The 55903-nt window shown below is 72.4% G+C and carries 53 protein-coding genes and 2 pseudogenes (1 of these 55 cut by a window edge); 31 read left to right on the top strand and 24 right to left on the bottom strand.

Annotated features, from left to right (window positions below):
• Positions 1-659: the 3' portion of a LysR family transcriptional regulator gene (locus tag AB0E24_RS37690; RefSeq protein ID WP_079256459.1), read on the top strand. The gene continues 265 nt to the left of window position 1, outside the view; 659 of the gene's 924 nt are visible here — the last part of the coding sequence; its start codon lies off the left edge, out of view; it ends in the stop codon at positions 657-659.
• 24 nt (positions 660-683) lie between these two features.
• Here the strand turns inward: AB0E24_RS37690 and AB0E24_RS37685 are convergent, their stop codons facing one another.
• A complete protein-coding gene (locus tag AB0E24_RS37685) occupies positions 684-1130 on the bottom strand; it encodes an RrF2 family transcriptional regulator (protein ID WP_069872977.1) in 447 nt (148 codons plus the stop codon).
• Positions 1131-1307: 177 nt separating this feature from the next.
• On the opposite strand from AB0E24_RS37685, the gene AB0E24_RS37680 reads away from it, so the two are divergent.
• Complete coding sequence (locus AB0E24_RS37680) at positions 1308-2426, top strand: NADH:flavin oxidoreductase (protein WP_359384038.1); 1119 nt, start codon at positions 1308-1310, stop codon at positions 2424-2426.
• A 151-nt stretch (positions 2427-2577) separates the two neighbouring features.
• Here the strand turns inward: AB0E24_RS37680 and AB0E24_RS37675 are convergent, their stop codons facing one another.
• A complete protein-coding gene (locus tag AB0E24_RS37675) occupies positions 2578-4221 on the bottom strand; it encodes a cellulase family glycosylhydrolase (RefSeq protein WP_359384036.1) in 1644 nt (547 codons plus the stop codon).
• A 166-nt stretch (positions 4222-4387) separates the two neighbouring features.
• On the opposite strand from AB0E24_RS37675, the gene AB0E24_RS37670 reads away from it, so the two are divergent.
• From AB0E24_RS37670 to AB0E24_RS37640, 7 genes are all read left to right on the top strand, one after another.
• Positions 4388-4777, top strand: a complete 390-nt coding sequence (locus tag AB0E24_RS37670; protein ID WP_069873070.1) for a TraR/DksA family transcriptional regulator — start codon at positions 4388-4390, stop codon at positions 4775-4777.
• 369 nt (positions 4778-5146) lie between these two features.
• A complete protein-coding gene (locus AB0E24_RS37665) occupies positions 5147-6082 on the top strand; it encodes a D-alanyl-D-alanine carboxypeptidase family protein (protein WP_069872972.1) in 936 nt (311 codons plus the stop codon).
• 327 nt (positions 6083-6409) lie between these two features.
• The gene (locus tag AB0E24_RS37660) at positions 6410-7372 is read left to right on the top strand and encodes an alpha/beta hydrolase fold domain-containing protein (protein WP_069872970.1); all 963 of its coding nucleotides are present in this window, start codon (positions 6410-6412) and stop codon (positions 7370-7372) included.
• Between the two features lie 283 nt (positions 7373-7655).
• Complete coding sequence (locus tag AB0E24_RS37655; protein WP_359384031.1) at positions 7656-8483, top strand: inositol monophosphatase family protein; 828 nt, start codon at positions 7656-7658, stop codon at positions 8481-8483.
• Positions 8484-8514: 31 nt separating this feature from the next.
• A complete protein-coding gene (locus AB0E24_RS37650; protein ID WP_099012666.1) occupies positions 8515-9162 on the top strand; it encodes an NADPH-dependent F420 reductase in 648 nt (215 codons plus the stop codon).
• 141 nt (positions 9163-9303) lie between these two features.
• Positions 9304-10803, top strand: coding sequence for an LCP family protein (locus AB0E24_RS37645; RefSeq protein ID WP_102933689.1), 1500 nt, complete (start codon positions 9304-9306; stop codon positions 10801-10803).
• Between the two features lie 224 nt (positions 10804-11027).
• Positions 11028-11294 (top strand): GlsB/YeaQ/YmgE family stress response membrane protein, encoded by a 267-nt coding sequence (locus AB0E24_RS37640; RefSeq protein ID WP_069872964.1) that lies wholly within the window; start codon positions 11028-11030, stop codon positions 11292-11294.
• A gap of 36 nt (positions 11295-11330) precedes the next feature.
• On the opposite strand, the gene AB0E24_RS37635 is transcribed toward AB0E24_RS37640, so the two are convergent.
• Positions 11331-12143 carry a helix-turn-helix transcriptional regulator gene (locus tag AB0E24_RS37635; protein ID WP_251773428.1) on the bottom strand — a complete coding sequence of 271 codons (813 nt, stop codon included), beginning with the start codon at positions 12141-12143 and terminating at the stop codon, positions 11331-11333.
• A gap of 127 nt (positions 12144-12270) precedes the next feature.
• Between AB0E24_RS37635 and AB0E24_RS37630 the strand changes: the two genes are divergently transcribed.
• Positions 12271-12987, top strand: a complete 717-nt coding sequence (locus AB0E24_RS37630) for an SDR family oxidoreductase (protein WP_069873861.1) — start codon at positions 12271-12273, stop codon at positions 12985-12987.
• A gap of 76 nt (positions 12988-13063) precedes the next feature.
• Here the strand turns inward: AB0E24_RS37630 and AB0E24_RS37625 are convergent, their stop codons facing one another.
• From AB0E24_RS37625 to AB0E24_RS37615, 3 genes are all read right to left on the bottom strand, one after another.
• The gene (locus AB0E24_RS37625) at positions 13064-14680 is read right to left on the bottom strand and encodes an MDR family MFS transporter (RefSeq protein ID WP_069873859.1); all 1617 of its coding nucleotides are present in this window, start codon (positions 14678-14680) and stop codon (positions 13064-13066) included.
• 148 nt (positions 14681-14828) lie between these two features.
• Positions 14829-16046, bottom strand: a complete 1218-nt coding sequence (locus AB0E24_RS37620) for a glycosyltransferase (protein WP_359384024.1) — start codon at positions 16044-16046, stop codon at positions 14829-14831.
• A 63-nt stretch (positions 16047-16109) separates the two neighbouring features.
• Complete coding sequence (locus AB0E24_RS37615) at positions 16110-17423, bottom strand: UDP-glucose dehydrogenase family protein (protein ID WP_069873854.1); 1314 nt, start codon at positions 17421-17423, stop codon at positions 16110-16112.
• Between the two features lie 262 nt (positions 17424-17685).
• Here AB0E24_RS37615 and AB0E24_RS37610 point away from each other — a divergent pair, with 262 nt between their 5' ends.
• Positions 17686-18315 (top strand): TetR/AcrR family transcriptional regulator, encoded by a 630-nt coding sequence (locus tag AB0E24_RS37610; RefSeq protein WP_232564314.1) that lies wholly within the window; start codon positions 17686-17688, stop codon positions 18313-18315.
• 61 nt (positions 18316-18376) lie between these two features.
• Here the strand turns inward: AB0E24_RS37610 and AB0E24_RS37605 are convergent.
• Positions 18377-19000, bottom strand: a pseudogene (locus tag AB0E24_RS37605) (N-acetylmuramoyl-L-alanine amidase); the annotation flags it as partial.
• A 399-nt stretch (positions 19001-19399) separates the two neighbouring features.
• The gene (locus AB0E24_RS37600) at positions 19400-19972 is read right to left on the bottom strand and encodes a DUF6817 domain-containing protein (protein ID WP_093700774.1); all 573 of its coding nucleotides are present in this window, start codon (positions 19970-19972) and stop codon (positions 19400-19402) included.
• 180 nt (positions 19973-20152) lie between these two features.
• Between AB0E24_RS37600 and AB0E24_RS37595 the strand changes: the two genes are divergently transcribed.
• The 4 genes from AB0E24_RS37595 (at position 20153) to AB0E24_RS37580 (ending at position 24140) form a co-directional block, all read left to right on the top strand.
• A complete protein-coding gene (locus AB0E24_RS37595) occupies positions 20153-21082 on the top strand; it encodes a LysR family transcriptional regulator (RefSeq protein ID WP_359384019.1) in 930 nt (309 codons plus the stop codon).
• A gap of 237 nt (positions 21083-21319) precedes the next feature.
• Positions 21320-22330 carry a sporulation protein gene (locus AB0E24_RS37590; protein WP_206331570.1) on the top strand — a complete coding sequence of 337 codons (1011 nt, stop codon included), beginning with the start codon at positions 21320-21322 and terminating at the stop codon, positions 22328-22330.
• Positions 22331-22764: 434 nt separating this feature from the next.
• Positions 22765-23304, top strand: coding sequence for a hypothetical protein (locus AB0E24_RS37585; RefSeq protein ID WP_069873842.1), 540 nt, complete (start codon positions 22765-22767; stop codon positions 23302-23304).
• Positions 23301-24140 carry an MBL fold metallo-hydrolase gene (locus AB0E24_RS37580; RefSeq protein WP_079256473.1) on the top strand — a complete coding sequence of 280 codons (840 nt, stop codon included), beginning with the start codon at positions 23301-23303 and terminating at the stop codon, positions 24138-24140. The genes AB0E24_RS37585 and AB0E24_RS37580 overlap by 4 nt, the downstream gene beginning before the upstream one ends.
• Before the next feature lie 66 nt (positions 24141-24206).
• Here the strand turns inward: AB0E24_RS37580 and AB0E24_RS37575 are convergent, their stop codons facing one another.
• A complete protein-coding gene (locus AB0E24_RS37575; protein ID WP_069873836.1) occupies positions 24207-24752 on the bottom strand; it encodes a hypothetical protein in 546 nt (181 codons plus the stop codon).
• 157 nt (positions 24753-24909) lie between these two features.
• Here AB0E24_RS37575 and AB0E24_RS37570 point away from each other — a divergent pair, with 157 nt between their 5' ends.
• On the top strand, positions 24910-25818 hold the full coding sequence (locus AB0E24_RS37570) for a glycosyltransferase family 2 protein (protein ID WP_359384015.1): 909 nt from the start codon (positions 24910-24912) through the stop codon (positions 25816-25818).
• A 149-nt stretch (positions 25819-25967) separates the two neighbouring features.
• Here AB0E24_RS37570 and AB0E24_RS37565 read toward each other — a convergent pair whose 3' ends face one another.
• Both AB0E24_RS37565 and AB0E24_RS37560 read right to left on the bottom strand, forming a co-directional pair.
• Positions 25968-27233 (bottom strand): APC family permease, encoded by a 1266-nt coding sequence (locus AB0E24_RS37565; protein ID WP_079256476.1) that lies wholly within the window; start codon positions 27231-27233, stop codon positions 25968-25970.
• A gap of 105 nt (positions 27234-27338) precedes the next feature.
• Positions 27339-27692: pseudogene (locus AB0E24_RS37560) on the bottom strand (ArsR/SmtB family transcription factor); the annotation flags it as partial.
• Between the two features lie 104 nt (positions 27693-27796).
• Between AB0E24_RS37560 and AB0E24_RS37555 the strand changes: the two are divergent.
• Both AB0E24_RS37555 and AB0E24_RS37550 read left to right on the top strand, forming a co-directional pair.
• Positions 27797-29995, top strand: coding sequence for a heavy metal translocating P-type ATPase (locus AB0E24_RS37555; protein WP_359384012.1), 2199 nt, complete (start codon positions 27797-27799; stop codon positions 29993-29995).
• Between the two features lie 164 nt (positions 29996-30159).
• On the top strand, positions 30160-30519 hold the full coding sequence (locus tag AB0E24_RS37550; protein WP_069873827.1) for an ArsR/SmtB family transcription factor: 360 nt from the start codon (positions 30160-30162) through the stop codon (positions 30517-30519).
• Positions 30520-30734: 215 nt separating this feature from the next.
• Here the strand turns inward: AB0E24_RS37550 and AB0E24_RS37545 are convergent, their stop codons facing one another.
• The 5 genes from AB0E24_RS37545 to rpmG form a co-directional block, all read right to left on the bottom strand.
• The gene (locus AB0E24_RS37545) at positions 30735-31757 is read right to left on the bottom strand and encodes a cation diffusion facilitator family transporter (RefSeq protein WP_069873825.1); all 1023 of its coding nucleotides are present in this window, start codon (positions 31755-31757) and stop codon (positions 30735-30737) included.
• A 238-nt stretch (positions 31758-31995) separates the two neighbouring features.
• Entirely contained in the window at positions 31996-32238 is a 243-nt protein-coding gene (rpsR, locus tag AB0E24_RS37540; protein ID WP_069873879.1) for a 30S ribosomal protein S18, read from the bottom strand.
• A gap of 69 nt (positions 32239-32307) precedes the next feature.
• Entirely contained in the window at positions 32308-33474 is a 1167-nt protein-coding gene (locus AB0E24_RS37535) for a GTP-binding protein (protein WP_359384008.1), read from the bottom strand.
• Positions 33471-33728, bottom strand: coding sequence for a type B 50S ribosomal protein L31 (locus tag AB0E24_RS37530; protein WP_069873820.1), 258 nt, complete (start codon positions 33726-33728; stop codon positions 33471-33473). Before AB0E24_RS37530 ends, AB0E24_RS37535 begins: the two co-directional genes overlap by 4 nt.
• Before the next feature lie 5 nt (positions 33729-33733).
• A complete protein-coding gene (rpmG, locus tag AB0E24_RS37525; protein WP_069873818.1) occupies positions 33734-33898 on the bottom strand; it encodes a 50S ribosomal protein L33 in 165 nt (54 codons plus the stop codon).
• Between the two features lie 87 nt (positions 33899-33985).
• Here rpmG and rpmB point away from each other — a divergent pair, with 87 nt between their 5' ends.
• Both rpmB and rpsN read left to right on the top strand, forming a co-directional pair.
• Complete coding sequence (rpmB, locus tag AB0E24_RS37520; protein WP_079256481.1) at positions 33986-34222, top strand: 50S ribosomal protein L28; 237 nt, start codon at positions 33986-33988, stop codon at positions 34220-34222.
• Positions 34222-34527, top strand: a complete 306-nt coding sequence (gene rpsN, locus AB0E24_RS37515) for a 30S ribosomal protein S14 (RefSeq protein ID WP_359384003.1) — start codon at positions 34222-34224, stop codon at positions 34525-34527. The genes rpmB and rpsN overlap by 1 nt, the downstream gene beginning before the upstream one ends.
• A gap of 97 nt (positions 34528-34624) precedes the next feature.
• On the opposite strand, the gene AB0E24_RS37510 is transcribed toward rpsN, so the two are convergent.
• Complete coding sequence (locus AB0E24_RS37510; protein WP_359384104.1) at positions 34625-35713, bottom strand: enoyl-CoA hydratase/isomerase family protein; 1089 nt, start codon at positions 35711-35713, stop codon at positions 34625-34627.
• Between the two features lie 188 nt (positions 35714-35901).
• Between AB0E24_RS37510 and AB0E24_RS37505 the strand changes: the two genes are divergently transcribed.
• From AB0E24_RS37505 to AB0E24_RS37485, 5 genes are all read left to right on the top strand, one after another.
• A complete protein-coding gene (locus AB0E24_RS37505) occupies positions 35902-36273 on the top strand; it encodes a VOC family protein (RefSeq protein WP_099012680.1) in 372 nt (123 codons plus the stop codon).
• A 107-nt stretch (positions 36274-36380) separates the two neighbouring features.
• Positions 36381-37835 carry a serine hydrolase domain-containing protein gene (locus AB0E24_RS37500; protein WP_100808142.1) on the top strand — a complete coding sequence of 485 codons (1455 nt, stop codon included), beginning with the start codon at positions 36381-36383 and terminating at the stop codon, positions 37833-37835.
• A 120-nt stretch (positions 37836-37955) separates the two neighbouring features.
• Positions 37956-38198: a hypothetical protein gene (locus AB0E24_RS37495; RefSeq protein WP_359383999.1), complete on the top strand. Its 243-nt coding sequence runs from the start codon at positions 37956-37958 to the stop codon at positions 38196-38198.
• A gap of 141 nt (positions 38199-38339) precedes the next feature.
• Positions 38340-38867, top strand: a complete 528-nt coding sequence (locus tag AB0E24_RS37490) for a hypothetical protein (protein ID WP_069873803.1) — start codon at positions 38340-38342, stop codon at positions 38865-38867.
• A gap of 159 nt (positions 38868-39026) precedes the next feature.
• On the top strand, positions 39027-39275 hold the full coding sequence (locus AB0E24_RS37485; RefSeq protein ID WP_069873801.1) for a DUF5133 domain-containing protein: 249 nt from the start codon (positions 39027-39029) through the stop codon (positions 39273-39275).
• 39 nt (positions 39276-39314) lie between these two features.
• Here the strand turns inward: AB0E24_RS37485 and AB0E24_RS37480 are convergent, their stop codons facing one another.
• Complete coding sequence (locus tag AB0E24_RS37480; RefSeq protein ID WP_206331576.1) at positions 39315-40217, bottom strand: SCO4651 family lipoprotein; 903 nt, start codon at positions 40215-40217, stop codon at positions 39315-39317.
• Positions 40218-40485: 268 nt separating this feature from the next.
• Here AB0E24_RS37480 and AB0E24_RS37475 point away from each other — a divergent pair, with 268 nt between their 5' ends.
• Complete coding sequence (locus AB0E24_RS37475; RefSeq protein WP_174884679.1) at positions 40486-41793, top strand: GAF domain-containing protein; 1308 nt, start codon at positions 40486-40488, stop codon at positions 41791-41793.
• Positions 41794-41883: 90 nt separating this feature from the next.
• Here the strand turns inward: AB0E24_RS37475 and aspA are convergent, their stop codons facing one another.
• The 4 genes from aspA to AB0E24_RS37455 form a co-directional block, all read right to left on the bottom strand.
• Complete coding sequence (aspA, locus tag AB0E24_RS37470; RefSeq protein ID WP_099012684.1) at positions 41884-43284, bottom strand: aspartate ammonia-lyase; 1401 nt, start codon at positions 43282-43284, stop codon at positions 41884-41886.
• A complete protein-coding gene (locus AB0E24_RS37465) occupies positions 43281-44360 on the bottom strand; it encodes an asparaginase (RefSeq protein WP_359384101.1) in 1080 nt (359 codons plus the stop codon). The genes aspA and AB0E24_RS37465 overlap by 4 nt, the downstream gene beginning before the upstream one ends.
• Before the next feature lie 186 nt (positions 44361-44546).
• On the bottom strand, positions 44547-45986 hold the full coding sequence (locus tag AB0E24_RS37460) for an amino acid permease (RefSeq protein WP_359383994.1): 1440 nt from the start codon (positions 45984-45986) through the stop codon (positions 44547-44549).
• A complete protein-coding gene (locus AB0E24_RS37455; protein ID WP_079153759.1) occupies positions 45983-46738 on the bottom strand; it encodes a FadR/GntR family transcriptional regulator in 756 nt (251 codons plus the stop codon). The genes AB0E24_RS37460 and AB0E24_RS37455 overlap by 4 nt, the downstream gene beginning before the upstream one ends.
• A 108-nt stretch (positions 46739-46846) precedes the next feature.
• Between AB0E24_RS37455 and AB0E24_RS37450 the strand changes: the two genes are divergently transcribed.
• From AB0E24_RS37450 to lnt, 3 genes are all read left to right on the top strand, one after another.
• Positions 46847-47860, top strand: coding sequence for a sugar ABC transporter substrate-binding protein (locus tag AB0E24_RS37450; RefSeq protein WP_359383989.1), 1014 nt, complete (start codon positions 46847-46849; stop codon positions 47858-47860).
• A gap of 140 nt (positions 47861-48000) precedes the next feature.
• Complete coding sequence (locus AB0E24_RS37445; RefSeq protein WP_232637437.1) at positions 48001-50442, top strand: SpoIIE family protein phosphatase; 2442 nt, start codon at positions 48001-48003, stop codon at positions 50440-50442.
• A 155-nt stretch (positions 50443-50597) separates the two neighbouring features.
• Positions 50598-52121: an apolipoprotein N-acyltransferase gene (gene lnt / locus AB0E24_RS37440; RefSeq protein WP_359384098.1), complete on the top strand. Its 1524-nt coding sequence runs from the start codon at positions 50598-50600 to the stop codon at positions 52119-52121.
• Here lnt and AB0E24_RS37435 read toward each other — a convergent pair.
• Together AB0E24_RS37435 and AB0E24_RS37430 are read right to left on the bottom strand one after the other, a co-directional pair.
• Positions 52033-52998: a Gfo/Idh/MocA family protein gene (locus AB0E24_RS37435; RefSeq protein ID WP_359383984.1), complete on the bottom strand. Its 966-nt coding sequence runs from the start codon at positions 52996-52998 to the stop codon at positions 52033-52035. The genes lnt and AB0E24_RS37435 overlap by 89 nt on opposite strands.
• Positions 52995-54221, bottom strand: coding sequence for an FAD-dependent monooxygenase (locus AB0E24_RS37430; protein ID WP_359383981.1), 1227 nt, complete (start codon positions 54219-54221; stop codon positions 52995-52997). Before AB0E24_RS37430 ends, AB0E24_RS37435 begins: the two co-directional genes overlap by 4 nt.
• 85 nt (positions 54222-54306) lie before the next feature.
• Between AB0E24_RS37430 and AB0E24_RS37425 the strand changes: the two genes are divergently transcribed.
• A complete protein-coding gene (locus AB0E24_RS37425; protein ID WP_359383978.1) occupies positions 54307-54978 on the top strand; it encodes a TetR/AcrR family transcriptional regulator in 672 nt (223 codons plus the stop codon).
• Positions 54979-55152: 174 nt separating this feature from the next.
• Complete coding sequence (locus AB0E24_RS37420; protein ID WP_069873869.1) at positions 55153-55659, top strand: DinB family protein; 507 nt, start codon at positions 55153-55155, stop codon at positions 55657-55659.
• The last annotated feature ends 244 nt before the right edge of the window (positions 55660-55903 follow it).

The following is a 55903-nucleotide window of genomic DNA, read 5'->3' as shown; positions in this document are numbered from 1 at the left end:
GGCCCCCGACCGCCCCGCTGACCCTGCTGGGCGGCGGCTCCGCGATGCATCGGCTCGTGCCGCGGGCGCTGGTCTCGTTCCTCCGCGCACACCCGGACGTCGACGTCGCGGCATCCGAGAGCCGCACCCCACGGACCGTGCGGATGCTCGCCGACGGCGAGGCGGACCTGGGCGTCGTGCTCGACAACGAGGCCCGCGACTGCGGTCTCACCATGGAACCGCTCGGCGATGACTCCCTGGTGGTGATCGGCCAGTTGGGCGGGATCCTCGCGGGGCGCACCGCGGTGGCCTACCGCGAGGTGGCCGAGCATCCGCTCGTGGGGCTCGACTCCGGCTCCTCGCTGCGGCGCTGGATCGAGAAGAACCTCGGTCCGCACGCCCCGGCGGTGCGCTATCGCACCACCGTCGCCCACCTCAACACGCTGGTGTCCCTCGCGGCCGCCGGCGTGGGACTCGCCGTCGTGCCACGCCGTGTCCTCGCCCCCTCCCAGCCGCTCGATGTATGCGAGCTCCGGGATCCCTGGTCGCACCGCCGCCATCTGCTGGCCTGGGGTGCGAAGGCTCAGGCGCCGTCCACCGCCACCGCGGCACTCGCCGAGCACCTGCGCCACGCGGCCATGTCCGAGCCGGAAGGTGGCGAGGGCGTTCCGGCGATGTGAACCCGGGGCCCCGCGGGGGCTGGATCAGTGCCGAGCGCATCCGGTGTCGAGGCGGCGCAGTTCGCGTACGCCGTCCGCGAGCGTGCGGTCGCCCAGCGACCCGAGCACCGCCTCCTCGGCCTCGACGGTGAGCGCGGCGAAGTACTCACCGGCGTGCGCGGTCACCGCGCACACGGGCTCCACCCCCGGCGAGGGTGCCCACAGAGGCTTGTCGCCGACGGCACAGCGGTAGATCTCGGCCAGGGTGATCCGGTCGGCCGGCCGCCCCAGCCTCGCCCCACCCGTACGGCCCTTGACGCAGACCGTCAGCCCCTCGTCCGTCAGCGGGACGAGGAGCTTCCGGACCAGGCTCGGGTTGGCATGCAGCCGGTGGGCCAGTTCGGCGGAGCTCAGCGGCGCGGAGCCGTTCTCGGCGGCCACGGCGAGGAACAGCATCATCTGGAGCGCACGGGAGAACCGGATGTCCAACACATTCGCCACCTCCGCCCGCGGATCGGGGCACAGCCTACTCGACGGTGCCGTTCCGCCCTTCCCCTGAAAAGCAATCGATACAGTTGCAGTTTACGCCTGGAAAACTGTATCTTTCAGACTCACACTTTCGAGCTCCGGGTAAGCCACCCCGGAGTGACACGGCAGGAGAGCGACACGGTGAACACCCGCCTGACCACGGCACTGTCCCGCCCATTCGCACTGGGTTCGGCCAAGCTGCCGAACCGGATCGCCATGGCCCCCATGACCCGTGGCCACTCCCCCGACGGCATTCCCGGTGAGGATGTCGCCGCCTACTACGCACGCCGGGCCGCGGCCGGGACCGGCCTGATCATCACCGAGGGCACCACCGTCGACCACCGGTCCGCCGGCTATATCGACGGCGTCCCCCGGTTCCACGGCGAGGAGCAACTGGCCGGGTGGCGAAAGGTGGTCGACGCCGTGCACACCCACGGCGGCGCGATCATGCCCCAGCTCTGGCACGTGGGCATACAGCGGCCCGCGGGGGCGCCGCCGTTCCCCGACGCCCCGTCCGTGAGCCCGTCCGGGATCGCGCTGGACGGCACGCCCGGCGCGGGCGAGACCATGACCCTCGCCGACATCGACGCCGTCATCGGCGCCTTCGCCGAGGCCGCGGGGGCGGCCGAGCGGATCGGCTTCGACGGTGTCGAGCTGCATGGCGCGCACGGCTATCTCATCGACCAGTTCCTCTGGGAGCGCACCAACCGGCGCACCGACGCCTACGGTGGCGATCCGGCCTCCCGGACCACATTCGCCGCCGACCTCGTGGCCGCCATCCGCGAGCGGGTGGCGCCGGACTTCCCCGTCGTCCTGCGGTTCTCCCAGTGGAAGGCCGACCACTACGACACCCGGCTCGCCGAGAACCCCAAGGAGCTGGAAGCCGTGCTCACCCCGCTGGCGGAGGCCGGGGTCGACGCGTTCCACGCCTCCGGGCGGCGCTACTGGCAGCCGGAGTTCCCGGACACGGGATCGGACCTGAACATCGCCGGATGGGCGAAGAAGGTCACCGGCAAGCCGGTCATCACCGTCGGCTCGGTCGGCCTGGACAGCGTCTTCCAACCCGGCTCCCTCTCCGGCGCGAACGCGGCCGTGGAGACCATCGACCGGCTCCTGGACCGTCTGGAGCGGGATGAGTTCGATCTCGTCGCGGTGGGGCGCGCCCTGCTCGCCGACCCCGAGTGGGCCGACAAGGTACTGAACAGCCGGATGAGCGAACTCATTCCGTTCACCAAGGACGCCGTGGCGACGCTGCACTGACAAGGCCCACGATCGGGGGCGCCACTCCGCCACGTCGCCCCGGGAGGGGCGGAAGGGGGATCGGCGCCGGCCGACACGGGGGAGTCCGGCCGGCGCCGAGCACGGGGTGCGATGTAGTTTAACATTTCACCACTGTCGCGGATTCCCCAGCCTAGCCGGTGGCGCAGGCGCCCCCGTTGAGGGTGAAGGCGGTAGGCGCCGAATTGGTGGCGCCCCTGTCCGCGGTGAAGCCCAGGGTGATCGAGCCGCCGGCGGGGATGGTGGCGGTGTACGAGGCGGGGGTGACGGTCACCGCGGCGCCGGTCTGCCGGGGCGTACCGCCCCACATATGGGTGATGACCTGGCCATTGGCGAAGCTGAACGCCAGGGTCCAGTCGGTGATGGCGGCGGTGCCGGTGTTGCGGACGGCGATCTCGCCCTGGAAGCCATTGCCCCATTCATTGGCCACGCGATAGCCGACCGAGCAGCCGGCATCGGGGCCACCGCCGTCCTTGGTGGTGACGTCGACCGTGGCCGAGCGCGCCGAGCGGTTGCCGGCCGCGTCCCGGGCGTAGACCGCGAAGGTGTAGGAAGTGGCGGCGGTGAGGCCGGTGAGCGTTGCCATGGTGCCGGTCGAGGTGGCGACCCTCGTCTCGGCTCCGCCGCCGACACGGACCACGTCATAGGCGGTGACACCCACGTTGTCGGTGGCGGCGGGCCAGCCGAGGGTGGCGGAGGTGGCCGTCACGGCGGAGGCGGTGGGGGCGCCGGGGGTGCTGGGCGCCTGGGTGTCGCCGGAGCCGCCGCCGTAGACGGTGGCCTCGCGGGAGGTCTCGGCGATGCCATTGGGCCCGTTGAAGACACGCTTGCCCCAGTCGGTGAGCCTGCCCGGGTCGAAGTCGGTGGCCAGGTCCAGGATCGGGTCGGTGTTGCCGCTCCAGGACCAGGCCAGATAGCCGAGCTTCAACTGCTGGGCGGTGGCCATCATGGTGTTCTCGTCCGGGTCGCCGTATTGGTCGGGGGGTCCGCCGAACTCGCCGATGAGGATGGGCAGTTCGGCGTCGACGAAGGCGTTGAGATAGTCGGTGATCTCCTGTGCCGTGTCATAGACGCTGTACATATGGATCGAGAAGATCAGGTTGCCGGTGGAGTCGGCGTCGTAGACGGTCCGCGCGTTGGTGCGCATGACGTTCTGCCAGTCCTGCCCCCAGTTGGGGGCGTCCACCATGATGGTGTGCTGGAATCCGGCGTTGCGCAGCTTCTGCACGGCGGCGACGGTGGGGGCGGTCCAGCCGGCCGGGTCGGTGTTGCCCCAGGGCTCATTGCCGATGTTGATGAGGACGTAGTTCTCCTGGCCGGTGAGCACGCTCTTGAGGCCGATCCAGTAGTCGGCCGCCTCGTCGAGCGAACCGGCCGCGGCATCCTCGCCGTAGCCGGTGGTGTCGTGCACCTCCAGTACGCAGATGAGCCGGTTGGCCTTGCACTGGGCGATGATGGCGGCCACGTCCTCGGGGCTGTTCTTGCTCCAGCGGTGGCCGTTGGAGAGGACGACCCGGACGGTGTTGGCGCCCAGGGCCTTGATATCGGCCAGCGACCGCGTCTCGCCCGGGTACCAGGTGTGGGCGTGGTTGACACCGCGCATGATGAAGTCGTTGCCGTTGCCCTCCAGCAGACGGCCGTCGCCGATGTGCAGCCCCGTCGCCAGAGCGGCCGGCGGGCGAGCCGGCTCGGCATGGGCGGTCCGGCCGAGACCCGCGATCCCGAAAAGGCTGACCAATAAGGCCAGTAAGGCGGCCAGGGATCTCTTCCGTCTCATCATGACTCCAAGGAGTGAGCGCGCGGTGGCTTGCGCACGGCGGATTTGGGAGCGCTCCCATCCATTGCATCGCGCCTGACGGACGTCAAGACCTCCGACCTGACGGACATCAGACCTCCGGCGGGAACCCGGAATGCGGACCGGGAGCCCCGAGGTTATGACGGTGATGAGCGATTCATCCGGTGATGCCGCTTTCACTCCGGCCGAGCGCGAGACCATCCGCGAACGGCTGGTGGCCGAGCGCGCCGGGACCAGCGCACGGATCGCGGCCCTGAACCGTGAATTCGACGGGATCGTCGCGGCGAACGCCCTGGTGGCGGTCGACGACGAACACGACCCGGAGGGGTCGAGCACCGCCTTCGAGCGAGCCCATGTGGCCTCTTTGCTGGCCCAGGCACGCGATCATCTGACCGCACTGGACGAGGCGCTGGAGCGGCTGGACCGCGACGACTACGGACGGTGTGCGGTGTGCGGTGAGCGGATCCCGGCGGAACGGCTGGAAGTGCGCCCGGCGGCGGACACCTGCGTACGCTGCGCCGGCGCCCGCTCCCGCTGAGCGGCGCCGATCACCTCGGCCTCCCCTGCGCTGCCGAGCGGGCACGAGCCTGTATGCGCTGCCGACCGTGACGGGGGGATGATGCCTGCCGCCCTGGCCGTCCCCTGAGCCCCCACCGCCACTCCAACGGTGTGGCGGTGGGGCGCCGCGTGTCCGGTTCACACGCCGAGTGTCGCGGAGTGACGGGCGCGCACACCGGGCCGCACACGGCCGCCCGGACCCCGTGAACGAGCCAACGCCGCTGGTCCGGGCACTAGTTGTTCCCTTAAGAAGATCACGTCGACCGGCACCCCGAAGCGTGATCGTTTTTCGCCTGGTGAGACGATGCGCTCGCCCGAAACAAACCTCGACAAGCGAAACGGAGGGCGAATGCATAAACGTCGTGGAACCGTGACCCGCCGCTGGAGAGTCGCGGCGGTCGCGTCCACGGTGGCCGTGGCGATCGCGGTCCCGGTGGCGATGGCCCAGGCTTCGGCCGAACCACCACCGGAGGTCAGCGCCCAGGGCGCGTACCTGCTCGACACCGGTTCCGACAAGGAACTGATGGCCAAGGACGCCGACACCAAGCGTCCGATGGCGAGCACCACAAAGATCATGACTGCCCTCGTGGTGCTCGAGACCCGAGGTCTGGACCTCAATCAGCAGGTCACCATCAAGCAGGAGTACCGCGACTATGTGACCAAGTCCGGTGCCAGCACGGCGGACCTCCAGACCGGCGACAAACTCACCGTCAACCAGTTGCTGTACGGGTTGATGCTGCCGTCGGGCTGCGACGCGGCGATGGCGCTGGCCGACACCTTCGGCACCGGTGACACCACCGCCGAGCGCACCAAGTCGTTCATCTCCAAGATGAACGAGAAGGCACAGGACTTGGGGCTGACCAACACCCAGTACGACTCCTTCGACGGTGTCTCGGCCGACGCCGACAACTACTCGACGCCCCATGACCTGGCGCGGCTGACCGGGCGCGCCATGGAGAACGCGACGTTCGACACGGTTGTCAAGTCGGTGTCCACCAAGCAGGAGGCGCCGGCGGCCAACGGCCGGACCCGGTACTACACCTGGGACAACACCAACCAGTTGCTGGGTTCGTACGAGGGCGCGATCGGCGTCAAGACCGGGACCACCACCCCTGCCGGTCCCTGTCTGGTGTTCGCCGCCAAGCGCGGTGACAAGACGGTCGTGGGAGTCGTCCTCAACGACGCGGACCGTTATCCGGACGCGAAGAAGATGCTCGACTGGACGTACGACACCACCACCGAGGTGAAGTGGCGCCAGCTGCCCAAGGACGCTCAGCGGGACTGATCCACAAGCCCCGACAGGCGACAGCGTCGGTGCCCCGGCCGGACTCCTTCCGGCCGGGGCACCGGCGGCTCGGGCCCGTCCGCCGAGAGCTCCTGGCGGAGCTTCCCAGGCGTACGGGAGCGGACACGGGGAAGGCGCTGATCGCGAGAGCCGAGGGCAGGGGCGGGCGCACCGAAGCGAAAGGTCGCCCGCCCCTGAGGCGCCCCGCACCGCCGCCGGGCCGCTGTGCCGTCGCCGTACTTCTGTACCGGCCCTCGAGCGCAACACAGCACTCTGTGAGGACAGTTGGGGCAGCGGCCCCGCCGTCCTCGAACGGAGTCGAAGACCATGGCCTTCACCCTCGACCCTGAACTCGCCGCGGTGCTCCAGGCCCTCGCCGAGCAGGGCGACCCCGCTCCCCCGCCCGAGCGCGACGACTGGCGGACCCTGCGGGCCAGGGGCGTGGCCTCGATGCGGTGGATGGCCTCGCTGCTCCCGGCGTATCCCTCCGGCTATCCCCTGGTGAAGGCGTCCTCGCACAAGGTGCGGTCCGAAGGCGGGGCGGAGATCCTCGTCCGCTGGTACGAGAGGGCCGGCTCCGCGCCGGGTTCCGCGGTCGTCTACGCCCATGGCGGAGGGATGGTCGCCGGCAGCGTCGACCTCTATGACGCCGTGGTGGCGGGGTACGTCCAGGCCACCGGGGTGCCGTTCCTGTCCGTGGACTACCGCCTGGCCCCCGACGCGGCCACCGGCACCGGCCCCGTCGAGGACGTGTTCGCCGCGCTGAGCTGGCTGGGCGGCCAGGCGGCCGCGCTGAAGGTCGACCCCCGCCGGATCGCCGTCATGGGCGACAGCGCCGGGGGCGGGCTCGCCGCCGGAGTGGCGATCCTCGCCCGTGACCGGGGAGTTCCCCTGGCTCACCAGGCGCTTCTCTATCCCATGCTGGACGACCGCAATCTCACCCCGGATCCACGGCTGACCCCCTATGTCGCCTGGACCTGGGACGACAACTGGACCGGCTGGCACGCCCTGTTGGGTACGGCGTTCGGCACCGACGACGTTCCGGAGGTGGCGGCGCCCGCGCGCGTCGCCACCGTCGAGGGCCTGGCACCCGCCTATGTCGAGGTGGGCGAGCTGGACATCTTCCGCGCCGAGGCCGTCGGCTACGCGCAGCGGCTCGCCGATGCCGACATCCCCGCCGAACTGCACGTCCACAGCGGGGCCATCCACGAGTACGACCGGCTCGCCCCCGCCTCCCGGCTCGGGCGCCGGGCCATGGAGGACCGCAAGCGGGTGATCTCCTCGCTGTGAGGGCCCATCGCGGGCCGAAAAGGGCAGCGGCGCCGCGCGGCCGCCCATGGGTCGGTGTTCCTCGCAAATGCCGTGGCGGCGGCTGTGGCGATCCGCCCGGACCGGCGGCGAACAGCGTGGCACGGGTGGTCTCGTCGGCCCGCCACGTTCCCTTGCACGCGGGTAACACCAGCAGTGCCACATGTGCAATTGCCGTTCATCCATGAGGTTGCCTACCGTCGAGGCGCAGACGGCGAAGCGCGCGCCAAGCCTCCCTCTCTTCCACCATGTGCGGGAGCACCTCATGTCCACTGCCAACGGCACCACCACCCCCGGCACCGGTCTCGACGCCGCCTTGCTCACCCGGGTCACCGCAGCGGTCCGCACCGCCGGCGACCTGCTGCGTGAGCGCCACACCCCACACCCCCGCGGTGTGGCCCTCGACGAGATCGTCGCGGAGATCCACGCCAACGACAACGCGGTGCTCGACGTCCTGAAGGCGCCGCTGATGGCCGCCAGGCCCGGCGCGCGCTGGGCCGAGGACGAGTTGGAAGGCGGCGCGCTGCCGCCGGGCGAGTGGTGGATCGTCGACCCGGCCGAGGGCAACATCAACCATGTGCACGGCATGTCCGACTGGGCCGTGACCGCCACCCTCGTCCGGGACAACCGCCCGGTCCTCACCGTCGTCCACCTTCCGCCGACCGGCGACTGGTACACCGCCGTGGCCGGTCAGGGTGCCCGGCTGAACGGCGCGCCACTGCGGGTGTCGGCCAAGACGGACCTGGGCGCGGCGCTGGTCGGCACGGGCCAGGCGCGGCCGGGGGAGGACGAGCGCACCTTCCACCGGATCGGCGCCTCGGTCACTCAGCTGCTGGTCCACGGCCTCGTCGTCCGGGTCTCGGTGCCCGCCACGCTTCAGCTGATCCATGTCGCCGCCGGGCGCATGGACGCGTTCTGGCAGTTCTCCGATGTGCGCTCGGGTCTGGTGGCCGGGGCCCTGCTGGTGGCCGAGGCGGGCGGCACGGTCACCGATACCCGGGGCAATCCGTGGGACCTGGCCAGCGGTGACTTCCTGGCCACCGCCCCCGGTATCCACACCGCGGCCGTCTCCGTCCTGTCGTCCGTCGCCTGACCACCCGCACCCCAGCAAGGAGCACATCCGCATGAGCAGCATCGGCATCCTCGGCGCCGGACGCGTCGGCGGCGGTCTGGCCAGCGCACTCGCCACCGCCGGCCACCAGATCACCCTCGGCCACCGGCAGCCGCCCCAGCAGACCGCGGCCGACGAGTCCGGTGGCGCCGCGGCGATCCGCCACGCCGACCAGCGCACCACCGCCGCCACCACCGAGATCGTCATCAACGCCACCCCGGGCGACACCGCCCTGGAGCGCCTCTCCGCCCTGCACACGGAACTGGCCGGCAAGATCCTGATCGACGTCTCCAACGCCACTCGCCACTCGCCCGACGGACTCCCCTCGGACCTGTGCTACCCCGGCAGCAGCCTGGCCGAGCGGCTCCAGCGGGCGCTGCCCGCGACCCGGGTGGTCAAGACGCTCAACACCATGCTCTTCCCGGTGATGACCGCCCCTGCCGAGCTGTCCACCCCGCCCACCGGCTATCTCTCCGGCGACGACGCGGGCGCCAAGGCCACCGCCGCGGGCCTCCTCGCCGACCTCGGCTGGAAACCCGAGTGGATCGAGGACCTCGGCGACATCACCACCGCCCGCGCCACCGAGGCCCTCGTCCTGCTGGTACCGCATGTGCTGCGCCGCCATGGACTCCGGCCGTTCGCCGTCTCCCTCGCCCGCTGACCACCCCGCACCCCCGGCACTCCCGCCACCGCGGGCACGTGGCGTAGCACACGCCGTGAAACGTGCTCTTGCACATCTGTAGAACCTCGGGCCGACATCAATCGTCTTCTCTTCCGAACAGCCGCCGGACGAAGGACGCGCATGACAGGCAGTGACGGGGAGACGACGGGGAGCTCTGCCACGGGGCCGGACGGACCGGGGCGGCAGCGCAGTGGACGCCGCCCGCTGCGGATCGCCCTGCTGATCGTGGTGTCGTTCCTGGTGCTGCTCGGCGGCGGAGTCGGCTGGATCTACTTCAAGCTGAACGGGAACATCACCACCTTCGGGGCGGACGGCCTCTCGGACAACCGGCCCGAAGGGAATGCCGCCGGCCAGAACGTGCTGGTCATCGGCTCGGACTCACGGTCGGGCGACAACAGCAGGCTGGGCGGCGGCAGCGGTGACGTGGGCCGTTCGGACACCGCCCTGCTGCTGCATGTCTACAGCGACGGCAAGCACGCGGTCGGGGTGTCGATCCCCCGCGACACCCTGGTCGACATCCCGCCGTGCCGTCTGCCCGACGGCTCATGGACCAGCACGCGGCGGAACGCCATGTTCAACTCGGCGTTCTCCGTGGGCGAGACCGCACAGGGCAATCCGGCCTGCACCCAGAACACCGTCGAGCGGCTGACCGGGCTGCGCATGGACCACACCGTCGTCATCGACTTCGAGGGCTTCTCCCGGATGACCTCGGCGGTCGGCGGGGTCCAGGTGTGTGTGCCGCAGGACGTCTACGAACGCGATCTGAGCCCCAGCCGGACCACCCGGGGCAAGCGCATCTTCAGCAAGGGGGTGCAGACGGTGTCCGGGCAGAAGGCGCTGGACTACGTCCGCATCCGCCATGGCATCGGCGACGGCTCCGACATCGGGCGCATACAGCGGCAGCAGGCGTTCATCTCCGGTCTGTTCAAGAAGGTGAAGAGCCGGGGATTCGACCCGACCACGCTGTATCCGCTGGCGGACGCGGCCACCAAGTCCATGACCGTGGACCCGGGGCTGGGCTCCGCCAAGAAGCTGATGTCCTTCGCCATGTCGCTGAAGAGCATCGACCTGCACAACACCAAGTTCATCACCATCCCCTGGCGCTACCAGGGCGAACGGGTCGCCGTGGTCCAGCCCGACGCCGATCAGCTCTGGGCCGACATCAGAGCCGACCGCACCATCGACGGGAAGAGAGCCGGCGGGAAGAAGGACGAGGCCCCCGCCACCCCCAGCGCCACGCCCACCGTGTCGGGCGCGGGCATCAGCGTCACCGTCTACAACGGCACCACCACCCCGGGGCTCGCCGCACGCGCCGCGGACACGCTCAGCTCACATGGCTTCACCGTGACCGGCACCACGAACGCCGAGACCCAGGACCACGCCACCACCGTGGTCGGCTACGGCCCCGGTGAGCGGGACCGGGCCCGGACCGTGGCCCAGCTCTTCCCCGGCGCCGGACTGCGGCCCACCACCACCCCGGGCATCAGCCTCACCCTGGGGCAGACGTACCTCACCGAGCCCTCCCCCGGCGCCTCCGCCCCCTCCACATCGCCCTCGAAGCTGGACAAGGACGCCCGCTCCGCCGACGACGACCCCTGCTCCAACCTGTCCTACGGCTGACCGGGCCCGTCACGCCCGCACAACCCGCACCTCCGGTCCAGGCATGGCGCACGGCTCCCCCGGGCATCTGAAGATCAAGTCGCTCGGAACCACCGCCGGGCGGCCCGCGTCTTCGTTGACGCCCGTACAAACGCGCGACCGATTGAACACGATCAACGACCGGGCTCACTCACCCCGGCACGACCGCACAACCGCACAACAAGCAACACGAAGGGGACGACAACGTGGGCATCGTGAGCTGGATCATCCTCGGCCTGCTGGCCGGAGTCATCGCCAAGGTCCTTCTCCCCGGGCGTGACCCCGGCGGGCTGATAGGCACCACGGTCATCGGCGTGGCGGGGGCGTTCGTGGGCGGCTGGATTTCCGCCCAGTTCTTCGACCGCCCGGTGCAGAAGCAGTTCTTCGACCTCGGCACCTGGGGCGCGGCGATCGGCGGCTCCTTCGTTCTCCTCGTCGTCTACCGTCTGCTGTTCGGCAATTCACGGAACTGACGGCGAGAGCGGCGCGAAAGGCGCCTGCGCCACCGGTTACGACGCCACCGCGCCCGCGAGCCGGCGGATCGTACGGGCGGCGGGCGACCCGGGGTCGGCCGTGATCAGGACCACCTCCTGGTCGTCCTCGGGTACGAGCAGGACATCGCAGTTCAGCCGGAGCGTCCCGGCCGTGGGGTGGTCGATGGTCTTGGTCCGGTGGCCGGGCGCGTGGACCGGGCGCTCGTCCCAGATCTGCCGGAACTCCTCGCTGCCCGCGTCCAGTTCGCGCAGCAGCGCGGCCAGCGCCGGGTCACGGGGGTAGCGGTCGGCGGCCCGGCGCAGCCGTGCGACCACGATATGCCCGAACTCCTCGGCGCTCGAGCTCTCGTACGCGCGGCCCTGGCCCAGGAAGCGGCGGCGGGCGAGGTTGCCGTGCCGGCCGAGGTCGTCGCCGAGCAGGGCCTGTGCCAGCGGGTTCCAGGCGACCACGTCGTAACCGGCGTCGGTGACGATCGCCGCGGTGTCGGGCAGCCGCAGCAGCATCTGGGCGATGTGCGGGCGGACCCGCCGCACCGCCCGTACGCCCGGGGGCGCGCTCGCCCCCGCGAGCCGGAACAGATGGCTGCGCTCGGCGGGCGCGAGCCGCAGCGCCCCCACCAGCCCGTCCAGGATGCGCGGCGAGGGCCGGGGGCCGCGGGCCTGCTCCAGACGGGTGTAGTAGTCGACCGACATATGGGCGAGCTCCGCCACCTCCTCCCGCCGCAGCCCGGGAGTGCGGCGGTGGGGGTCGGCGGGCAGACCGATGTCCTGGGGGCGCAGCCGCTCGCGGCGGTCCCGCAGGAAGCGGGCCAGCTCCTGCCTCGCCATGCTGCCTCCTTCGACTGCCCGGTACCTGCCCGCTCTCGGCCCGGCGCCCGCTCAGTATCCGCCCCGGGACCTGCCTGGGACAGGTTGTCCCTGGCAGGGTGAGCGTGGCCGGGGAACCCTTGATGTCATGAACGATCGCACAGCACTGGTCACCGGTGCCAACAAGGGCATCGGCAAGGAAATCGCACGCGCACTCGCCGCCGAGGGAATCACCGTGTACGTGGGCTCGCGCGACGCCGAGCGGGGGCGGCGGGCCGTCGAGGAGATCGGTGGCACCGCCCGGCCCATGGTGCTCGATGTCACCGACGCCGACAGCATCGCCACGGCCGCCGCGCGGCTGGATCGGCTGGACATCCTGGTCAACAACGCGGGGATCATGGTGGACAGCGGCACGGCGCCCGAGGCGGATCTCGACGGCTTCCGCCGGACCTATGAGACCAACGTCTTCGGTGTCCTCGCCGTCACCAACGCCTTTCTCCCGGCCCTGCGCCGCTCGCCCGCGCCCCGGATCGTCAATGTCTCCAGCGGCACCGGCTCACTGACCTGGAGCGCCGACCCGGAGCATCAGTTCGCCGTCTCGGCCGGATCGGGCGCGGCCTACCGCTCCTCCAAGACGGCCCTGAACGCCCTGACCCTCTACACCGCACAGGCCCTGGCCTCGGAAGGTTTCAAGGTCAACGCGCTGGCCCCCGGGCTGCGCAGGACCGATCTGAACGCCCGCGCCGCCGGGAGCGACGGGGATCCGGCCGAGGCGGCGGCGGGCGCGGTCCGGCTCGCCCTCCTCCCGGACACCGGGCCCACCGGCGGGTTCTTCTCCTGGGACGGCACTCCGGCGCCCTGGTAGACCCCGGTTCCGGACGGGGCCGTACGGTGGCGCTCCCGCCGCCGCCTGGTTGTCCGCCAGCTCTCCGCCGACCGGGTCAGTCGGCGGAGAGCTGGGTGTTGGGCACCCGCCAGGCGGCGATCACGAAGGCGACCAGGGCCACCGCGGCCCCGGTGAGGAAGACCACACGCAGGGCGCTGACGTAGCCCTCCAGGAACGGCTGCGCCACGCCCGGATCGAGGTGGCGGAGGAAGGCCGAGTCCTCCAGATTGACCCCGCCGTCGGACCGCACCACGCCCTTGAGCGCCTCCGCGTTCGCCGGTTCCTCTGCGAGCTTGCGGAACGAGGCGTCCTGGGAGGCCACGGCCAGGCGCTCGCCGATCCGCGTACCGGCCAGGGAGAAGAGGATGGACAGGAAGACGGCGGCGCCCACCGTGCCGCCGTTGGAGCGGAAGAAGTTCACCGACGCGGTGGCCGCGCCCATGTCCCGCCCCGGCACCTCGGACTGGGCGAGCGTGGTGATCGTCTGCATCGCCGCGCCGAGGCCCGCCCCCATGAACACCATGCCGATGGCCACATACCACAGCGGGCTGTCGTCCCTCAGGGTGGCGAACACCAGCATGGCGACGGTGAGAGAGCCGACGCCCGCCACCAGATGGACCTTGAACCGGCCGGTCCGCGACATCAGCCGACCCACCACCAGGGTCACCGTCACATTGGCCGCCATGGTGGGCAGCGTGGCCAGGCCCGCCCCCATCGGGCTCATGCCCTTGGCCAGCTGGAGGTAGAGCGGCAGCGTGGTCATGGCGCCGAACATGGCGATGCCCACGGTGAAGTGCAGCACGGTGCCCAGCCGGAACGCGCGGATGCGGAACAGCCTGACCGGCAGCAGCGCGGCGTCCGCCATCCGCCGCTCCAGCAGGACGAACGCGACCAGCCCGACCACCCCCACCGCGTACAGCACCAGCGCCCGGGGAGAGCCCCAGCCCCAGCTCCGGCCCTGTTCGGCCACGATGAGCAGGGGCACGATCCCGATCGCCAGCGTCAGCGCCCCGCCGTAGTCCAGGCGGTGCCGTACGGGCCGGTGGGGTACGTGCAGCACCCGCAGGATCACCACCACGGCGAGGGCCGCAAGCGGCACATTGACCAGGAAGATCCAGCGCCACCCGGCGATCCCCAGCAAAGTGGCGCGCTCGGCGAACACCCCGCCCACCAGGGGGCCGACCACACTGGAGCCGGCGAACACCGCCGTGATGTAGCCCTGGTAGCGGCCGCGCTCCCGGGGCGAGGTGATATCGGCGATGATCGTCATGGCGAGGGACATCAGCCCGCCACCGCCGAGGCCCTGCACCGCCCGGAAGGCGGCGAGCTGGTGGATGGAGGTGGCGAATCCGCACAGCAGCGATCCGAAGGTGAACAGCACGATCGCGGCCAGATACACCGGCCGGCGGCCATAGATGTCGGAGAGCTTCCCGTACAGCGGCGTGGCGATGGTGCCGGTGACGAGATAGGCGGTGGTGACCCACGCCTGGGCGGTGAGGCCGTGCAGATCGTCGGCGATGGTGCGCAGCGCCGAGGAGACCACGGTCTGGTCCAGCGCGGCGAGGAACATGCCGAGCACCAGGCCGGACAGCACGGTGACGACCTGACGGTGGGTCAGCCGGGCGGGAGTCTGGGGCTCGGCGGGCTCGGTGCTGGTGGATGAGGACGACATACGTAGCTGCGAACCTTCTCTGCCGCGCGTTGGGGACCGGGAAAAAGCGGGGGCCCGGACCGGGGAAGCGGGGGCCCGGAGCCCGGGGCCGGGAATGGGCGGGGTCCCGGAGCCCGGGCACTCGCGCCCGGGCTCCGGGAGTCGGGCGTCACCCGGCGATCTTCTCCAGGTCGGGGACGGCGCTGTCGATCTCCGGCAGCGCCAGCATCTCCAGCCGCGCCCGACGGGCCCGGGCGCGGCAGCCGTCGTCGGCCAGCACCTCACGGCAGACGGAGGCGATGCCGTCCGGCGTGGGGTCGGTGATGTGGCGGCCGAGGCCGAGTTCCTGGACCCGCTGTGCGTTGCCGGGCTGATCGCCGAACTGGGGCAGCACCGCCATGGGTGTCGCCGTGCGCAGCGATTCGCGGATGCTGTTGAAGCCACCGTGGGTGAGGAAGAGGTCCACGGATTCCAGCAGCAGCGGCTGTGGCACCCGATCGGTGATGTGCACATGCGGTGGCACCCCGTCGGTGTCCACGGGAATGCCGGAGGTGGCGAGGACGACGGTGCACTCCTCCAGCCGCGACACGGCCTGGATCATGGCCCGCAGCGTGTCCACCGGATCCTGCATCGGCATGGGTGGCGCGGGGGTGTCGGCCTCGTGTGCGCTGTCGCGGAGCATGGGGATCGCGGTGCCGATGGCGGCGAGCATCAGCGGCCGGTCGGTGGGCAGTTCGGCGATCCAGCGGGGCAGCGCGGCGCCCCGGTCCACGTCCACCGTCTGCCGGTAGGACCAGGAGGCCGGGAGATGGCGGGCGAAGGAGAACGCGGGTGGTACGTAGTCGATGCGCCCGTGCGGGACGAGCGACAGCGGGTCCTCGAGAATGGCCAGCCCCTGCCGCTTCCGCAGGGCGTTGAGGCCCGGGAGCATCGCGGCCGGGTCGAAGCTGTTGGCGGCCCCGGAGGGGGTGGACAGCTGGGGTATGCCGAGCGTTTCGGCGATGACACAGGAGCCGAGGTCCATCCCGTCGCGCAGGATGAGGTCGGGGCGGAAGTCGTGTGCCACGGGGAGCACGGTGTCCAGCAGCCATGTGGCCATCGGGCCGGACACGGCCTTGGCCATGAGGCGCAGCATACGCGCCGGTGACTGCTCGTCCGCCGGGTCCGGCGAACCGGCCTGTGCGGCCTCCTCGGCCAGTACGGGGCCGAGGAAGGAGGACGGGCTGAAGTCGCCGATACCGCTCGTCACCCGCACCTCCTCCCGTTCGAAGACGGAGGTGAGGGCCGGGGTGGTGACCACCAGCACCTCATGGCCGACGGCCGCGAGGGACCGGGCCAGCGGAAGCTGGGCCCGGCCGTGGGAGGGGCTGCCGAGCGTGGTGAACATGACCCGCAACGCAGGGGCCTTTCTGTGGGAAGGGTCTTGTACGGCGAGGAAGGGGCGGGGCGGTCAGCGCGCCATCGCGAGTGTGCGGCCGATGCCCTCGCAGCTCAGCCCGGCGCGGCGCAGCCGGTCCGGGTCCAGGAGGTTGCGGAAGTCGTAGACGGCCGGGGATCCGAGCAGTCCGGCGGCGCGCTCCCAGTCGAGGTCGCGGAACTCCGGCCACTCGGTGAGGACGAGACAGGCGCGCGCTCCCCGCAGGGCCTCTTCGGGGGTGTCGGTGAGGGTGAGCAGATCGCTGAGGTCGGGGCGGGTCTCACGGAGGGCGGGGTCGTAGGCGTGGAGTTCGGCGCCCCGCTCCTTGAGCAGCCGGGCGATGGCCAGGGCCGGTGAGTCGCGCAGATCGGAGGTGCCCGCCTTGAAGGCCAGGCCCAGCACGGCCAGCCGTACGCCGCGCAGCGAGCCGTCGCCGGGTGTGCATCCGGCCACCACCCGCTCGACCAGCCGCCGCTGGTGTTCGACGTTGGTCTCGATGGTGGCGCCGAGCAGTGGGAAGTCCACGCCCGACTCCTGGCAGATGGTCAGCAGCGCGTGGGTGTCCTTGGGCAGGCAGGAGCCGCCCCAGCCGGGTCCGGGCTTGAGGAAGGCCGAGCCGATGCGGGGGTCGTGGCCGATACCGGTGAGCACATCGTCCACATCGGCGCCGAAGTGCTCGCACAGGGTGGCGAGGTTGTTGGCGAAGGAGAGCTTCATGGCCAGGAAGAAATTGGCCGCGTACTTGGCGAGTTCGGCGCCGGCGGCCTCGGTGAGCACCAGCGGGGCGTCCAGCCCGGCGTACAGATCGGCCACCCGGCGCGCCGCGTCCGGGTCGGCGGCGCCCACCACGATGCGGTCGGGGTGGAGGAAGTCGCGCACCGCGTAACCCTCCCGGAGGAACTCCGGGTTGCTCACCACGGCCACGTCGGGGCGGTCCAGCAGCGCGGCCACACGCTCGGCGGTGCCGACGGGCACGGTGGACTTGTTGACCACCACGCTGCCGTGCGGCAGCCGGTCGCGTATCTGGTCCGCCACGGCCTCGACGGCGGCCAGGTCGGCGGCGCCGCCGACGCCCATCGGGGTCGGCAGGCACAGGAACACCACGTCGGCGTCGGCGACCGCGGCCCGGGTGTCCTGGACGAACTCCAGCCGCCCCGAGTCCAGTCCCTCCCGGACGAGTTCGGGCAGGCGGGGCTCGAGGATGTCGACTTCTCCGCGCCGGAGCCGTTCGACCTTGTGGCGGTCGGTGTCCGCGCACACCACTCGATGGCCGAGGGTGGCCAGACAAGCGCCGGTGGTCAGTCCGACGTAGCCGGTTCCCACGACGGCGACGCGTCGTATCTGCACAGGGGATCACCACTTCTGCTGGGGGTCAGATGCGGGCACGTGGCGAGGACGGCACCAGGCCGCCCGGTCGGGAAACCAGCGGCCGGACACCGTCGTCGGGCCGGGATCGCGCTGGGCGGCGACCAATGTCACCACGCGTTGACAAAACATAACGCCCCGACCCCAATCTTGGTCAACAAGTGATGACAACGGTGGGTGACTTCTGGACATGCGAGGCTGAACCGGCAGCATGTACGGCACGTCCAGGCGGAGGTACGACAGGGTGAACCGGGCAAGCGACACACGGCGGTGCGACGGCCTCCCCCCGCGCGCCCGCAGATACGACGCGGAGGGCACGCGCAGCGCGCTGCTGGGGGCCGCCGCGCTGCGTTTCGCCAGGTACGGCTACGACCGCAGCAGTGTGCGCGATATCGCCAAGGACGCGGGGGTGGACGCCGCCCTGGTCTACCGCTATTTCGGCTCAAAGGAGGCGCTGTTCGACGCGGTGTCGGCCGGCACCGGCCTGTTCGAGCCACTGCGCCATCTGCCACTGGACGAGGTGTCGGCGTGGCTCTGCGATGTGGTCTCCAACGGGCCCACCGAGGAGGAGGCCCCGCATCCACTGCTGACCAAGCTCCGCTCCTCCAGCCGGGAGGAGACCGTCGGGCGGCTCCGCGAGGAGGTCACCGAGGTGTTCTCACAAGGGTTCGCCCGGCGCCTGGAGGGCGAGGACGCCGAGCTGCGGGCCGAGTTGCTGGCGGCGTGGCTGATGGGCATCACCCTGCTCCGCCTGGCCATACGCTCACCGGCGCTGGCCGCCACGCCGGACGACACACTGCTGCGCTTCCTGCGGGCGGGTATCGACCCGCTGCTGGACGCGGGCTGCCCCGGCGGCGGGGGCGAGGACGGCTGACCCGCTCCTCGCTCCGCCCCCGGGGCAGGGGAAACCGGTGTGGCGCCTAGACGCCCGGCACGCGCGGCGACCTGGGGGCCGGGCCGACCGGTTCGGCGCCGAGCCGCTTGCCGATACGGCCGCGCATGGAGCCCATCGTGAAGCCACGCGGGTCGACCTTGCCCGGCTGCCACTCCAGATGGCCGATCACCGAGCGCTGGGTCCAGCCATGGGCACGGCAGATGGCCGCGGACACCTTCTCGATGGCCAGTTTCTGCGCCTCCGGCCAGGGGTCCTCGCCATCGCCGAGGTTGACGCACTCGAAGCCGTAGAAGTGGCGGTTGCCATCGGTGTCGGCCTCGTTGTCGGGGGGCAGCGCGGCTTCGTCGACGACCGCTCGGAGCACGTCGCTGTCGCCGAGACCCGCGTGGTTGGCGCGGCCGTGGCCGACCATGTGGACCACGCCGGCCTTGTCGATGACACCGTGACACAGCGGCCCCGGCAGCGAGGAGTGTCCCTCGTAGCACAGCTCCACGGAGGAGTCGGTGCCCTTGGTGACGGTGTGATGGATCATCACCCCGTTGACCGGGCCCCAGGGGCCCTTGGAGTTGCGGTTGTGAGTGCGCCAGGCGCGGTACTCACGGACTTCCAGCCCCTCGTCGCGAAGTGCCTTGAGCAGACGGTCGGCGGTGAGCGGAGTGGCCATGGTGATGTGCTCCTTAGGGATGGGACATGGTCATGTACGGATGCCACGGGCAGGGAACTCAATCGGCTCCGGACCGGGGCCTACGCGTCCGGCCCGGTGTCCTCCCGGCCCTGGTCCGGGCATCCGCCTCGACCTCCGCGGCGAGCACCCGCGCGTCCGCGGCCGGGGCGGGCGTGGCCGGGGCGGGCGTGGCCGGGGCGTGCGTAGCCGGCGTCCCGAACACCATCCGCGGATCCAGCTCGGCCCGCCCGGCCGTCACCCACGCCGGTGGCGCGCAGTGCGTCCGGATCCCCGCCCGGATCCCGGCCGGGGCCCGGAGCGGCGGTTCACGGGCCGCGTTCACCGGCCACTCCACGGTGCCCGCACACCCGCGCCCGCGCGCCACCTGCCCCGCGGGCCTCAGTCGTGTGCCAGTGGCGAGGGCGTGAGGACCGCGCGTCCGTCCAGCCAGGCCGGGTGGCTGAGCAACGGGCGGAAGCGGGTGAACAGGGCGAGGAGTTCGGGGCCGCGCCGTTCCCGGAGTACGGGGTCGCGGCGGGCGAGGTCGAGCTCGTTGGCGGCCGACAGCTCGGCGAAGTCCCGGAGCAGCCGGGGTTCCGGACTGTGCGTACGGCCGGTGAAGCGATCGTGGAAGGCCGCGCCGGGGTCGGCGAGCGCCGGGCAGGTGGCCTTCCGGTCGCAGCTCGCGTAGAGGTACACGATGGCTTCGGCCTCCGCGCCGATCACCGCCACGAGTTCGCCCCGGCGGCCGAGGGGCAGCAGGGTGACCGGGAAGCCGTCGGTTCCGTAGAACGCGTGGCACAGCCCGGCGAGTTGGAGCTCGGGCCGGGCTCCCCACGCGGCGAGCCTGGCCCGTACGCGCTGGAGGTGGGCGAGGAGCGTACCGCCGGGGTGGGCGATGCGCGCGGCCCCGAGGTGGCGCAGGAATGTGACGGCCCGGTCGGCGGCGGCAGGAGGGGGAGCGGCAGGCACAGGTCGTGTCCTTTCGGTGCTTGGCAGGTCGGCACCCGTACCCCACCCCCACCCGGTCCGGATCCATGTGCGGACGCCGCACGGGTTGCCGCCTGAGCCCTGCGACGATCGTCCCGACCTGCGGCCATCCCAGTCAATCCTGGTAATTGCTCGCCAACTCCAAGCTCTAGCTTGGAGGTTATGACTCTGGATGATCTGCGGGTGTTCGTGGCCGTGTGCCGCGCCGGAAGCCTCAGCGCCGTGGCCCGGGAGCTGGCCTGCACACAGTCGGCGGTGAGCCAGCGGGTGAAGCGGCTGGAGCGCGAGACCGGTGTCAGCCTGCTGGAGCGCCAGCCGCGCGGGGTCGCGCCCACCCCTGCGGGGCTCATTCTGTGCGAGGCCGCCGCCGACGGCATCGCCGGGCTCGATCTGGCGCTGCGCCGCCTGGGCGACCTGGTGCACGGGGAGAGCGGTTCGGTGCGGATCACCACCGGCAGCACCACGGTGCGGCACTTCATGGCCGAGGCGATCGTCTCCTTCCGCCGGCGCTATCCGAAGGTGAACCTGGAGTTCCAGACCGAGAGCTCCAGCCGCGGCTGCCTCGGCGCCCTCATCGCCGGCAATCTGGACCTGGCCTGGATCACCCTCGGCGGCCCGGTGCGCGGTGTCGAACAGCGGCCCGTGGCCGAGCTGCCGTGGGTGCTCGCCATGCGCGCCGGGGATCCGCTCGCGGCCCGGCCCCGGGTGGAGGTGTCCGACCTCGCCGACATCCCGCTCGTACGGCTGCCGCCGAACTCCACCTCGGGCGGACGCCTCCACGCGGCCCTGGCCGAGCTGGGCATACGGTCCGGCTCCGATACGAGCGTCGCCGACTGGGACACGGCCCTGCTGCTGGCCGAACTCGGCCTGGGGCGCGCCGTGGTGCCCGCCCTGCCGGGGCTGCCGGTGCCCGGGGACGAGGGGCCGCTGCGGCTCGTCCCGATCCCGGCGCTGCCACCGCTGCCGGTCGGCTGGGCCGCGCGCCGCTGGGACGCGCTCCCGCCGCTGGCCCGGGCCTTCGCGGACACCGTGGCCGGCACCTTGCGCGAGGACACCGCACCTGAACGGCGCTCCGCCCGGCCCGATGAGTGATCATTTTCGGACTTCCCCCGCCGACGCGCCCGGATGGGCCAACCCAAGGCGGCGCGCGCCCTATGCTTCTACATGCGTGTAGAACTACGGAGGGAGGACCCACTGTGAACGTGCCACCGGCCGCGAACGTTCCGCGGCGCATGGCCCGCTGTCGCGCGACCCCCGTCCGCCGCCGCACGCGCCCGCAACCCCCACGCACACGCGACAGTACGCATATTTGAAGGAGTGAACGCCACGATGGTGTTCAAACGACTGCTCGGCTCGCTCGGTGTCGGCGGACCCACCGTGGACACGGTGCTGGACCCCGGCCCGGTACTCCCCGGCGGGCCGTTGACCGGCCAGGTCCATCTCCAGGGTGGCAAGGCGGACTTCGAGATCGAGCAGATCACGCTGGAGCTCGTGGCCCGGGTGGAGGACGAGCGCGGCGACGAGGAGCGGGAGGGCGTCGTCCTCTTCGACCGCTTCACCGTCGGCGGCGGTTTCCGGCTCGCCGAGGGCGAGCACCGCAGCCTCCCGTTCACGGCCCACCTCCCCTGGGAGACGCCGGTCACCGAGCTGTACGGGCAGCCGCTGGGCATCATCCTCGGCGTGCGCACCGGGCTGGAGGTCGCGGGCGCGAAGGACAAGGGCGACCTCGACCAGCTGACCGTGAACCCGCTGCCGGTCCAGGAGGCCATCCTGGAGGCGCTGGGGCAGCTCGGCTTCGGCTTCCGGTCCGCCGATCTGGAGCTGGGCCATGTGGGCGGCACCGGGCAGCGGCTGCCGTTCTACCAGGAGATCGAGCTCTCCCCGGCTCCCCAGTACGCCCATGCCATCAACGAGCTCGAGGTGACCTTCCTGGCCAACGCGGGCGGCATGGACGTCGTCCTGGAGGCCGACAAGCGCGGCGGGTTGTTCACCTCGGGGGAGGACGCCCTCACGCTCTTCACCGTCGGCTATGAGGGCGTCGAGCACCGCGATTGGAACACCGAGGTCGACGCCTGGATCCAGCAACTCGTCGAGCGGCGCGCCGCCTACGGCTCGTACGGCTCCTACGGCCACGGCGGACACGACGGCCACGGCTACGGGCACACGGACCTCCACCACGATGGGCACCACGACGGCGGGCGGCGCTCCGGCCCGAGCACCGCGGCGATCGTCGGAGGCGTCGCGGCGGGTGTCGCGGTCGGCGTCGTCGGCGGAATGGTCGCCGCGGAGGTCGTCGACGAGATCGGCGACGCCTTCGAGGACGAGGAGGACGAGGACTGACCCCGCCTCCCCCGGCCCGGGGCGTCCCCGGGCCGGGGAATCCGGCCGCCTGCTCGTCCCCGCGCCCCGCGTCCCGGCCGTCCCCCGATGCGGCAGCGGTCCAACGGCCGTGGTCCCGTACCCCTCGGCGCCGCTGCGCCACCCGGGGACCGGACCAGCCGTAGAGGAGAACGAGCGACGATGACCGCCGACAGCCGCCCAGACCTCCAGCTGGGCTGCGGCCTTCGCGCCGTGACGCGGGTTGGGCACGAACTCGCCGTTGGAGTCGGGGGTGGCCCGTGCGGCCCGCGCGGGGCAGCGGGGGCGCGAGGCGCTGGTTGAGGCGGCCGGTGCTGGGCACTCCATGGGGCGCGTGGCCCGGTACGGCCTTGCACAGGGCCTGATACGGCCTTGCTCGTGGCCTGACACGGCCTTGTCGATCCCAAAGGACGATCATGAGCGAGCCCAGGACATCGACATCCCCCCGCATGCTCGGCATCTATCTCAATGACCATCTGGCCGGAGCGACGGCCGGATGGGAGCTGGCCCGCCGGGCGGCCCGCGAGCACCGGCAGTCGCCCCTCGGCGGCGAGCTGGAGGACCTCGCCGTACAGATCCTGGAGGACCGTAAGGCGCTGCTGGCCGTCATGGCCGACCTCGAGGTGCCCGTACGCCGTTACAAGGTCTACGGGGGCTGGCTGGGCGAGAAGGCCGGGCGGCTGAAGCCCAACGGCCGTCTACGGCGCCGCTCCGGGCTCAGCTCGGTCGTCGAGCTGGAGTCGCTGCGGATCGGTGTGGAGGGCAAGGCGCTGCTGTGGCATTCGCTGCTGGCCGCGGCCGGCCAGGACATCCGGCTGGACTCCGATCGGCTCACCGAACTGCTCAACCGGGCGTGGCGGCAGCGCGCGGCGCTGGAGTCGCTGCACGACACCGCGGCCGCCACGATGTTCGCCCCCGGCCGGCCGGAGCCGCGGGAGGCGGTGGTCGGGCCATGACCACTCCGCCGGACGGCGCCGCCGAACTCCTCTTCATCGGCAACGCCACGCTCCTCATCCGCTACGGCACGCTGACGCTGCTCACCGACCCGAACTTCCTGCACCGGGGCCAGTACGCCTACCTCGGCAAGGGGCTGATGTCCCGGCGGCTGACCGAGCCCGCCCTGGCCGCCTCGGACATACCGTCCGGCCTGGACGCCGTGGTGCTCTCGCATCTGCACGGCGACCACTGGGACCGGGTGGCGCGTCGGCGGCTGGACCGCTCACTGCCCATCATCACCACCCCGCACGCCTCCCGCCGGCTCCAGGCCATCCATGGGTTCAGCCGGGCCACCGGGCTGCCCACCTGGCACGATCACGTGCTGGTGAACGGCAGCGGCCAGGTCCGGGTCACCGCATTGCCCGGGATACACGCCCCCGGCCGCTGGCAGCGGTTGCTGCCACCGGTGATGGGGAGTCTGCTGGAGTTCGGCGAGCCGGGGCAGCCGCCCCGGCTGCGGGTCTACATCACCGGCGACACGCTGATGTTCCCGGGCGTCCATGAGATCGCCCGGCGCTACCCGGATGTGCACCTGGCGGTGGTCCACCTCGGCGGCACCCGGCTTCCGGGCGGGCTCATCGTGACCATGGACGCTCCCCAGGGGGCCGATCTGGTCAGGGCCGTACGGCCAGAGCGGGTCCTGCCGGTGCACTACGACGACTACGCCGCCTTCAGCTCCCCGCTCTCGGCGTTCCTGGAGGAGACCCGGCGCCCGGACTTCCCGTCCACGGTGGTCCACTGCCCCCGCGGCGAGCGCGTCACCGTGAACGCGCAAGGGGTGCTCTCGGCGCCGTGAGGGCCGCCATGAGGGCCGCCGAGAGGCCGTGAACGCTGATTTGCTCAGGGCGTGAACGCTGACCGCTCAGGAGGCCGCGCTGGTGGGCGTCTGGTCGTCGCTGTGCAGCCGCCCCAGACGTTCCAGCAGCTGCGGACGGTGCAGCTCCGCCACGCATGCCATCAGGTCGGGGTGGCGCAGGAACGGCGCCGCACGCCGGTCGTGCGTGTCCGGCGCCGTCAGCCGCCGGAACTCACCGGGAGACCCGGGGCCGTGCTCGCACTCGGCAAGCGCCGCCACCCCCTCGGACGCCAGGGTGGAGCAGGTGAGCAGGGCCGCCGCCCAGCTCGCCACGACCTCGTCCACACAGGTGCGCCAGACGCCGTCGGGGCCGCGGATCTCGTACGGCTCCGCGTCCACGAGCCAGTCCAGCCGGAAGGAGCCGCCCGGACCGATCAGCGCCACCAGGGAAGCGTCGGTGGGGTCCGTATAGCGCAACCAGGCGGCCACGGTGACGGCCTGCCGGGCCTGCGCCTCGGCGAGCGCCGCGTTCATCGCCCCGTCGGCCGCCGGATATGCCCTGATCAGCCACTGCGTGGTCGCAGCGATGACGGATGACAGGTCCAGGGACAAACGACGCCGCTCCTCGTACGCGATCAGTGTCAGCACCGTACCCGCGGAACGGCTGTGTCGAACATGACATAGATCACGCCGCACGGCGGCGCGGCGCGTCCCCAAGTGTGCCCGGGGCGCACCGCATAGCGGACAAGGCGCCGGGTACCCGGTGTCCATGAACGCGCCAGGCCCCGCCGTCGGCGTCGTCATCGCCACCCGTGACCACGCCGAACGCCTCGCCACAGCCCTGGAGCACCTCACCGCGCTGCCGGAGCGGCCACCGGTCGTGGTCGTGGACCACGGCTCGACGGACCGCACCAGGGCCATGGTCGCCGAGCGCTTCCCCCAGGCGCGGGTCCTGGCCCACGGGGACGGCCACGGGGCGCTCGCCCGCAACGACGGGGTACGCGCCATCGGCACCCCCTACGTGGCGTTCAGCGACGACGACTCCTGGTGGGCGCCAGGGTCCCTGGCACGGGCCGCCACTCTGCTCAACAGCCATCCGCGGCTGGGGCTGCTGGCGGGCCAGGTGCGGATCGGCCCCGAGGAGCGGCCCGATCCGCGGGGCGCCACGCTGGCCGCCTCCCCCGTCGGCCGGGCCGAGGACCTTCCAGGAGCGGAGGTCTACGGCTTCCTCACCCGTGCCGCCGTGGTGCGCCGCGGCGCCTTCCTGGAGGCGGGCGGCTTCCATCCGCTGATCTTCCTCGGCGACGAGGAGACCCTGCTCGCCTACGACCTCGCCGCGATGGGCTGGGGCGTCTCGTACTGCCCCGAGGTGGTCGCCCTCCACCATCCGTCCCCCTCACCGCACGAGGACCGCACCGCCGCGATGCGCCACAACGAACTGATCAGCTGCTGGCTGCGCCGCCCCCTCCCCCTCGCGGCCCGCCGCACCGCCGCGCTCCTCACCCGGGCCGGCCACGACCCGGCGGCCCGCACCGCACTCCGTGGTCTGCTCACCCGCCTCCCGGCCGCGCTATGGCTGCGCCGCCCGCTGCCACCGTGGGTCGAGGAGGCCGCCCGACGGGTGGACAGGCAGCGGGCGACGGCGGACGAGAAGACCCTGACGGCCCCGCCGGGATGAGCGGCGGGCACGCGCTTCGGTGACGGCCCGCCGGTGGGGTGGATCCGATCGACGCGTGGGATGGATCCGGTCGACGAGCCGCCGCGGTCGCCACGCCCCGGGCCCCCTTCATCGCCGAGGGGCGCCTCCCGGCCGGGCGCCGTACGGCGCTACGCGGCCGTCGCGCGCCGCACACCGTAGGCCGCCGCGCCCACGGCCAGGACCGCCGCACCCCAGACCACCGAGGAGACGGGCAGGGCGAAGGCCAGCACCAGGCAGCCGACCAAGCCCAGCGCCGGGATGATCCGCGGTGGGCGGCCCTCGGCCGGGGTGAGGGTCCAGGCGGAGGCGTTGGCGACGGCGTAGTAGGCCAGCACCCCGAACGAGGAGAACCCGATCGCACCGCGCAGATCCGCCGTCGCCGCCAGGACCGCCACCACCGCGCCCACGGTCAGCTCGGCGCGGTGCGGCACCGCGAACCGGGGGTGCACGGCGGCCAGCACGGGCGGGAGGTGCCGGTCGCGGGCCATGGCCAGGGTGGTCCTGGAGACGCCCAGGATCAGCGCGAGCAGCGATCCCAGCGCGGCCACCGCGGCGCCCACCCGCACCACCGGCGCCAGCCAGGAGAGCCCGGCGGCACGCACGGCGTCGGCCAGCGGGGCACTCGCCGCGGCCAGTCCGCCGCTGCCCAGCACGGTCAGCGCGGCGACCGCGACGACCGCGTAGACGGCCAGGGTGATGCCGAGCGCGAGGGGGATGGCGCGGGGAATGGTGCGCGCCGGGTCGCGGACCTCCTCACCGAGGGTGGCGATACGGGCGTATCCGGCGAAGGCGAAGAACAGCAGGCCGCCCGCGCGCAGCACCCCGCCGAGGGTGGCGTCGTGGCCGATCTCCAGCCGGGCGGCGTCCGCCTCCCCGGAGGTGAGGAGGGCGACGACCACGGCGGCCAGGACCGCGAGCACGAAGGCCACGATCGCCCGGGTCAGCCAGGCGGCCTTGTGCACCCCCACGTAGTTGACGGCCGTCAGCGCCACCACGGCCGCCACCGCCACCGCGGGTGCCTGCGCGGGCCAGACATAGGAGCCGACGGTCAGGGCCATCGCCGCGCAGGAGGCGGTCTTGCCGACCACGAACCCCCAGCCGGCCAGATACCCCCAGAAGTCGCCCAGCCGCTCGCGGCCGTAGACATAGGTGCCGCCCGACTGCGGATAGCGGGCGGCCAGCCGCGCGGAGGAGGTGGCGTTGCAGTACGCCACCACTCCGGCGGCCACCAGGCCGAACAGCAGCCCCGACCCCGCCTCCCGCGCCGCGGGCGCCAGCGCCCCGAAGATGCCCGCGCCGATCATCGACCCCAGGCCGACCACGACCGCGTCGAAGACCCCCAGGCGCCGCCGCAACTCCCCCGGCCCGGCCGGGGTGTTCACCGTGCCGCTCACCGCTCAGCCCCGATCCGTGTCGAGCTCGGCATTGTCCAGGTCGGTCTTGTCCGAGTCGGTCTTGTCCAACTCGGTCTTGTCCAGGTCGGCTTGGTCGAGGTCGGTCCTGGCCGGCAGATCGCGGGCGCCGAGCCGCAGATGCTCGATGTGGTACACGGCCTCGTCCAGGAGTTGGGCGACGTGGTTGTCGTAGAGGCTGTAGACGATCCGGCGGCCCCGGCGTGAACCGGTGACCAGCCCGAGCGCGCGCAGCAGCCGGAGTTGGTGGGAGACCGCGGACTGCTCCATGCCGACCGCGTCGGCCAGTTCGGTGACCGCGCAGGGGGCCTGGCGCAGACGGGTGAGGATCATCAGCCGCGACGGTGTGGCCAGGGCCTGGAGGGTGGCGGCGATGGTGGCGGCGGAGTCCGCGTCCAGATGCGCTGCCGGGGTGGTCTGACTGTCGGCTCCGTGTCCCATGCCGCCATCGTATCCACAGCAACACTTGAAGAGATCTTCATATGTTCCCGTATGGTGGCAGGGTCAGACCATCGCCCCACCAGTCGAGGAAGAGGTGTGCCCCGGTGTCCGCCGAAGTCATCGAGGAGCGGTCCCCCGCCGACGCCCCACCGCCCGTAAGGCCGCGTCGGACCCGCGTCCGCGAGCTGCCCGAGGTGCGGTGGGCCGCGCTGGCCACCGCCGCGTTCCTGCCCGCCCTCGCGCTCGACCTGACCGGCGCCCCGGCGTGGCTATGGGCCCCGCTCTACGTCATCTGCTACGCCGCCGGGGGCTGGGAGCCGGGCCTGGCGGGCCTGCGCGCCCTGCGGGAACGCACCCTCGACGTCGATCTGCTGATGGTCGTCGCCGCGCTCGGGGCGGCGGCGATCGGGCAGTTCCTCGACGGCGCCCTGCTCATCGTCATCTTCGCGGTCTCGGGCGCACTGGAGGCGTTCGCCACCCGGCGCACCGCCGACTCCGTACGCGGGCTGCTGGACCTGGCGCCCGACACCGCCACGCGGCTCACCCCCGGCGGCGCCGAGGAGCGGGTGGACGTCAGCGCGCTGCGCGTCGGCGACACCGTGTTCGTACGGCCCGGTGAGCGGCTGCCCGCCGACGGCACCGTCCGCGAGGGGACCAGCGACGTCCAGCAGGCCGGGATCACCGGCGAACCGCTCCCGGTGGACAAGGGACCCGGGGACGAGGTGTTCGCGGGCACGCTCAACGGGACGGGCGCGCTGCGCGTCACCGTGGACCGGGACGCCTCCGAGACGGTCATCGCCCGGATCGTGTCCATGGTCGAGGAGGCGAGCGAGCACAAGGCACCCGGCCAGCTGTTCATCGAGAGGATCGAGCAGCGCTACGCCATCGGCATGGTGGCCGCCACGCTCGCGCTGTTCGCGATCCCCCTCGCCCTCGGCGCGGAGCTCACCGAAACCCTGCTGCGGGCCATGACCTTCATGATCGTGGCATCGCCGTGTGCGGTCGTGCTCGCCACCATGCCACCGCTGCTGTCCGCCATCGCCACCTGCGGACGCAACGGTGTGCTGGTCAAGTCAGCCGCGGCCATGGAGCGACTGGGCGGCATCACCCGGGTGGCGCTGGACAAGACCGGAACCCTCACCGAGGCATCGGCGCGCGTCCGCGGGATCCGGGTGCTCCCGGGCAGTGGCCTCACCGAACACGAGGCCCTGGCCCTGGCCGCCGCGGCCGAGCGGCCCAGCGAGCACCCGCTGGCCCGTGCGGTGGTCGCCGCCGCGGAAGAGCGCGGTCTGCGCGTGGAGCCCGCGGCCGACTTCGGCTCGGCGCCGGGCCGGGGCGTACGGGCGGTGGTCGCGGGCCGCACCGTCCAGGTGGGCAGCCCCCTGGCACTGCTGGACGGCGCGATGCCACCGCTGGAGCGCCCCGGCGAACCGACGCCGCCGACGGGCGGGGGCGATCCGGTGCGTACGGATGTCGCGAACGAGTCGTCCCGTAGAGCCATCGCGGACGACCCGGCCCGTACGGCCACCACTGACGACCCGATCCGTACACCCACCGCCGACGGCCCCGCCCGTAAGGCCGTCGACCAGGACAGCCCGGTCCGTGTCGCCGTGGCCGAGGTGGAGGACGGCGGTGCCACCGCTGTCGCCGTCCTCGTCGACGGCCGTCCCACCGCCGTGCTCGCCATCGCCGCCCCGCTGCGCGCCGGGGCCGCCGAGGCCGTCGCCGCGCTGGGTCAACTCACCGGCACCCCACCGGTGTTGCTGACCGGCGACAACAAGCGTGCCGCCGCCCGGCTGGGCGAGGAGGTCGGCATCACCGACATACGGGCCGGGCTGCTGCCACAGGACAAGGTGGCCACCGTACGGGGCTGGGAGGACACCGGGGAACGCGTCCTGATGGTCGGCGACGGAGTCAACGACGCCCCGGCGCTGGCGGCCGCGCACACCGGTGTCGCCATGGGCCGCGCGGGCTCCGCGCTGACGCTGGAGACCGCCGACGCCGTGGTGGTCCGCGATGAACTGGCCGCCGTGCCCTCGCTCGTGGCCCTGTCCCGGCGCGCCCGCCGTCTGGTGGCGCAGAACCTGATCATCGCGTGCGTATGCATCGGAGCGCTGGTGGTGTGGGATCTCTTCGGCCATCTGCCGCTGCCACTCGGCGTGGCGGGCCACGAGGGGTCCACCGTCCTGGTGGGCCTCAACGGTCTGCGGCTGCTGCGCACCTCCGCTTGGCCGGGCGCGGCGCTGACCGGCCGCCGGGCCGCCGGAAGCGAGACCATGTCCGGAGGCTCCTCACACCCGTGAACATCGGCGGCTGACGGCCGCGGCGTCCGGCAGCCGCCTTGCGGTGGCGGCCGGGCCGCCGGGCCAGACGTCGCGGGCGGCCCGCGGAATCCACCGGACAGCGACCCGGACGCGGTACGGGCCGGGGCGGGGCCCGCCCCGGCCCGCCGCTCTACGATGGGGGCATGCCGGTCAGCGAACCCTCCTCAACTGCGACCCGATCGCATACGCATCCCAGTGGCGCGGCGCAGTTCTCCACGGCCGCCAATGTCTTCTCACTGCTCTCCGATCCGACCCGGCTGCATCTGGTGTGGTCCCTCGCCCGTGGCGAAGCCGATGTCAACACCCTGACCGAGGCCAGCGGGGCGGCCCGCCCCGCGGTGAGCCAGCATCTGGCCAAGCTCCGGCTGGCCGGGCTGGTCCAGATGCGCAAGGAGGGCCGCCGCTCGGTGTACTCACTTCACGACGGCCATCTGCGCCGACTGGTCGTCGAGGCCGTCAACCACGCGGACCATATGGTCACCGGGGCCCCGTCGCACGACTGACCGCACCAAGGGGTACCGCGCACGCCGGCCGTACCCCGCCCCCTGCCCGCCTCACCCCGCGCCCCCCTTCCCTCCGCGCCGCGGCTCTCCTCCGGGGCGCCCCTGGTGACGGGGTGGATGCGGCAGGTACGGGCCCGCCTGGAGGGCCGGGCCGGGGCCGGGGTGTTCCATCCAGCCCTGGTGGGAAGCCCGCAAGCTGATGCGGAAGGAGCCCATCACCCCGGTGGGGATCCGGCGTGGTGTGCCAGCAGGCGATGCGGATCCTCGGCGCCGGGCCCAGGGGCCGGATCGGTGTGCACCAGGGCGGCGGTCAGCCGGGGCACCGCGTGGCGGAGGGCGTGTTCCGCCCTTACCGCCACATCGTGCGCCGCGCGCAGATCCAGGCCACCGTCCACCTCCACCGTGACCTCGGCGCGCAGCCCGTGGCCGATCCAGCGCATCCGCAGCTCGGTCACCCTCAGCACTCCGGGGACCGCGCGCAGTGCGGCCTCGCCCGTGTCGACCACCGCCGGGTCGACGGAGTCCATCAGCCGCCGGAACACCTCGCGGGCCGCGTCCTTGAGCACGAGCAGGATCGCGACGGTGATGGCCAGGCCCACCAGCGGGTCGGCGGCCCGCCAGCCGAGCGCCACGCCGCCCGCCCCCACCAGCACGGCCAGGGAGGTGAAGCCATCGGTGCGGGCGTGCAGTCCGTCGGCGACCAAGGCCGCCGAGCCGATCCGCCGCCCGACCCGGATCCGGAGGCGGGCCACCCATTCGTTGCCGATGAAGCCGAGCACCGCCGCGAGCGCGACGACGCCCGGATGGGCGATGTCGCGCGGGTGCAGCAGCCGGTCCACTGACTCGTAGGCGGCCAGGGCCGCCGAGGCGGCGATGGTCAGGACGATCACGATCCCGGCCAGGTCCTCGGCCCGGCCGTAGCCGTAGGTGAACCGCCGGGTCGCCGCGCGGCGCCCCAGGACGAACGCCACGGCGAGCGGCAGCGCGGTCAGGGCGTCGGCGGCGTTGTGGACGGTGTCGCCCAGCAGCGCCACCGAGCCGGACAGCAGCACGACCGCGGCCTGGAGGACCGCGGTGGCGCCCAGGACGGCGAGGGAGAGCCACAGGGCGCGCATGCCCTCGGCCGATGACTCCAGCGCGGAGTCGACCTTCTGCGCCGACTCATGGGAGTGCGGTTTCAGCAGATGCGCGAGCTGGTGCCGCCGATGGGACCAGCGTTCATGATGACGGGACTCCATGAAACCATTATGTGCATACACGCGCACCCATGCACCTGTTGAATCCGCGACGATCGGCGATATCCCAGCGCACTTCCGGCGGAGCGACTAAGCGGATCTGCGGAAGTCGGCTGCGGTTCGGTGGCGCCCCGAAGGGGCGCAGGGCCGTGTCGATGTGCGGCTCCGCCGCACGGGCGCGACCAGCCACGACGGCGCCGCAGACGATCGACGGCAGGTCGGGGCACTTCCAGCTAAGCGCTCAGCGCGCCCCATAGGGCAGCAGCGCCATCTCACGCGCGTTCTTGATCGCGCGGGCCAGTTGGCGCTGCTGCTGCGCGGTCACCCGGGTGACCCGGCGGCTGCGTATCTTGCCGCGATCGGAGATGAACTTCCGCAGCAGTTCGGTGTCCTTGTAGTCGATGTAGGTGATACCCGCCTTGTCCAGCGGGTTCACCCGGTTGCGCCGGCCGTCCCGGCGGGTGGGGTCGATGCGTCGGGCCATCATCGGGTCCTTGTCTGTGCGATGCGTGCGGTGTCCGTCCGCGCTCCGGTCAGGACGGAGCAAGATGGGTCAGAACACCGGGTCGAGCAGTTCATCGAAGGCGTGCGGCAGCCGGCGCCAGGCGTCCGGCCCGGCCGCGTACTCCGCGTCGGTCAGCAGACATGAATCGAGCAGGGCCAGCAGTCCGTCGCGGTCGAGGCCGGGCGAGGTGAAGGTGAGGTGCTGGCAGCGGTCGCCATGGCCGGGGTGCCAGTCGAGCGCGGCGGCGACCCGCCGCTCGGGCGGCACCATCTCCCAGGCGGCGTCCGGCAGCGCGGCCAGCCACGGCCCGGCCGACTCCACGCACAGGGCCCCGCCCGCCGCGTCCCAGGACAGCAGGGTGTCGCCCCGGTCCGCGAGCCAGAAGCGGCCCCGGCTGCGGGCCGCGGCACAGGTCAGATCCTCCAGTGCGGCATAGAGCCGCCCCGGGTGGAAGGGCCGCCCGCGCCGCCAGACGAGGGTGGCCACCCCGTGGTCATCGCCCTCCTGCGGCAGCAGCGCACACGCCGGATGCTGACGGGCGGCGGCCGCCTCGATGTCGAAGCCCTCGAGAAGCGCGGGCCCCAGCGCTCCCTCGCCGAGCCACAACTTCCGCGCCCCCGGGGTGAGTTGGGTGAGCAGGGCGTGATCGCCGCAGTCCGCGGGCTCTCCGGACATCCCGTCCTCGGCGACGGCGATCAGGGTGGGGTACTCCAGCTGCCGGGCGAAGGTGTCCGCGATGGTGCGCTGGTCGGCCGGGGCGGCGGCGAGACCGGCCTCGGCGAGGTCGTCGCCATTGGCCAGATACGGCACGATCAGGGCCGGGTCGACCGCGGTGGCCACTCCGGTCAGCTCCAGCGGCGCGCCCTCGGCCGCGATGACGGCGGCCATGGCCTGGGGCTCGACCGAGTCCCACAGCTCGACGACGGCGAGCCGGTGGCCGCCGCCCGTGGCCAGGCGCAGCAGTTCGGGTACCAGGTCCTCGCGCAGCGCACAGCACGCGCAGTCGTTCACCAGCGGCGCCTCGCCACCACCGAGCGGCCCGGACGCGTCGCGCACGGTGCGGCGCACGGCGCGGTCGGTGGCGGCGGACAGATCGTGGTGCAGCGCCACGGAGCCGGGCACCGTGCGCAGGATCTCCTCGACGGCGACGTGGCGGGCATCGGCGTGCAGCCCGCCCACGACCGCCACGGCCAGCCGGTGCTCGTCCGCGCTCACCGGCCCCTCCGGCCGCGCCCGTAGCGCCGCTCGAACCGCTCGACGCGGCCGGCGGTGTCCACGACACGCTGATTGCCGGTGTAGAAGGGGTGGCTCGCCGAGGAGATCTCGACGTCGATGACCGGATAGGTGTTGCCGTCCCGCCACTCCACGGTCTGGTCACTGGTGGCGGTGGAGCGGGTGAGGAAGGCGAAGTCGCCGGCCCGGTCACGGAAGACAACGGGCCGGTACGCGGGGTGAATGCCGGGCTTCATGACGGTCAGCGCTCCTCACGGAAGTCGACATGGCGGCCGACGACCGGGTCGTACTTGCGCAGGGTCAGCCGGTCGGGGTCGTTCCGCCGGCTCTTGCGGGTCACATAGGTGTAGCCGGTGCCCGCGGTGGACCTCAGTTTGACGATCGGGCGTAGTTCATTGCGTGCCATGAGCCGGAGTATACACGGAAGTGGTTTTCATTTTCATCAAGCTGCTACGCTGCCGCCACATCCACACCACCGCCGAACGGAGGAACCATGTCCGCCCACTGCCAGCTCACCGGCCGGCAGCCCGGCTTCGGGCACCACATCTCCCACTCCCACCGCCGCACCAAGCGCCGGTTCGACCCCAACGTGCAACGCAAGCGCTACTGGCTGCCGAGCGAGGGCCGCCATATCCGGCTCACCCTCAGCACCAAGGCCATCAAGACCGTCGACGCGATCGGCATCGAGGCCGCCGTGGCCCGCATCCGCGCCCGGGGAGGGAAGGTCTGATGGCCAAGAAGAGCAAGATCGTCAAGAACGAGAAGCGACGGGTGATCGTGGCCCGCCACGCCAAGCGCCGCGCCGAGCTGAAGGCGGTCATCGCCGACCCCCGCGCCTCGGCGGAGGAACGGCTCGACGCCCAGCGGGAACTGCGCCGCCGGCCCCGCGACGCCAGCGCCACCCGGGTACGCAACCGCGACTCCATCGACGGCCGCCCGCGCGGGCATCTGCGCGCCTTCGGTCTCTCCCGTATCCGGATGCGCGAGATGGCGCACGCGGGCGAACTCCCCGGGGTGACCAAGAGCAGCTGGTGATCCCCCACCGCTCCGGGCCACTCCGCCGAGGTGCGCCGCTTGGCACACTATTTCAACCGCCGACGCCGACGGATCGTCCGCCTACGGGCCATCGCGGCTACTCGGCCTCGGTGAGGTCCTCGGTGAGGGCCTCGGTGAGGCGGAGGTCCCCGTCGGCGGGCGGTGCGAAGAAGCGGGCCACCTCCGCGTCCGTGACCTCGGCGAGAGTGGCCGGGGCCCAGCGGGGGCGGCGGTCCTTGTCGATCACCTGGGCGCGGATGCCCTCGACGAAGTCCGGGCGGGACAGGGCCGTGCAGGAGACGCGGTACTCCTGCTCCATGACCCGCTCCAGCGAGCCGAGCGCCCGGGCCCGGCGGACGGCGGCCAGTGTGGCCTTCAGCGCCGTGGGGGACTTGGCGAGCAGGGTCTGGGCGGTCTCCTTGGCGGCCGGTTCCCCGACGGCCGTCAGCCGGTCCACGATCTCCTCGACGGTGTCCGCCGCATAGCAGTGGTCGATCCACTCCCGCTGACCGTCCAGGGTTCCGGCCGGGGCCTCCACGGCGTACCGGGGAAGGACGTCCGCCACCGGCTCCGCGGCCAGGTCCCGGGTCAGCGCGGGCAGCAGCCCGGAGGGGACGACATGGTCGGCCAGCCCGCAGCGCAGCGCGTCGGCGGCGCCCACCGCCGCTCCCGTGAGCGCCAGATGGGTGCCCAGTTCGCCCGGTGCGCGGGACAGCAGATGGGTGCCGCCGACGTCCGGTACGAAGCCGATCGTGGTCTCGGGCATGGCCACCCGGGACCGCTCGGTGACGATCCGCACGCTGCCGTGGGCCGAGATCCCGACGCCCCCGCCCATGACGATGCCGTCCATCAGGGCCACATACGGCTTGGGGTAGCGGGCGATCCGGGCGTTGAGCGTGTACTCGTCGCGCCAGAACGCCCTCGATGCCGCGCCGCCGCCCGAGGTCACATCCCGATGGATCATGCGGATGTCGCCGCCCGCGCACAGCCCGCGCTCCCCCGCCCCGTCGATCACCACGGTCCGGACGGCCGGGTCCCGCTCCCAGGCGGTGAGGGCCTCGGCGATCCGGGTCGCCATGGGGTGGGTGAGGGCGTTGAGGGCGCGGGGGCGGTTGAGGGTGAGACGCCCGGCGCGGCCCTCGGTGCGCGTCAGCACGGCGTCGTCCTCGGCGGCGGAGTCGGGCACGGACTTGGTCACGGAGTTGGTCACGCGGTCGGTCACGGAGTCGGTCACGAGGTGTTCGTTCCTTCCGGCGTCTGATGCGTTCGCGGATCACCACCGATCCGTCGCCGCCGATCCTCTCAACCGGCCATCGGCCCGGATCAACAGGCCATCGGCCCCGGAACGGCCGGGCCCTCTGCTTGACTGGGCACATGCTGACCATCGGTTCCGTGGTGCTGGGCGTCTCGGACGTCCGGCGCGCGGCGGCGTTCTGGACCCGGGCGCTGGGGTACGTCCCGCGCGGGGAGATCGAGGACGACTGGGTGGTGCTGGTGCCGGCGGACGGGCGCTCCGGACCCCGGCTGTCGCTCGGCCGCAGCGACACCCCCGTCCAGGGGCGCCCGCGGGTCCATCTGGATCTCTACGCGGGGGACGCGGACGACCAGGCCGCCGAGGTCGAGCGGCTGGTGTCCCTCGGCGCCGATCGGGTCCGCTGGGAGCTCTATCCGCCGGACGCCGATTTCATCGTCCTCGCCGACCCCGACGGAAACCGCTTCTGCGTCATCGACACCGGACGCGGCTGACGGCGGCTCCCGGCCCGCGACCGAGGCGGCCCGAAACTCTCTGGACACCCGCCGCCCGGCCGGGGAGGGTTGGCGCAGCCCACCTCTGACCTCCAAGGACCCGTCTGATGAGTGCTCATCCGCTGCCCACCAGCACCCCCGCCGCCGAGGGCGTGGACGCGCGGGGCGTCCACGCCTTTCTCGACGCCGTCGAGAGCGCGCCGGACCTCGAGCCGCACAGTCTGATGATCCTGCGCCACGGCCGGCTCATCGCCTCCGGCTGGTGGGCGCCGTACACGGCCGAGCGGCCGCATCTGCTGTACTCCCTCAGCAAGAGCTTCACCTCCACCGCGGCGGGGCTGGCCGCCGCCGAGGGGCTGCTGAACCTCGACGATCCCGTGATCTCGTACTTCCCCGAGTTCGAGGCGGAGATCACCGACCCGCGCAGCCGCGCCATGCTCGTACGCCATGTCGCGTCCATGGCCAGCGGACATATCGAGGAGACCGTGGACCGGGCGTTCGGCCTGGACCCTGAGGAGCCGGTGCGCGGTTTCCTGCTGCTGCCGCCGGATCGCGAGCCCGGCACCGTCTTCGCGTACAACCAGCCCGCCACGTACACGCTCGCCGCGATCGTCCAGCGGGTGACCGGGCAGTCGCTGACGGAGTATCTGCGGCCGCGCGTCTTCGATCCGCTGGGCATCGGCGAGACGGCCTGGCTCCAGGTGCCGGCCGGGCGCGACCTCGGCTTCAGCGGGCTGTTCGCCACCACCGACGCGATCGCCCGGCTGGGGCTGCTGTATCTGCGGGGCGGCGAATGGGAGGGCGAGCGGCTGCTTCCCGCCTCCTGGGTGGACGAGGCGACGCGGCTGCGGATGCCGACCGAGGAGGCCATGGTCAACGGCGCGGGGCCGGACTGGCGGCGGGGGTACGGCTTCCAGTTCTGGATCTCCCGCCACGGGTACCGGGGCGACGGGGCGTACGGCCAGTTCTGCGTGGTGCTGCCCGAACACGATGTGGTGATCGCCACGACGGCGGACACGGAGCGGATGCAGGCGATCCTGGACGCGGTGTGGGAGCATCTGCTGCCCGCGTTCGGCGACGCGCCGCTCACCGGCCGCGAGGACGAGGACGCCGCGCTGGAGCGGCGGCTGTCCCGGCTCGCTCTGCCGCCCCTCGCGGCGAAGGCCGCGCCGCTGTCGGACCCCGGCGCGTGGTCGGGCGCGGAGTTCGCCCCCGAAGGCGGCGCTTGCCCGGATCAGCCGACCCTGACGGGGGTCACCGTGGCCGAGGACGGCTCCGGTGGGTGGAGCGTCTCACTGGCAGAGGAGGGGTCCCGGCTGGACCTGGGGTTCGACGCGGCGGGGTGGCGGGTCCACACCGGGCCCGAGGCACCCGTTCCCACGGCGGTGAGCGGGGGCTGGACGGACCCGGACACCCTGACCGTGGACGTGGCGTTCCTGGAGACCCCGCACCATCTGGTGGTCACCTGTTCCCTCGCGGAGCGTGTCTTCACCGCGCGGTGGCGCACGATGCCGCTGCACCGCGCACCGCTGCACGTCATGCGCGCGCCGCGGCCGCGTTGACCCGTTCCGTCCGTCCGACAAGGTGGGGCCCTGGTCCGGGCCGGGGCGCTCCCCGGCTCGGACCCTCTTGCCGACGGATCGCGGAACGAGGCCGAGCTGCGCGAGAGCGACGCGCCGGGCATGGACGAGGGCCTGGGCATACGGAGGGATGGGCCGGGCCAGCGGCCGCATCCGGCGGCGGGCGGGACGTCCGGGGGCACGATGTGGCTGCTGCGGCCCGACGGCGTCCTCGACCGGCCGGACCACCCCCTGTTCATGGACGCGCGGCGGGCGGGCCGGGAGAGACCCGGCGCCGCCGTGATCGTGGACCTCTCACAGGTCCGGGAGATCACGGCGGACGTGGTACGGGGGCTGCTGCTCTGAGACCCGCACCAACGCGCCCTGGGCGCGGCTCCCCGGCCGTCGTCCCCGGTAAGTCCTCACCCGTCTCTTGAGAGTCCTCCCGAGGGGTACTCGCCAGGGCTGTGACAGCGCTGCTCGGGGCCCGGCGTCGGGAGGACGACTATGGCTGCACCGGCCGCGACCCGCTCCGGCGGCATCCACGCACAGCCGTGGCTCGGCATCTACCTCAACGACCACCTGGCCGCCGCCGCGGCAGGGGTCGGGGTGGCCCGCCGGATGGCCCGGAAGCACCGGCACTCGGCCTACGGCGGCGAGCTGGCGAGGCTCACCACGGAGTTCGTCCAGGACCGCAGGTCACTGCTGTGGTGCATGGTCTCGCTCGGCATCCCCGTCCGCCACACCAAGCTCCGTGCGGCGCTGACGGCCGAGCGCGCCGTACGGCTGCCATCGCGCGGCCGGCGGCAGCGCACCGGGGTGAACACACTGGTGGGGCTGGAGGCGCTCCGGATGGGTGTGGAGGGCAAGGCGCTGCTGTGGCGCTCACTGCTCGCCGTGGCCGTCCATGACACCCGGCTCCAGACGGGCCGCCTCTCCGAGCTGCTGGAGCGGGCCGGGAACCAGCTCACCACCTTGGACTCGCTGCACTCCCGGACCACCTCGGCACTGATCTCACCCGAGGACCCGGCGTAGCCGGACGTGGCGGCGTTTCCTCGGCGCCCGGCCGAGCGCCCCGCCGCCCCGCCGCCCCGATCCCCATGTGATGTACGTCCAACGGAAGGCCGTACATGGCCCCGGGCCATTCGGGTACACGGCTGGCGTCACCCCGTCGGCTGAGAAAGGACCACTGCCGTGCTGATGGCCCACCCGGTCGTACTTCAGAACCTCATCGAGCAGTACGAGACGCTGCGGATGCTGCACGCCGAATCGGGCGGCACCGAGGTACGACAGCGGATGGACGACCTCGCCTACACCCTGTGCGTCTCCACCGGTACCAGGGATGTGGACGCCGCCCTCATCGCCGCCCGGCACCAGCTGCCGGGCGCCCGCGTCGAGGACGACTCGGCGCTCGCCGCCGGGGCGGGCACACCGGGCGGCTGAGCCCGCCGCGCCGCCCGCGGTGAAGGCGCCCCCGCCGGATCAGCCCTCGACCCCCCGTGCCATCTCGGAGAGGTCCATGGTCTGGTTCGCCGGCGGCGCCTTCACCGTGACCGGCTCATTGAGTCCGGAGAAGGTGATGGTCATGTCGAGCGGGCCCTTGTCCCCGTCGCCGCGCATGCGGAACCGCTTGGTGTGGCCGTCCCCGTCGATCCACATGTCCATGGACAGCCGGTCGACCCCCATCTCCTCGTACGCCTTGAGGCTCTTCTCGCGGCGCTCGCGGCTCGCCGCGTCCTCGTCCTTCAGGCTCGCGCGCATCTGGTCGAGGGTGATGGTGCCCCGGTAGTGCGTGGTCCGCACCCCGTCGATGGTCTCCTCGCCGACCCGCTTCACATCGTCGGCGCCGGAGAGGAAGGCCGAGTCGTCGGCCGGGTTCTTCTCGGCCTGGCGGGAGAGCGAACCGCCGCCCAGCGCACCGGTCGCCTTCCCGCCCAGCGCCGAGAGGTCCAGCTTCAGCCAGCTCTTGCCCTTCAGCTCGGCGGCGGCCTCCTTGCCCCCGTCGAGGTACATCACCCCGTCGAGCAGCCGGATCTCCACCGCCGCGTCGGTGCCCTGGCCGACCGCGCGCATCGTCATCCGGACCGCGACCGGCTCGGTGCTCATCGCGGCCTCGCCCTCGATCCGCCCGTCCTCGGGGGTGCGTCCGCTCATCCGGTAGCGGAACGAGGTGAGCTTCTCGCCCTTCTTGGCGGCCGCGCGCACGGCCGCCGCCGGGGCCATCCGCACCTGCTCCGAGGACTTCTCCCCCGCCTGGCCCGCCGGCTTCCCGTCCGCCCCGGACGACCCGCAGCCGACCGCACCACCGCAGAGCAGCACGGCGGCGAGAACGGCACCGGCCGCACGGGCACCCTTGCCATGTCCCCCATATACGACCATGGCCATATACCCCACCCCTTGCAGAACTTCTGTTCGTTTCGCTGTGATCCGGGACAGTACCAGCAGCGAACGACAACCGGCTCCCGACGGCCGTGCGCAGGCCCTGCGACGTACCCGGGGCGAGGGAATGACGGCTGAGGCCGCCCGCCGTCGGACGGCTTCGCGACAGCAACCGCCGCCGCCCAACTCCAAGGTGGCAGCTGCCGCCGGACGCCTTCACTACAATTGCGGAGCAACGAAGCCGTGCTCCCGCGAAGGCTGAAGGCTGCCCTCCATGCATACCCAGCACCCACGTGACGCCGGTCCCCTGGCCGCGCTGAGCCCCGCGGAATCGGCCCGTCTCATGGCGGTGATCCGCGAGGCGACGCTGAGCCGGGGACGGCTTCCGCTGCCCACCCGCCCGGTGATCGGCGCGTCCTGGGACCGGATGCTGCGCCTGGGCCTCGACCCGGATCACGGCCGCGCCCCGCGCCCGTTGGGCCTGGACGAACTGGAGCTGCGGCGGCGGCAGACCCGGCTGGCCGAGGTGCTGCCCACGCTGCGCAACGGACTGCTGGAGACGGCCGAGGCGGCCGGCCACATCATGATCATCGCCGATGCCGAGGGCCGGATCCTGTGGATCGACGGCCATCGGGGCGTGCGCCGGCAGGCCGATGGCATCGCGCTGGTGGAGGGTTCGCACTGGGCCGAGGACATCGCCGGGACCAGCGGAATCGGCACCGCGCTCGCGGTGAAGTCGCCCGTGCGGGTGCACTCGGCGGAGCACTTCGTGAGCGCCTTCCACACCTGGAGCTGTGCCGCCGCCCCCGTCCATGACGCACGGGACGGACGGCTGCTGGGCATCGTCGACGTCAGCGGCCCCGCCGGGACCGCCCATCCGACGGTGCTCTCCCTGGTCACCGCGACCGCCCGGTGGGCCGAGGGCGAACTGCGCCTCGCCCACAGCCGGGAGCTGGAGGGCCTGCGCGCGATCGCCGCCCCGCTCCTGGCGCGGATCCACGGCAAAGCCGTCGTGGTCGATCAGCACGGCTGGATCGCCGGGGTCACCGGGGTGACCCCGCGCGAGCGGCGGCTGTTGCTGCCGAAGGCGCCGTACGACGGGCCGGTCTGGCTGCCGGCGCTCGGCGCGTGCGCGGTGGAGCCGCTGCCCGGCGGCCATCTGCTGCGGGTGCTGGACGGCGAGACCGCCGACGGGGGCGGTCCGGCCGGCTGGGGCGATCTGCTGCTGGACGTACGCCATCCGCACCGCTGGGCCCTGACCTTCTCCGGCCCCTCGGGCACCTGGACGCATCAACTCAGCGCCCGCCAGGCCGAGGTGCTGCTGGTGCTCGCCGCGCACCCCGAGGGGCGCACCGCGGCGCAACTCGCCCAGGACCTGTTCGGGGACCCGACGCGGACGGTGACCGTGCGGGCCGCGATGTCCCGGCTGCGCGGGCGCGTAGGGGCGGTGCTGGCGCACCGCCCCTACCGGATAGCCGACAGCGTCCGCATCGACGTGGCCGCCCCGGACCGCCCCGCCGACCTGCTCCCCTTCAGCTCGGCCCCGGCCGTCTCCCACCTGCGCGGGCGGCATCCTTTCTGAGGCTCGGTCCTCCCCCGGTCACCGCCGGGAGGCACCCCCGGCCGGTCGGACCGAGTACCCGGAAGCGCATCGAGCCCGAAAAGGTGGATGTCAGCTGCGGCCCGCGACCTCCTCCGGGCGCAGCACCCGGGCCAGGCGGTCGGCGGGCAGCAGGCCCTTTTCCAGGACGAGTTCGGCCACGCCGCGGCCGGTGGCGAGCGCCTCCTTGGCGATGCTGGTGGCCGCGCTGTAGCCGATGTGCGGGTTGAGCGCGGTGACCAGGCCGATGGAGTTCTCCACGGAGGTGCGCAGCCGCTCGGTGTTGGCCGTGATGCCCGCGACGCACCGCTCGGCCAGCACCAGGCAGGCGGCGCGCAGATGGGTGACGCTCTCCGAGAGGGAGTGCAGGATGATCGGCTCGAAGGCGTTGAGCTGGAGCTGTCCGGCCTCGGCGGCCATCGTGATGGCGACGTCGTTGCCGATCACCTCGAAGGCGACCTGGTTGACCACCTCGGGGATCACCGGGTTGACCTTGCCGGGCATGATGCTCGAACCGGCCTGCACCGGGGGCAGGTTGATCTCGTTGAGCCCGGCCCGCGGACCCGAGGAGAGCAGCCGCAGGTCGTTGCAGCTCTTGGAGAGCTTGACGGCGATGCGCTTGAGGACGCCCGACAGATGGACGAAGGCGCCGCAGTCCTGCGTGGCCTCGACCAGGTTGGCGGCGGTGACCAGCGGCAGGCCGGTGATGGCCGCGAGGTGGCGGCGGGCGGCCTCGGCATAGCCCTTCGGGGCGTTGAGGCCGGTGCCGATGGCGGTCGCGCCGAGGTTGATCTCATGCACCAGCTCGGCCGCCTCCAGCAGCCGACTCTGGTCCTCCTCCAGCATCACGGCGTACGCCGAGAACTCCTGGCCCAGCGTCATGGGCACCGCGTCCTGGAGCTGGGTGCGCCCCATCTTGAGGACGTCGCGGAACTCCTCGGCCTTGGCGGCGAACGCCTGGCGCAGCGTCTCCATGGCCGCGTGGAGCCCGCGGACGGCGATGATCGTGGAGACCTTGACGGCGGTCGGGTAGACGTCGTTGGTGGACTGGCTGAGGTTGACGTCCTCGTTGGGGTGGAGGTGGGCGTAGTCGCCCTTCTCATGGCCGAGGAGTTCCAGCGCCCGGTTGGCGATCACCTCGTTGGCGTTCATATTGGTCGAGGTCCCGGCGCCGCCCTGGATCACATCGACGATGAACTGGTCGTGCAGGGCGCCCCGGCGTATCTCCTGGCAGGCGGCGGCGATGGCGTCGGCCTTCGGCGAGCCGAGCAGCCCGAGGTCCTCGTTGGCGCGGGCGGCGGCCTCCTTGACCGCGGCCAGGGCGCCGATCAGGTGCGGATAGGCGGAGATGGAGGTGCCGGTGATGGGGAAGTTCTCGCCGGCGCGCAGGGTGTGGATGCCCCAGTAGGCGTCGGCGGGGACGTCGCGGTCACCGAGCAGATCGTGTTCGCGGCGATGAGCGGTGGCAGTCATGGCGTGGGGTCTTCCTCGGTTCTTCGGTGCGGGTGGGAGGGGCGGGCGGCGAGTGGGGCCAGGGCGTCGGTGGGGTGCACACCGCCGATGGCGGCCCCACCGCCGTACACCGGCGTGGTGGCGAACTCGGCGAGCACACCGGGGTCGATCCCGCAGTGGGCGAGGGCCGCGGCGGTCACCGGCATCCGGGCGCGGTCCGCACCGTCGGCGATCTTCACGGCGACGGCCCGGCCGTCGGGCAGCGCCGCGATCTGGACGCCCTCGAAGCCGTCCTTGGCGATCATGCCTGGTACGGCGCGCATCAGCCTCGCCACGTCCCGGTCGGGGCCGGAGGCCATGTCCGGGTGGGCGCGCAGGGCGGCCGCGACCCGGCCCTCGGGGGTGTCCATGGCGCCGGATGCGATCCGGGCGGCGGCCGTCGCGAGGCCGCGCAGGGAGACGGAGAACAGCGGCGCGCCGCAGCCGTCGACCGAGACCCGGGCGACGCGCTGCCCGGTGAGGTCTTCCACGGTGTCGGCGATCAGCCGCTGGAGCGGATGGCCGGGGTCGAGGTAGTCCTCCAGCGACCAGCCGCGCAGCCGGGCGGTGAGCAGCATCGCGGCGTGCTTGCCGGAGCAGTTCTGGGCGAGCCGGGTGGGCTCGCCGCCGTCGCGCAGCCATGCGTCGCGCTCGGCGGCGCCGTACGGCAGATCCGGGGTGTTGCGCAGATCGGCCTCGGTGAGCCCGGCCCGGTCGAGGATGCGGCGCGCTCCGTCCAGATGGCGCCGCTGGCCGGAGTGGCTGGCGGCGGTGAGCGACAACAGCTCCCCGTCCAGCGGCAGCCCGGCCCGCAGCAGGCCGACGGCCTGGACGGGCTTGAGCGCGGAGCGCGGGTAGCAGGCCACGTCGATGTCGCCGGCCTGGAACTGGACCCGGCCGTCTGCGGCCAGGACGACGGCCGAGCCGTGGTGGACGCCTTCGATGGCCCCGCCGCGTACGACATGGGCGAGCGGCACATGGCGGGGTTCGCGGAGGGCGGGTGGCTCGGCCGGGGTGCGGCGGGGCGCGTCGTCGGTCCGTCCGAGGGGGCTGTTCATGGTGGTGCTCTCGTGGTCGGAAGTGTTCACGGGGTGGGATTCCTCCAGGAGGTGGTGGAGGGGGAAGGCGGCCGGGGGGTGGCCTCGGCCGCGGAGAAACGATTCCTCAGTATGCGTTCGGCGGGGCACCTCGTAAGCGCCGGGTGGGGCCCCGCACATGCTCGCGGGGGCCGCCCTCGTATGTGCTCAGCGGGGGTCCCTCATCCGGCCGCGGGCCGCGTACCAGCCGATGACCAGCGCCGCCAGGATCGCCGGAAGCGCCATGATGGTGAGTCGGCTGGGTCCGCCGTCCGCCCACATCAGGACCAGGACCGAGGCGAGGAAGCCCAGGGTGACGATCTCGGTGTACGGGGAGCCGGGAAGCCGGTAGCCGGGGCGGGTGACCCGGCCCTCCTGGGCGCGGCGCCAGAACAGCAGATGACAGAGCATGATCATGGCCCAGGTCGAGAGGATGCCGATCGCGGCGAAGTTGAGCACGATCTCGAACGCCTTGCTCGGCACCACATAGTTGAGGCCCACGCCCAGCACACAGAAGAAGGAGGTGAGGAGGATGCCTCCGTAGGGCACATGGGTACGGCTCATGGCGCCGGTGAACTTGGGCGCGGAGCCGGACATCGCCATCGAGCGCAGGATCCGGCCGGTGGAGTAGAGACCGGAGTTGAGGCTGGACATCGCGGCGGTGAGCACGACGAGGTTCATCACCCCGCCGGCCGCGGGGACGCCGATCTTGGACAGCACGGTGACGAACGGGCTCTGGTCGCCCGAGTAGGAGTCGGAGGGCAGCAGCATCGAGAGCAGCACCACGGAGCCGACGTAGAACAGGGCCACGCGCCACATGATGGAGTTGATCGCCTTGGGCATGATCTTCTCGGGGTTCTCGGTCTCGCCCGCGGCCACGCCGACCAGTTCCACCGAGGCGTAGGCGAAGACGACGCCCTGGATGACCAGCAGCATCGGCAGCGCACCGTGCGGGAAGACACCGCCGTGGTCGGTGATCAGGCTGGGGCCGGTGTCGGTGCCGGCCACCTGCTCGCGGGTGACCAGCAGGAAGATGCCGATCGCCATGAAGACGACGAGCGCGCCGACCTTGATGATCGCGAACCAGAACTCCAGCTCGCCGAAGATCTTCACCGAGATCAGGTTGACCGTGAGCACCACGGCCAGCGCGATCAGGGCGATCACCCACTGCGGGATCTCGGTGAACATCCCCCAGTAGTGGGTGTAGGTGGCCACGGCCGTGATGTCGGCGACCCCGGTGGTGGCCCAGTTCAGGAAGTACATCCAGCCCGCGACGAAGGCGCCCCTCTCGCCGAGGAACTCACGGGCGTAGGAGACGAACGCTCCGGAGGAGGGCCGGTACAGCACCAGCTCGCCCAGGGCACGCACCACCAGGAAGGCGAAGATGCCGCAGACCGCGTACGCCACCGCCAGCGAGGGCCCGGCGTCCTTGAGCCGCCCGCCGGCGCCGAGGAAGAGGCCGGTGCCGATGGCCCCGCCGATGGCGATCATGTTGACGTGCCGGGCCTTGAGGGACTTGCTGTAACCGGCGTCGCCCGCGTCCACATGCGCGGGAGTCCCGGCCTGGTGCTGTTGGCGATCTTCTTGCCGGAGGGACTGCTCGCTCACGCCTGCTGTCCGCCTTCTGTCGGTGCTGTCGTCCGGTCATCCGCCGTGGCGGGCCGCACGATGGAGGTCAGGGTGGTCTCCACGCGCTCGAGGTGGTGGGTCATCGCCTCCACCGCGTCGTGCTCGGACCCGTCGGCGAGCGCCTCGACGATCGCCCGGTGTTCTCGGTTCGACTGCTCACGGCGGCCGCCGAGTTCATTGAGAAATGCCGACTGCCGGGCCAGGGCATCGCGGATCTCCTCGATGACCCGCCGGAAGACCGGGTTCCGGGCCGCCTGGGCGACGGCGAGATGGAACAGCGTGTCCATCGCCACCCATGCGGTGGTGTCGGTCTCCCGCTCCATCCGCTCCAGCAGATGGGACAGGTGGTCGAGGTCCTCGGCGGAGCGGCGCAGCGCCGCGTAGCCCGCCACCGGGATCTCGATGTGGTGGCGCACCTCCAGGAGGTCGCTTGCGGCGTAGTCGCCGAAGGTGGGGTCCTCCACCGGCCCGCTGGAGATGACGAAGGTGCCCTTACCGGTGCGCGAGGCGGTCAGCCCCATGGTCTGCAAGGCCCTGAGGGCCTCGCGGAGCACCGGTCGGCTGACCTCCAGGCGGCGGCAGAGCTCGGCCTCGGAGGGGAGTTTGTCCCCCACCGCGTAGTCGCCGCGCTCGATCGCTTCCCGGAGGTGGGTGAGAACCGCTTCCATCGCGCTGACGCGGCGAGGGAGGTTGGACCCGGATCCACCTGTCTGGCTGTCTGACAAGTTCACGCGGAGATCCTCAGGCGTACACCGGAGGGTTGTCAAGGGCCGGCTTTCCCCTCCCTAGCAGCCCTTCTGTGTTGGTATGGGGTATTCATCCCGAGCGCCGGAGACCGCATGCACCACCGCCTCGCCACCGCCACCGCCGCCCTCCTCCTGCTCTGCGGCCCGGCCGCCGCGGGCTGTGGCGGCGAGACGGAGGCGCGCGAGGTCGGTGTGGTGCTGCCGCTGCTGACCTCGCCCTTCTGGGAGGCGTACAACAACGACATCCCGAAGGAGGCCCGTAAGGCGGGCGTAGAGGTGCTGCCGACGGTCAACTCCGAAGGCGACCCGGGCAAACAGATCACCGATATCAACAATCTGCTGGCCCAGGACGTCAAGGGCCTGGTGGTCTCCCCCATCGACTCCGTCGCCGTCGGCCCCGGGCTGAGCGCCGCCCGGCGCGCCCATGTGCCGGTCGTCGCCGTCGATGTGGCGCCCGAACGGGGCAAGGTGGCCATCGTGGTCCGGGCCGACAACCGCGCGTACGGCGTCAAGGCGTGCCACGGCCTCGGCCGGGCCGTGCGGCGGGGCACGGTGGTGCAGATCCAGGGCGATCTGGCCTCGGTCAACGGCCGGGACCGCACGGTCGCCTTCGACCACTGCATGGCGCGGCGCTACCCGGACATCAAGGTCCTGAACATCCCGGCGAACTGGCAGGCGGAGAGGGCGGCGGCCGGTCTGGAGGCCCTCTACACCGCCCACCCCGACATCAAGGGCATCTACCTCCAGGCCGGCGGCGTCTATCTGGCGCCCACCCTGCGCACCCTCCAGCGCCACCACTCCCTGGTCCCAGTGGGCCACCGCGGCCACATCACCATCGTCTCCATCGACGGCACCCCGCAGGAGCTGGACGCGATCCGTGAGGGGCTCATCGACGCCACCGTCTCCCAGCCGGCGAACCTTTACGCCGCCTACGCCATGCGCTACATCAAGCAGGCCATGGCCGGGAAGCGCTTCACGGCGGGGCCGAGCGGCCATGGCAGCACGATCGTCCGGCTGCGCGGCGGCTATCTGGAGGACCAGCTGCCGGCCCCGCTGGTGACCCGGGCCAATGTCGATGACCGCTCCCTGTGGGGCAACCGGGCATGACCGAGGAGCCGCCCCGCCGGCCGCGGCCGCGGTGACCGGCGGGATCGTTCTCGTGGCGCCCGTCATCGCACGGCTCATCACCGGGGAGGCCCAGGAGTCATATTATTAAGGAAAATGTATCCGCAGATGGGACGGGTGCGATGGCCATCCCCCCGGGAATCGCGCCGACCGAGACGCATGTCCCGTTCGACATGGCGGATGCGGCCTCGGCGCTGATCGACGCCACGGGGACCATCATCGGCTGGACCCCGGCGGCGGAGAGACTCCTCGGCTATCCGGCGGCGGAGGTGATGAAGCAGCCGGGCAGGATGCTGCTGGCGGCGCCGGAGGACGCGGTGCAGGCCGAGGCGATCGGCTCATGGTGCCGGGCGCACCAGGGCTGGGGCGGCCTGGGCCGGCTCCGGCACCGGGACGGCCGCCGGATCGAGGTGGGGCTGCGGATCTCCGCGATGTGCGACGCGGGCGACGACCGCTCCTGGCTGGTCTCCGGGATCGATGTGGGCTCCATCCCGACCTGGGCGCTCAGCGGCTCGCTGCTCCAGGCGTTCCTCACCCGGTCGCCGGTCGGGATGTCCGTGCTCAGCCCGGATCTGCGGTATGTGTGGAGCAACGACACGCTGGAGCGCTACGGCGGCTTGCCCCGCGAGGAGCGGATCGGGCGCCGGATGGCGGACTGCCTGCCCGGGCTGGACACCGAGGCGCTCGAAGCACAGATGCGGCAGGTGTTGAGGACCGGCGAGCCGGTGATCGACTACGAGTACCGGGGCTGGACGATGGCCGCGCCCCACCGCGAGCACGCGTACTCGACCTCGTTCTTCCGTCTGGACAACGCCGAGGGGCGTCCGGTGGCCGTGTGCAACATGGTCATCGACATCACCGACCGCTGGCGGGCCCGGGAGCGGCTGGCCCTGCTCAACGAGGCCGGCGCACACATCGGCAGCACCCTGGACGTGATGCGCACCGCCCAGGAGCTGGCCGACTTCGCGGTGCCGCGGCTCGCCGACTTCGTCACCGTCGATCTGCTGGACTCCGTACTGCGCGGCGAGGAGCCCCTGGAGGCCCCCGGCGAGACCCTGCCCACCTTCCGCCGCGCCGGTCAGACATCGGTCCGGGAGGGGTGCCCGGAGTCGATCGCGGCGCTCGGGGACACCGTCGCCGTCTCCCCCACCTCCCCCCTCGCCTGCTGCTTCTTCTCCGGCGAGGCCCTGCTCGACCCCCTGATGGACCGCTCCATGAGCACCTGGTCGGGGGAGGATCCGGCACGGGCGGCGAAGGTGCGCGAGTTCGGGATGCGCTCGCTGATGGTGGCGCCGATCGGGGCGCGCGGCGCCCTCCTTGGGGTGGCCTCGTTCGTCCGCTCCCGGCATCCGGAACCGTTCGAGGAGGACGATCTGCTGCTCGCGGAGGAGCTGGTCGCACGGGCCGCGCTGAACATCGACAACGCCCGCCGCTTCAGCCGTGAACACGCCGCCGCGCTGGCCCTCCAGCGCAGTCTGCTGCCGCACGCCCTGAGCGGCGGCCGGGCCGTCGAGGTGGCCTCGCGCTACCTCCCCACGGACGCGCGCAACGGGGTCGGCGGCGACTGGTTCGATGTGATCCCGCTGTCCGGTGCCCGGGTGGCGCTGGTGGTCGGCGATGTGGTCGGGCACGGCCTCAACGCCGCCGCCACCATGGGCCGGTTGCGGACCGCCGTGCACACCCTCGCCGATATGGACCTGCCGCCCGAGGAGCTGCTGGCCCACCTCGACGACCTGGTCATCCGGCTCACCGAGGAGGAGACCGGGCAGGAGGGCGTGGCGGCCGCGGTGCTGGGCGCCACCTGTCTGTACGCGATCTACGACCCGGTCACCCAGCGGTGCACGATGGCGCGGGCGGGGCACCCGACCCCGGCGATCGTGGACCCCTCGGGCGAGGTCTCCTTCCCCGCGCTGCCCGCCGGTCCCCCGCTGGGCCTCGGGTCGCTGCCGTTCGAGTCGGCGGAGCTGGAGCTGCCCGCCGGAAGCCTGATCGCCCTCTACACCGACGGGCTCATCGAGACCTGCGACCAGGACATCGACATCGGCCTCGGCCGGCTGAGCAACGCCCTCGGCCAGGCCGTGCTGCCGCTGGAGGAGCTCTGCTCCACGGTGATCGACACCCTGCTGACCTGTCCGCAGACCGACGATGTGGCCCTGCTGCTGGCCCGTACGCGCGGTCTGGGCACCGGACATGTCGCCTCCTGGGACCTGCCCTCCGATCCGGCCGTCGTGGCCAGCGCCCGCTCGCTGGTGATCCGCCAGCTCGCCGAGTGGGGGCTGGACGAGCTGATGACCACCACGGAACTGATCGCCAGCGAGCTGGTCACCAACGCCATCCGCCATGGCACCGGCCCCATCCGGCTGCGGCTGATCCGGCATGACGTGCTGATCTGCGAGGTGGCCGACACCAGCAACACCTCACCGCGGCTGCGCCACGCCCGCACCACCGACGAGGGCGGCCGCGGGCTGTTCCTCGTCGCCCAGCTGACCCGCCGCTGGGGCACCCGCTACACCGAGGGCGGCAAGCTCATCTGGGCCGAACAAGACCTCCCGGAATCGGCATGAAGCACGCGACGGCGCACCCCCGCCCTGTTCATGATCGGCTGACTCCCGCACACTGGCCCTGTGCCGACAGGAGGGGAGAATCCGAGGTGCGGAGGCGGGGCGGCGGCGAGGACGTCTGGGGGCGGCGGCTCGCCTCCCCGTGGTGGCGCGGGGCGATGGCGCTGCTCGCGGGAGCGCTGCCCGCGCCGGCCTTTCCCGCGCCCTCGCTGTGGTGGTGGGCGTATGTCGCGCTGGTGCCCTGGCTGCTGCTGATGCGCGCGGCGCCCACCGGCCGCCGGGCGATGCTGGACGGCTGGCTGGGCGGCGCGGGGTTCCTGCTCGCGGCGCACCACTGGCTGATGCCGAGCCTGCATGTCTTCATCGTGATACTGGCGCTGCTGCTGGGGCTGTTGTGGGTGCCCTGGGGGTGGCTGACACACCGGCTGCTGCACGGCCGCCCGGGTCCCGGGCAGGTGGCGGCGGCGCTGGTGCTGCTGCCGTCCGTATGGCTGATGGCCGAGCTGGTCCGGTCCTGGCAGTACCTCGGCGGACCCTGGGGGCTGTTGGGCGCGAGCCAGTGGCAGGTGGCGCCCGCGCTGCGGCTGGCCTCGGTGGGCGGGGTGTGGCTGCTCGGCTTTCTGCTGGTCGTGGTGAATGTCGCGGTGACCGTGCTGATCGCGGTGGCCCGGGCCCGTACGGTGGCGCTGGCCGGGCTCACCGCGTGCGGCGCGGCGGCGGCCGGGGTGTGGGCCTGGGTGCCAACGGCCAAGGAACCCGGGACGGTACGGATCGCGGTGGTGCAGCCGGGGGTCATCCAGGGGCCGGGGCCGCGCTTCGAGCGCAGCGCGGAGCTGACCCGGCAGCTGGCCGACCGCCATGTCGACCTGGTGGTGTGGGGCGAGAGCAGCGTGGCCCAGGATCTGACCACCCATCCGGAGGTGGGCCGGCGGCTGGCCGCGCTGTCCCGGACGGCCGGCGCGGATCTGCTGGTCAACGTGGACGCGCGGCGCGGCGATATGCCCGGGATCTACAAGAGTTCGGTGCTGATCGGGCCGAACGGCCCGACGGGCCAGCGCTACGACAAGATGCGGCTGGTCCCCTTCGGGGAGTACATCCCGGCCCGGCCGCTGCTGGGCTGGGCCACCTCGGTGGGCAAGGCGGCCGGTGAGGACCGCCACCGGGGCACCGAGCCGGTGGTGATGAAGCTGCCGGATTCCCTGCGGATCGGGCCGCTGGTGTGCTTCGAGTCGGCGTTCCCGGACATGAGCCGGAACCTGGTGCGGGACGGGGCGCAGGTGCTCGTCGTCCAGTCCTCGACCTCGACCTTCCAGAAGAGCTGGGCGCCCGCGCAGCACGCCTCGCTGGCCGCGCTGCGCTCCGCCGAGACCTGGCGGCCGATGGTGCACGCCACGCTGACCGGGGAGAGCGCGGTGTTCGGGCCGCGCGGCGAACCGGTGGGTTCCCGGATGTCCACCAGCACCAGCGCGGCCACCGTCTACACGGTGCCGCTGGGGCAGGGCACGAGCCCGTATGTGCGGATCGGGCCCTGGCCGGTGTACGGGGCGATGGCGGCGCTGGCCGTCTACTGCGCGGCCGAGGGGGGCCGGGCGCTCAGACGGCGGACGGACCGGCCATCGGACCGGCCGCCTGACCAGCCGTCGGACCGGCGGCCGGATCAGCGGACTCCAGGGCGTCCCTGACGACCCGTTCGCACAGCTCATGGGTGCGCAGCGCGTCCTCTGCATCGATCCGCCGCCCGGAGCGCACCGCGTCCAGGAAGGCGTCGGTCATCTGCTCGATCCCGCGCTGCCGCGCCACCGGCACCCAGTCGCCCCGGCGGCGCACACTCGGCTGGCCCTTGTGGTCGACCACCTCGGCGAGGTTGAGCACCTGCCGCTTGGTGTCCTGACCGGAGACCTCCAGGACCTCCTCGGTGGAGCCGCTCATCCGGTTCATCACACCGAGCGCGGTGAACCCGTCCCCGGACAGCTCCAGCACCACATGGTGTATCAGCCCGCCGCGGATCCTGGCCCGCACACCGATGTGGTCCACCGGGCCGGGCGCGAGGAAACGCAGCGTGTCGACCACGTGGATGAAGTCGTCCAGGACCATGGTGCGCGGGTCCTCGGGGAGGCCGACGCGGTTCTTCTGAAGCAGGATCAGATCGCGCGGATGGTCCAGGCACTGCGCGTAGCCGGGCGCGTAACGCCGGTTGAAGCCGACCATCAGGCTCACCCCGCGCTCCTCGGCGAGCCGTACGACCCGCTCGCTGTCGGCGAGGTGGTACGCGAGCGGCTTGTCGACGAAGGTGGGCACCCCGGCCTCGATCAGCCGGGTGACGAGGTCGGCGTGGACCTCGGTCGGGGCGTGTACGAAGGCCGCGTCGAGCCCGGCCGCGAGCAGCGAGTCGAGGTCGGCGTGGCGCTGCGCGTCCGGGACGCGATGGGTGTCGGCGACCCGCTGGAGGGTGGCGGGGGTGCGGGTGTGCAGATGCGGCTCCAGGCCGGCGCGGGCCATGAGCACGGGCAGATACGCCTTCTGCGCGATGTCGCCGAGCCCGACGCAGCCGACCCTCATGTGTTCTCCCCGGTTCCCTCGGTCATGCCTTCCGCTGTGCCCCCCGAAGGATACGTGCGGGTGGGCGGGCGCCAGTCCGCTATGCCGTCGAAGGCGCGCAGGGCCAGACCGGGCACGAGGCGGCCGACGGCGGCCATCGCGGCGTCGCGGAGGGCGACGGCGGGGGCGCCGGTGAGGGTGATCATGCGGGCGGTGCGCGCCGAGCGCCGCACCACGTCCATCGTCCGGGGCAGCCGGTCGCGGGTGTAGGCGCCCAGGGCGGCGGAGGGGTCGGCCGTGCCGGGGGCCAGATGGTGGGCGAGGACGACGGCGTCCTCGATGGCCTGGTTGCCGCCCTGCCCCATCGTCGGGGCCATCGCATGGGCGGCGTCGCCGAGGAGGGCGACCCGGCCCCGGTGATAGGCGGGCAGGGGCTCGGCCATGTACCGGATGTCATGGCGCAGCACGTCCTGGGGCGCGACGGCGGCGAGGATGTCGGGGACGGGCCGGTGCCAGTCGCCGTAGAGCCGCAGCAGTTCGGACCTCTCGTCGTCGGGGGCCCGGCCGCCGGGCGGGGCGACCGCCGCCGCATAGGCGTAGACCCGGCCGTCCTTGAGCGGCTGGGTGCCCCAGATCCGGCCCCTCCCCCAGGTCTCATGGGGCTCGAACGGCCGGTCGGGGGCGGGGATGACGACACGCCAGGTGGTGAATCCGGCGTAGCGGGGCCCGGGGTGGTCCGGGAAGAGCGTGCGGCGGACGGCCGAGTCGATGCCGTCGGCGCCGATGACGAGGTCCGCCTCGTACGCGCCGTCCTCGGTGGTGACCCGGGCCGGGCGGCCGGCGGCGCCGGGGTCGGCCAGCCGGGCGGCGGTCCCGGTGCGGACCACGCCCTCGGGCAGCCGGGAGACGAGCAGGTCGACGAGGGTGGCCCGGTGGAGGAGGACCAGCGGGCCGCCGAACCGCTCGGCCGTCGCGGCGCTGTCCAGCCGGGAGAGCCAGCGGCCGCCGGGGGTGCGCAGCCCGCCGCCGCCCTGCCAGGCGGCGAGCGCGCGGACGTCGTCGCCGAGGTCGATGGCGTCCAGCGCACGCTGGGAGTTGGGGGCGAGGGAGATTCCGGCGCCCACGGGCTCGAGGCGGGCGGCCCGCTCCAGGACGGTGATGGACCAGCCGCGGCGGTGCAGGGCCGCGGCGGCGGTGAGCCCACCGACTCCGGCACCGATGACGACGGCATGAGGCTGCTGCATGACTCCTCCAAGCCAACTACAGGTGTAGTACTCATGATGTTACTACATCTGTAGTGCGGGTGGCGGATGGGCTTAGGTTGGGCCCATGACCGATGATCGAACCGCCGCCTCCGCGTCCGCCGCGCCCGGCTCCGCGTCCGCGTCCTCCGCGCCCTCGGCGGCCTCCGCCTCGCGCGCCGAGCTGATCGCCGACATCGCCCTGGCGCTGCTGGCCGAGCGCGGGATGCGGGGGCTGACGCACCGCGCGGTGGACGAGGCGGCCGGGCTGCCGCTCGGCTCGACCTCCAACCACGCCCGGACCCGCGCCGCCCTGCTCAAGGCGGCGGTCCGGCGGCTGGCCCAGCGGGAGGCGGAGGTGCTGGCACCCGACGAGATGCCACGCCCGGCCGGCGCGCCACCGGACGAGGCCGATCCGGTCGCGGGGCCGGCCGACGCGCTCTCGCTCGCCCTGCACCGCTCGCTCACCACCCAGCGCGATCTGCTGATCGCCCGCTACGAGCTCGCGCTGGAGGCGACCCGCCGCCCCGAGCTGCGCGAGTTCTACGACGCGACGGGGCGTGGCTTCCGGGAGCCGCTGGAGGCGATGATGACGGCGCTGGGCTCCACCGAGCCCCGGCGGCACGCGCGGTCGCTGGTCGCCTGGTGCGAGGGGCTGATGTTCAGCTGCGTCGCGGGCGCCGACCACGACGCCGCACCCGACCGCGCGGCACTGCGCACCGGCTTCGAGGAACTGCTGCGCGGAATGCTGGACGGATGACGCGCGGCCGGGCCGGGTGGGCGGATGGCGCGCGGCGGACCGGGAGCCTCACGACACGCCGCGGACCGGGAGCCGGACCACACACCCCGGACAGGGAGCCGGACCACACACCGCGGGCCGGGTGGACGGATAACACGTGGCGGGCGGGGAGACCGGACCGTCATCATGACCGCCATGACGAGCACAGAACGCACCGACGCACCCCGCACCGCCGATGAACGCACCAGCCTGGAGGGGTGGCTGGACTTCCACCGCGCGACCCTCGCCCTCAAATGCGAGGGGCTGGACGACAGACAGCTGCGCGAGGCGTCGGCACCGCCGTCCGAGCTGACCCTGCTCGGGCTCGTACGGCATATGGCGGAGGTCGAGCGGGGCTGGTTCCGGCGGGCGCTGGCCCAGGAGGACACGCCGCCGATCTGGTACGGCGAGGAGGACCCGGACGGGGATTTCCACTTCACCGACGCGGACACCACCGAGGACGCCTTCGCCATCTGGCGGGAAGAGATCGCCAAGGCCAAGGAGGCCGCCGCGGGCCGCTCACTGGACGATGTCATCACCCGCCCCGGCCGCGGCGACTACAACCTGCGTTGGATCTATCTGCACATGATCGAGGAGTACGCCCGCCACAACGGCCACGCCGACCTCATACGCGAACGGATCGACGGCGTCATCGGCGACTAAGCGGCCTCGATGAAGTCCGGTGCGGTTCGGGTGCGCCCCGAAGGGGCGCGGGGCTGTGTCGATATGCGGCTCCGCCGCGCGGGCGCGACCAGCCACGACACAGCCGCGGATGAACGACCGCACCGCGCGGCACTTCCCGCGGAGCGCTCAGGGGTCCTTGCACTATGAGCGCCCGATGAGGTCGCGTGGTCTGGTGCCGTGCATCGCAAGGCGCCGGAGAGCCCTCGTAGCGGAGCTACTAGGG

This window comes from Streptomyces malaysiensis subsp. malaysiensis, from assembly GCF_040653035.1.
In the GTDB taxonomy this organism is placed as follows: Bacteria; Actinomycetota; Actinomycetes; order Streptomycetales; family Streptomycetaceae; genus Streptomyces; species Streptomyces malaysiensis.
This window is presented reverse-complemented; position numbering and strand designations above follow the sequence as displayed.

Coding starts and splice junctions, on each gene's coding strand:
- AB0E24_RS37675 (WP_359384036.1), bottom strand. CDS start 4,221: ATGAGACGGAAGAGATCCCTGGCCGCCTTACTGGCCTTATTGGTCAGC.
- AB0E24_RS37670 (WP_069873070.1), top strand. CDS start 4,388: ATGAGCGATTCATCCGGTGATGCCGCTTTCACTCCGGCCGAGCGCGAG.
- AB0E24_RS37665 (WP_069872972.1), top strand. CDS start 5,147: ATGCATAAACGTCGTGGAACCGTGACCCGCCGCTGGAGAGTCGCGGCG.
- AB0E24_RS37660 (WP_069872970.1), top strand. CDS start 6,410: ATGGCCTTCACCCTCGACCCTGAACTCGCCGCGGTGCTCCAGGCCCTC.
- AB0E24_RS37655 (WP_359384031.1), top strand. CDS start 7,656: ATGTCCACTGCCAACGGCACCACCACCCCCGGCACCGGTCTCGACGCC.
- AB0E24_RS37650 (WP_099012666.1), top strand. CDS start 8,515: ATGAGCAGCATCGGCATCCTCGGCGCCGGACGCGTCGGCGGCGGTCTG.
- AB0E24_RS37645 (WP_102933689.1), top strand. CDS start 9,304: ATGACAGGCAGTGACGGGGAGACGACGGGGAGCTCTGCCACGGGGCCG.
- AB0E24_RS37635 (WP_251773428.1), bottom strand. CDS start 12,143: ATGGCGAGGCAGGAGCTGGCCCGCTTCCTGCGGGACCGCCGCGAGCGG.
- AB0E24_RS37630 (WP_069873861.1), top strand. CDS start 12,271: ATGAACGATCGCACAGCACTGGTCACCGGTGCCAACAAGGGCATCGGC.
- AB0E24_RS37625 (WP_069873859.1), bottom strand. CDS start 14,680: ATGTCGTCCTCATCCACCAGCACCGAGCCCGCCGAGCCCCAGACTCCC.
- AB0E24_RS37620 (WP_359384024.1), bottom strand. CDS start 16,046: ATGTTCACCACGCTCGGCAGCCCCTCCCACGGCCGGGCCCAGCTTCCG.
- AB0E24_RS37595 (WP_359384019.1), top strand. CDS start 20,153: ATGACTCTGGATGATCTGCGGGTGTTCGTGGCCGTGTGCCGCGCCGGA.
- AB0E24_RS37590 (WP_206331570.1), top strand. CDS start 21,320: ATGGTGTTCAAACGACTGCTCGGCTCGCTCGGTGTCGGCGGACCCACC.
- AB0E24_RS37585 (WP_069873842.1), top strand. CDS start 22,765: ATGAGCGAGCCCAGGACATCGACATCCCCCCGCATGCTCGGCATCTAT.
- AB0E24_RS37580 (WP_079256473.1), top strand. CDS start 23,301: ATGACCACTCCGCCGGACGGCGCCGCCGAACTCCTCTTCATCGGCAAC.
- AB0E24_RS37570 (WP_359384015.1), top strand. CDS start 24,910: ATGAACGCGCCAGGCCCCGCCGTCGGCGTCGTCATCGCCACCCGTGAC.
- AB0E24_RS37550 (WP_069873827.1), top strand. CDS start 30,160: ATGCCGGTCAGCGAACCCTCCTCAACTGCGACCCGATCGCATACGCAT.
- AB0E24_RS37545 (WP_069873825.1), bottom strand. CDS start 31,757: ATGGAGTCCCGTCATCATGAACGCTGGTCCCATCGGCGGCACCAGCTC.
- rpsR (WP_069873879.1), bottom strand. CDS start 32,238: ATGGCCCGACGCATCGACCCCACCCGCCGGGACGGCCGGCGCAACCGG.
- AB0E24_RS37530 (WP_069873820.1), bottom strand. CDS start 33,728: ATGAAGCCCGGCATTCACCCCGCGTACCGGCCCGTTGTCTTCCGTGAC.
- rpmG (WP_069873818.1), bottom strand. CDS start 33,898: ATGGCACGCAATGAACTACGCCCGATCGTCAAACTGAGGTCCACCGCG.
- rpmB (WP_079256481.1), top strand. CDS start 33,986: ATGTCCGCCCACTGCCAGCTCACCGGCCGGCAGCCCGGCTTCGGGCAC.
- rpsN (WP_359384003.1), top strand. CDS start 34,222: ATGGCCAAGAAGAGCAAGATCGTCAAGAACGAGAAGCGACGGGTGATC.
- AB0E24_RS37505 (WP_099012680.1), top strand. CDS start 35,902: ATGCTGACCATCGGTTCCGTGGTGCTGGGCGTCTCGGACGTCCGGCGC.
- AB0E24_RS37500 (WP_100808142.1), top strand. CDS start 36,381: ATGAGTGCTCATCCGCTGCCCACCAGCACCCCCGCCGCCGAGGGCGTG.
- AB0E24_RS37495 (WP_359383999.1), top strand. CDS start 37,956: ATGGACGAGGGCCTGGGCATACGGAGGGATGGGCCGGGCCAGCGGCCG.
- AB0E24_RS37490 (WP_069873803.1), top strand. CDS start 38,340: ATGGCTGCACCGGCCGCGACCCGCTCCGGCGGCATCCACGCACAGCCG.
- AB0E24_RS37480 (WP_206331576.1), bottom strand. CDS start 40,217: ATGGCCATGGTCGTATATGGGGGACATGGCAAGGGTGCCCGTGCGGCC.
- AB0E24_RS37475 (WP_174884679.1), top strand. CDS start 40,486: ATGCATACCCAGCACCCACGTGACGCCGGTCCCCTGGCCGCGCTGAGC.
- aspA (WP_099012684.1), bottom strand. CDS start 43,284: ATGACTGCCACCGCTCATCGCCGCGAACACGATCTGCTCGGTGACCGC.
- AB0E24_RS37465 (WP_359384101.1), bottom strand. CDS start 44,360: ATGAACAGCCCCCTCGGACGGACCGACGACGCGCCCCGCCGCACCCCG.
- AB0E24_RS37450 (WP_359383989.1), top strand. CDS start 46,847: ATGCACCACCGCCTCGCCACCGCCACCGCCGCCCTCCTCCTGCTCTGC.
- AB0E24_RS37445 (WP_232637437.1), top strand. CDS start 48,001: ATGGCCATCCCCCCGGGAATCGCGCCGACCGAGACGCATGTCCCGTTC.
- lnt (WP_359384098.1), top strand. CDS start 50,598: ATGGCGCTGCTCGCGGGAGCGCTGCCCGCGCCGGCCTTTCCCGCGCCC.
- AB0E24_RS37435 (WP_359383984.1), bottom strand. CDS start 52,998: ATGAGGGTCGGCTGCGTCGGGCTCGGCGACATCGCGCAGAAGGCGTAT.
- AB0E24_RS37430 (WP_359383981.1), bottom strand. CDS start 54,221: ATGCAGCAGCCTCATGCCGTCGTCATCGGTGCCGGAGTCGGTGGGCTC.
- AB0E24_RS37425 (WP_359383978.1), top strand. CDS start 54,307: ATGACCGATGATCGAACCGCCGCCTCCGCGTCCGCCGCGCCCGGCTCC.
- AB0E24_RS37420 (WP_069873869.1), top strand. CDS start 55,153: ATGACGAGCACAGAACGCACCGACGCACCCCGCACCGCCGATGAACGC.